This window comes from Pseudomonadota bacterium, assembly GCA_037200975.1.
GTDB lineage: Bacteria > Pseudomonadota > Gammaproteobacteria > Steroidobacterales > Steroidobacteraceae > CADEED01.
The window spans coordinates 286575-344245 of the sequence record JBBCGI010000001.1 but is presented as its reverse complement, the minus strand read 5'-3'; the positions used below and the strand labels follow the sequence as shown (position 1 = coordinate 344245).

General features: G+C 66.2%; 44 protein-coding genes and 1 tRNA gene (2 of these 45 cut by a window edge). 26 read left to right on the top strand and 19 right to left on the bottom strand.

The genetic code is table 11. The features are described from left to right. Positions 1–9, top strand: partial view of a low molecular weight protein-tyrosine-phosphatase gene (locus WDO72_01515; GenBank protein ID MEJ0084333.1) — the 3' portion only. The gene continues 468 nt to the left of window position 1, outside the view; 9 of the gene's 477 nt are visible here — the last part of the coding sequence; its start codon lies beyond the left edge, outside the window; the stop codon is at positions 7–9. Between the two features lie 55 nt (positions 10–64). Here the strand turns inward: WDO72_01515 and WDO72_01510 are convergent, their stop codons facing one another. Then, positions 65–2749 (bottom strand): Rne/Rng family ribonuclease, encoded by a 2685-nt coding sequence (locus WDO72_01510; protein MEJ0084332.1) that lies wholly within the window; start codon positions 2747–2749, stop codon positions 65–67. 409 nt (positions 2750–3158) lie between these two features. Here WDO72_01510 and WDO72_01505 point away from each other — a divergent pair, with 409 nt between their 5' ends. Then, positions 3159–4169 (top strand): RluA family pseudouridine synthase, encoded by a 1011-nt coding sequence (locus WDO72_01505; GenBank protein ID MEJ0084331.1) that lies wholly within the window; start codon positions 3159–3161, stop codon positions 4167–4169. Here the strand turns inward: WDO72_01505 and WDO72_01500 are convergent, their stop codons facing one another. Next, entirely contained in the window at positions 4170–4766 is a 597-nt protein-coding gene (locus WDO72_01500; protein ID MEJ0084330.1) for a Maf family protein, read from the bottom strand. A 67-nt stretch (positions 4767–4833) separates the two neighbouring features. Between WDO72_01500 and WDO72_01495 the strand changes: the two genes are divergently transcribed. The 4 genes from WDO72_01495 to WDO72_01480 are packed head-to-tail and all read left to right on the top strand — an operon-like array spanning position 4834 to position 7641. Further along, positions 4834–5367, top strand: coding sequence for a YceD family protein (locus tag WDO72_01495; protein MEJ0084329.1), 534 nt, complete (start codon positions 4834–4836; stop codon positions 5365–5367). Positions 5368–5391: 24 nt separating this feature from the next. Further along, positions 5392–5586, top strand: coding sequence for a 50S ribosomal protein L32 (gene rpmF / locus WDO72_01490; protein MEJ0084328.1), 195 nt, complete (start codon positions 5392–5394; stop codon positions 5584–5586). Between the two features lie 36 nt (positions 5587–5622). After that, positions 5623–6645 (top strand): phosphate acyltransferase PlsX, encoded by a 1023-nt coding sequence (plsX, locus tag WDO72_01485; protein ID MEJ0084327.1) that lies wholly within the window; start codon positions 5623–5625, stop codon positions 6643–6645. A 21-nt stretch (positions 6646–6666) separates the two neighbouring features. Continuing rightward, positions 6667–7641 carry a beta-ketoacyl-ACP synthase III gene (locus WDO72_01480; protein MEJ0084326.1) on the top strand — a complete coding sequence of 325 codons (975 nt, stop codon included), beginning with the start codon at positions 6667–6669 and terminating at the stop codon, positions 7639–7641. A gap of 127 nt (positions 7642–7768) precedes the next feature. Here WDO72_01480 and WDO72_01475 read toward each other — a convergent pair whose 3' ends face one another. Genes WDO72_01475 through WDO72_01460 form a run of 4 tightly spaced genes read right to left on the bottom strand, consistent with a single transcriptional unit; the run spans position 7769 to position 12350 of the window. Continuing rightward, the gene (locus WDO72_01475) at positions 7769–8353 is read right to left on the bottom strand and encodes a response regulator (GenBank protein ID MEJ0084325.1); all 585 of its coding nucleotides are present in this window, start codon (positions 8351–8353) and stop codon (positions 7769–7771) included. A gap of 12 nt (positions 8354–8365) precedes the next feature. Beyond that, a complete protein-coding gene (locus WDO72_01470) occupies positions 8366–9514 on the bottom strand; it encodes an HD domain-containing phosphohydrolase (GenBank protein ID MEJ0084324.1) in 1149 nt (382 codons plus the stop codon). After that, positions 9511–10725 (bottom strand): response regulator, encoded by a 1215-nt coding sequence (locus WDO72_01465; GenBank protein ID MEJ0084323.1) that lies wholly within the window; start codon positions 10723–10725, stop codon positions 9511–9513. The genes WDO72_01470 and WDO72_01465 overlap by 4 nt, the downstream gene beginning before the upstream one ends. Next, entirely contained in the window at positions 10722–12350 is a 1629-nt protein-coding gene (locus WDO72_01460; GenBank protein ID MEJ0084322.1) for an ATP-binding protein, read from the bottom strand. The genes WDO72_01465 and WDO72_01460 overlap by 4 nt, the downstream gene beginning before the upstream one ends. Positions 12351–12610: 260 nt before the next feature. Between WDO72_01460 and WDO72_01455 the strand changes: the two genes are divergently transcribed. The 3 genes from WDO72_01455 to WDO72_01445 all read left to right on the top strand — a co-directional run bounded on the left by WDO72_01455 (position 12611) and on the right by WDO72_01445 (position 15471). Further along, on the top strand, positions 12611–13675 hold the full coding sequence (locus tag WDO72_01455) for an ATP-binding protein (protein ID MEJ0084321.1): 1065 nt from the start codon (positions 12611–12613) through the stop codon (positions 13673–13675). A 155-nt stretch (positions 13676–13830) separates the two neighbouring features. Then, a complete protein-coding gene (locus WDO72_01450) occupies positions 13831–15156 on the top strand; it encodes an ammonium transporter (GenBank protein MEJ0084320.1) in 1326 nt (441 codons plus the stop codon). Positions 15157–15171: 15 nt separating this feature from the next. Then, complete coding sequence (locus tag WDO72_01445; protein ID MEJ0084319.1) at positions 15172–15471, top strand: hypothetical protein; 300 nt, start codon at positions 15172–15174, stop codon at positions 15469–15471. A 147-nt stretch (positions 15472–15618) separates the two neighbouring features. Here the strand turns inward: WDO72_01445 and WDO72_01440 are convergent, their stop codons facing one another. Both WDO72_01440 and WDO72_01435 read right to left on the bottom strand, forming a co-directional pair. After that, a complete protein-coding gene (locus WDO72_01440; GenBank protein MEJ0084318.1) occupies positions 15619–15930 on the bottom strand; it encodes an alanine-zipper protein in 312 nt (103 codons plus the stop codon). Positions 15931–16130: 200 nt separating this feature from the next. Further along, on the bottom strand, positions 16131–16544 hold the full coding sequence (locus WDO72_01435) for a hypothetical protein (protein MEJ0084317.1): 414 nt from the start codon (positions 16542–16544) through the stop codon (positions 16131–16133). Positions 16545–16818: 274 nt separating this feature from the next. Here WDO72_01435 and lexA point away from each other — a divergent pair, with 274 nt between their 5' ends. The 6 genes from lexA (at position 16819) to WDO72_01405 (ending at position 23693) form a co-directional block, all read left to right on the top strand. Next, positions 16819–17451 (top strand): transcriptional repressor LexA, encoded by a 633-nt coding sequence (gene lexA / locus WDO72_01430; protein MEJ0084316.1) that lies wholly within the window; start codon positions 16819–16821, stop codon positions 17449–17451. A 33-nt stretch (positions 17452–17484) separates the two neighbouring features. Next, positions 17485–17847: a VOC family protein gene (locus WDO72_01425; GenBank protein ID MEJ0084315.1), complete on the top strand. Its 363-nt coding sequence runs from the start codon at positions 17485–17487 to the stop codon at positions 17845–17847. After that, entirely contained in the window at positions 17834–18226 is a 393-nt protein-coding gene (locus WDO72_01420; protein MEJ0084314.1) for a DUF3224 domain-containing protein, read from the top strand. The genes WDO72_01425 and WDO72_01420 overlap by 14 nt, the downstream gene beginning before the upstream one ends. A gap of 25 nt (positions 18227–18251) precedes the next feature. Then, on the top strand, positions 18252–18887 hold the full coding sequence (imuA, locus tag WDO72_01415) for a translesion DNA synthesis-associated protein ImuA (GenBank protein MEJ0084313.1): 636 nt from the start codon (positions 18252–18254) through the stop codon (positions 18885–18887). 154 nt (positions 18888–19041) lie between these two features. Further along, positions 19042–20601: a DNA polymerase Y family protein gene (locus tag WDO72_01410; protein ID MEJ0084312.1), complete on the top strand. Its 1560-nt coding sequence runs from the start codon at positions 19042–19044 to the stop codon at positions 20599–20601. Then, entirely contained in the window at positions 20598–23693 is a 3096-nt protein-coding gene (locus WDO72_01405) for an error-prone DNA polymerase (protein ID MEJ0084311.1), read from the top strand. The genes WDO72_01410 and WDO72_01405 overlap by 4 nt, the downstream gene beginning before the upstream one ends. A gap of 614 nt (positions 23694–24307) precedes the next feature. Here the strand turns inward: WDO72_01405 and WDO72_01400 are convergent. From WDO72_01400 to gspC, 5 genes are all read right to left on the bottom strand, one after another. After that, on the bottom strand, positions 24308–24574 hold the full coding sequence (locus tag WDO72_01400; GenBank protein MEJ0084310.1) for a hypothetical protein: 267 nt from the start codon (positions 24572–24574) through the stop codon (positions 24308–24310). Positions 24575–24657: 83 nt separating this feature from the next. Further along, complete coding sequence (gspF, locus tag WDO72_01395; GenBank protein MEJ0084309.1) at positions 24658–25872, bottom strand: type II secretion system inner membrane protein GspF; 1215 nt, start codon at positions 25870–25872, stop codon at positions 24658–24660. Between the two features lie 15 nt (positions 25873–25887). Further along, a complete protein-coding gene (gene gspE / locus WDO72_01390) occupies positions 25888–27375 on the bottom strand; it encodes a type II secretion system ATPase GspE (protein ID MEJ0084308.1) in 1488 nt (495 codons plus the stop codon). Positions 27376–27388: 13 nt separating this feature from the next. After that, complete coding sequence (gspD, locus tag WDO72_01385) at positions 27389–29500, bottom strand: type II secretion system secretin GspD (protein ID MEJ0084307.1); 2112 nt, start codon at positions 29498–29500, stop codon at positions 27389–27391. Between the two features lie 7 nt (positions 29501–29507). After that, the gene (gene gspC, locus WDO72_01380; GenBank protein MEJ0084306.1) at positions 29508–30455 is read right to left on the bottom strand and encodes a type II secretion system protein GspC; all 948 of its coding nucleotides are present in this window, start codon (positions 30453–30455) and stop codon (positions 29508–29510) included. 117 nt (positions 30456–30572) lie between these two features. Between gspC and clpS the strand changes: the two genes are divergently transcribed. Continuing rightward, positions 30573–30902: an ATP-dependent Clp protease adapter ClpS gene (gene clpS / locus WDO72_01375; protein MEJ0084305.1), complete on the top strand. Its 330-nt coding sequence runs from the start codon at positions 30573–30575 to the stop codon at positions 30900–30902. A gap of 43 nt (positions 30903–30945) precedes the next feature. Next, on the top strand, positions 30946–33225 hold the full coding sequence (gene clpA / locus WDO72_01370; GenBank protein MEJ0084304.1) for an ATP-dependent Clp protease ATP-binding subunit ClpA: 2280 nt from the start codon (positions 30946–30948) through the stop codon (positions 33223–33225). 25 nt (positions 33226–33250) lie between these two features. On the opposite strand, the gene WDO72_01365 is transcribed toward clpA, so the two are convergent. The 5 genes from WDO72_01365 to trxB all read right to left on the bottom strand — a co-directional run bounded on the left by WDO72_01365 (position 33251) and on the right by trxB (position 37245). After that, positions 33251–34153, bottom strand: a complete 903-nt coding sequence (locus WDO72_01365; protein MEJ0084303.1) for a GyrI-like domain-containing protein — start codon at positions 34151–34153, stop codon at positions 33251–33253. Between the two features lie 15 nt (positions 34154–34168). Further along, on the bottom strand, positions 34169–34387 hold the full coding sequence (gene infA / locus WDO72_01360; protein MEJ0084302.1) for a translation initiation factor IF-1: 219 nt from the start codon (positions 34385–34387) through the stop codon (positions 34169–34171). Between the two features lie 66 nt (positions 34388–34453). After that, positions 34454–35152, bottom strand: a complete 699-nt coding sequence (gene aat / locus WDO72_01355) for a leucyl/phenylalanyl-tRNA--protein transferase (protein ID MEJ0084301.1) — start codon at positions 35150–35152, stop codon at positions 34454–34456. Between the two features lie 13 nt (positions 35153–35165). Further along, positions 35166–36320, bottom strand: a complete 1155-nt coding sequence (locus WDO72_01350; protein MEJ0084300.1) for a peptidogalycan biosysnthesis protein — start codon at positions 36318–36320, stop codon at positions 35166–35168. Continuing rightward, the gene (trxB, locus tag WDO72_01345; GenBank protein ID MEJ0084299.1) at positions 36283–37245 is read right to left on the bottom strand and encodes a thioredoxin-disulfide reductase; all 963 of its coding nucleotides are present in this window, start codon (positions 37243–37245) and stop codon (positions 36283–36285) included. Before trxB ends, WDO72_01350 begins: the two co-directional genes overlap by 38 nt. 332 nt (positions 37246–37577) lie before the next feature. Here trxB and WDO72_01340 point away from each other — a divergent pair, with 332 nt between their 5' ends. From WDO72_01340 to WDO72_01310, 7 genes are all read left to right on the top strand, one after another. After that, positions 37578–39911, top strand: coding sequence for a DNA translocase FtsK 4TM domain-containing protein (locus WDO72_01340; protein MEJ0084298.1), 2334 nt, complete (start codon positions 37578–37580; stop codon positions 39909–39911). Continuing rightward, a complete protein-coding gene (lolA, locus tag WDO72_01335; protein MEJ0084297.1) occupies positions 39911–40564 on the top strand; it encodes an outer membrane lipoprotein chaperone LolA in 654 nt (217 codons plus the stop codon). The genes WDO72_01340 and lolA overlap by 1 nt, the downstream gene beginning before the upstream one ends. Further along, entirely contained in the window at positions 40561–40962 is a 402-nt protein-coding gene (locus tag WDO72_01330; protein ID MEJ0084296.1) for a VanZ family protein, read from the top strand. The genes lolA and WDO72_01330 overlap by 4 nt, the downstream gene beginning before the upstream one ends. A gap of 29 nt (positions 40963–40991) precedes the next feature. Next, complete coding sequence (locus tag WDO72_01325; protein MEJ0084295.1) at positions 40992–42338, top strand: replication-associated recombination protein A; 1347 nt, start codon at positions 40992–40994, stop codon at positions 42336–42338. Next, complete coding sequence (locus WDO72_01320; protein ID MEJ0084294.1) at positions 42335–42700, top strand: CrcB family protein; 366 nt, start codon at positions 42335–42337, stop codon at positions 42698–42700. Before WDO72_01325 ends, WDO72_01320 begins: the two co-directional genes overlap by 4 nt. Positions 42701–42716: 16 nt before the next feature. Next, the gene (gene serS / locus WDO72_01315) at positions 42717–43988 is read left to right on the top strand and encodes a serine--tRNA ligase (GenBank protein MEJ0084293.1); all 1272 of its coding nucleotides are present in this window, start codon (positions 42717–42719) and stop codon (positions 43986–43988) included. A gap of 65 nt (positions 43989–44053) precedes the next feature. Beyond that, complete coding sequence (locus tag WDO72_01310; protein ID MEJ0084292.1) at positions 44054–45844, top strand: hybrid sensor histidine kinase/response regulator; 1791 nt, start codon at positions 44054–44056, stop codon at positions 45842–45844. Here WDO72_01310 and WDO72_01305 read toward each other — a convergent pair. Next, positions 45780–46427, bottom strand: coding sequence for a response regulator transcription factor (locus WDO72_01305; GenBank protein ID MEJ0084291.1), 648 nt, complete (start codon positions 46425–46427; stop codon positions 45780–45782). The genes WDO72_01310 and WDO72_01305 overlap by 65 nt on opposite strands. 292 nt (positions 46428–46719) lie before the next feature. Here WDO72_01305 and WDO72_01300 point away from each other — a divergent pair. Together WDO72_01300 and WDO72_01295 are read left to right on the top strand one after the other, a co-directional pair. Beyond that, positions 46720–46809, top strand: a tRNA-Ser gene (locus WDO72_01300). 80 nt (positions 46810–46889) lie between these two features. Then, positions 46890–57671, top strand: the 5' portion of a protein-coding gene (locus WDO72_01295) for an autotransporter outer membrane beta-barrel domain-containing protein (GenBank protein MEJ0084290.1). It continues 2121 nt past the right edge of the window; only the first 10782 of its 12903 coding nucleotides appear in the window; it begins with the start codon at positions 46890–46892; the stop codon falls past the right edge of the window.

Genomic DNA, 57671 nt, shown 5'->3' with positions numbered 1-57671 from the left:
GGCGGCTGAAAAACAAAAAGGCCCGCGCACCTTGCGGCGCGCGGGCCTTCGATCGGCAGACTGACTATTCGTCGCGGTGCGGAGTGGGCGTGGGCGCTTCGGACGGCGACGACGACCACACGACGAACGGTTTGCTCGGCGGCGGCGGCGGCAGATCGAGCGGCGCCTGCGAAGACTGCTGCTCGCGCGGCGCCTCGGATCGCTCGGACCGTTCTTCCGGCGCGGATTCGCGCGGCGGCGACGCTTCGTACCCGCCCTGATCGTGGCTTTCGCCACGATTGCCGTTGCTCATCTGCGCGTGGAATTCGCGCTCCTCGTCGGATGCCTCGCGTGCGCCCGAAAAATTGCCCTCGCCGGATTCGCCGGCGCCGTTGTTCGGCTGGCCGGCCTCGCGATTGCGACCGCCACCACGACGGCCACGACGGCGACCGCGGCGTCCGCGACCGTCACCGCGCGCTGCGTCCTGCGCGGGGCCATTGCCATTCCCCGCGTCGAAGGCAGGTTGTGCATCGCCTTCCGTCGCGGCCGGAGCGGCTGCCACCGGTGCTGCGCCCGCGGTCGACGGATTTGCGGCGGCCGCGGCCTGCTGTTCGCGTTGACGTTCGCGATTGCGTTCGCGCTGTGCCTGACGTTCGGCTTCGCGTTGAGCGTCGCGTTGCGGATCGCGCGGCGGCAGCGGTTCCCGCGGCGCCGCCTGATCGCGCGCGGCATCGCGCCTGGGTTCACGGCCCGCCTCGCGCGGAGCGTCCCGATCGCGGCCATGTTCGCGATGCCGATCGCGTCCGCCACGTTCGCCGGCTTCACGACTGCCACTAGCCTCCCGGTTGCCGCCGTCACGGCCGGCATCACGGCCGCCATGGCGGTTGTTGCGGTCGCGGCCATGCGCGTTGCGGTCGCGGCCACGGTCGCCGCCATCCCGATGGCGGCCACCCGGGCGATTGCGGTCGCGGCCACTACGCTCGCCACCGTCGCGGCGCGGTTCGCTGCGTGCTGGCGCGGATTGCGCCACGGCGCCTTCCGGCGCCTTGCCGGTGAATAGATAGGCAAGGCGTGCCCAGAAGCCGAGTCCCGCGGGAGGCGCGGCAACGGCCGCGGTCGCGGCGACGGCTGCCGGTGCGGGCACGTGCACGACTACTGGTGCCGAGGTGGCTGGCGCAGTCGGAATGACCGCGGCGGGCTCGAGCACCGGCTTCACATCACGCGTGCCGGTCGGATCGGCCACCGGCGGACGCTCGGGCATCTTGTAGCTGAGCTGCTTGTTCTCGGGCAGATCGATCTCGTCCGAGCGCACACGTTTGATGGAATATTCCGGCGTCTGGATGTGCGGGTTCGGCACGATCATCAGATCCACCGAGCTCTTGTCTTCGAGCGTGCGCAGCCATTCGCGCTTTTCGTTCATCAGGTAGGTGGCCACTTCGACCGGCACCTGCGCGACGATCTGCGCGGTCTTGTCCTTGCGCGCTTCCTCGCCGATGAGGCGCAGGATGGCGAGCGTCATGGACTCGACTGATCTTATGGATCCGATGCCGGTACAGCGCGGGCAGACCAGGTGGCTCGAATCGCCCAGCGACGGACGCAGGCGCTGGCGCGACATCTCGAGCAGTCCGAAGCGCGACAGGCGCCCGATCTGGATGCGCGCGCGGTCCATCTTCACGGCGTCGCGCAGCCGGTCTTCGACATCGCGCTGGTTCTTCGGCGACTCCATGTCGATGAAGTCGATGACGATCAGGCCGCCGATGTCGCGGATGCGCAGCTGGCGCGCGATTTCGTCGGCCGCTTCGAGGTTGGTGTTGGTCGCGGTGGTTTCGATGTCGCCGCCGCGCGTGGCGCGCGCGGAGTTGATGTCGATGGACACCAGCGCCTCGGTGTAGTCCACAACAATAGATCCGCCCGACGGCAGCTCCACCTTGTGCGCGTACGCGGACTCGATCTGGTTTTCGATCTGGAAGCGCGTGAACAGCGGAACGTCGTCGGTGTAACGCTTGAGACGTTTCTGCGCCTCGGGCGGCATGAACCGCGTCATGTATTCCTGCGCGGTGGCGAACGTGGCGTCGTCGTCGACCAGCACTTCACCGATGTCGTCCGCGAGATAGTCGCGCAACGAACGTGTCACCGCGTCGCTCTCGCGATACACGAGGTAGGGGGCCGCGCGGTCCTTGGTGGCCGCGTCGATCTGGTCCCACTGGCTCTTGAGGTTGTCGAGGTCCCACTGCAGCTCGGCCGCAGCGCGTCCGACACCGGCAGTCCGGACAATCGCGCCCATGCCGTCGGGGATGACGAGTTCATCCATCACCTGGCGCATCTGGTCGCGGTCTTCACCTTCGATGCGGCGCGATACACCCCCGGCACGCGGGTTGTTCGGCATCAGCACCAGGAAGCGGCCGGCGAGGGAGATGAACGTGGTGAGCGCGGCACCCTTGTTGCCGCGTTCTTCTTTCTCCACCTGGACGATGACTTCCTGGCCCTCGGAGAGCAGCTCGCGCATGTTGTTGCGCCCGCTGTCCTGCTTGCCGCGGAAGTAGTCCTTGGAGATTTCTTTCAGCGGCAGGAACCCGTGACGTTCCGCGCCGTAATCGATGAAGCAGGCTTCGAGCGAGGGCTCGATACGCGAGATTCGTCCTTTATAGATGTTCGCTTTCTTCTGTTCTTTGGAAGGTATCTCGATGGAGAGGTCAAACAGCTTCTGACCATCAACCAGTGCTACGCGCAACTCCTCTTGCTGGGTTGCATTGACGAGCATTCTCTTCATTTGAATTGGACCCTAGTGACTTCTGTCGGGCCAACTCGATTCGAACGGCGGATATCCTTACGGACGGCATTGCGGTCAACCGCGCGACGCGGAAGCGCAAGCCGTGAGGCCAAAGATTGTTGTGGGGCGCGTGAATGGTCACGTTTTAATAGTCCGACCCGTTATGGGGCGGAGCGCCAAAACCCTTTGAGCTACTTCACCGACGGTGCGCGAGATGCGTCTTTCTGGACGGGCATCTTCCGCGCGACGATTCAAGTCGGCCTTCGAGCGATGGACCCCGTTGCCGAGGACCAACTAACATGCGGCGCGTTCGATTCGTCTTAAGGTTGCGATCGGCGGTGCCGCGGCATCGCGTCGTCACACACAAGCTGGGGACGACGTCGGCGCGCATCATAGCCCGGGACCCTCAGTGAAAACAAGACGTTACGAATCCTCTGCGGCGCCGGCGCCACAAACCACCATCAAACCACCCGCAGCTCCCGCCAAAGTGCAGCAGGTGGAGGCAGGCGAACGCGGCGAGGGGCAGCGGCTGGACAACTTTCTGGCCAAGATTCTCGATGGCGTGCCGAAGACGCACATTTTCCGGGTGATCCGCAAAGGCGAGGTGCGCGTGAACGGTAAACGCGCCAAGCCCGAGACCCGGTTGCAGGCTCGCGACATCGTGCGCGTCCCGCCGGTGCGGGTCGGGGAGGCCGCGCCGCCGCGCCGTGCCTCGCCGGCGATGGTGGCGGGGCTGACCGGCGCCATCGTGTTCGAGGACGCGCGGCTGATCGTGATCGACAAACCCGCCGGGGTGGCCGTGCATGGCGGCAGCGGCGTGAGCTTCGGCGTGATCGAAGCGCTGCGTTCCGCACGGCCGGACGAGACGCTCGAACTCGTGCATCGCATCGACCGCGATACCAGCGGCTTGCTGCTGATCTCGCGCAAGCCTGCCGCACTGCGCACCCTGCATGCGTTGATGCGTGACGGGCTGGTGGAGAAGCGCTACCTCGCGCTGGTGAAGGGCAAATGGGAATTGGGCAAGAAGCGTATCGACGTGCCGTTGCGGACCGACATACGCGTCGGCGGCGAACGCACGGTGAAGGCGCACGAATCCGGCAAGGAGGCTGCGAGCGTCTTCAAGCCCGTGCAGTTCTTCGGCAAACGCGCCTCGCTGATGGAGGTGGAGCTGGAGACCGGCCGCACGCACCAGATCCGCGTGCACGCGGCGCACGCGGGCTATCCACTGGCCGGCGATGAAAAATACGGCGAGGCGGAGTTCAACGGCAAGATGCAGGAGCTCGGTCTCAAACGCATGTTCTTGCACGCGCACCAGTTGAGCTTCACCTGGCCCGATACCGGCGTGGAATTCAACGCGAGTGCGCCGCTGCCGGCGGACCTCGCGGCGGTGATCGACGCGCTGGGCGAGAAGCGTCGCTAGTCAGGGCACTTCGAAGCCGACGGCGCGCAACGCGCCCGCCAGCCAGATCAGCGGCAGTCCGACGATCGCGGTGGGATCCTCACAATCGATGCGTTCGAACAGCGTGATCCCCAATGCCTCGGCCTTGAAGCCGCCCGCGCAATCGAAGGGCTGTTCGCGTTCGATGTAACGATCGATTTCCGCGTCCGACAACGGCCGCAGCTTCACCGCGGTGGTGTCGACATGCGACAGCTTCACCCCGGTTTCCACGCAGCGCACCGTGCAGGCGGTGTAGAACTCCGCGGTCGAGCCGGACAGCAGTTTCAGCTGTTCGCGGCAATTCGCGGCGTTGCCCGGCTTGTGCAGGATGGTGGTGCTGGTAGCTGGCACCTGGTCGCCGCCGATGATCACGGCATTGGGCATTTCCCGCGCGATGGCTTCGGCCTTGGCCTCGGACAGCCGGAAGGCGCGCGCACGCGGGGATTCGCCCGGCCGCTCGATTTCATCGACGCCGGGATTCTGCGCCGAGAACTCGAGCCCGAAGCGGCTCAGGAGGCTGGCGCGGTAGCGGGAAGTGGAAGCCAGTATCAGTGGCCGAAGTTTTGCCGTGGAGCTCATAAAAACAAAGGCTTAGAGTTATTGTTGTTTTGACTTGGGGGCGAGCGGTCCCTATCATACGCGCCCCATGTCACTGGGCTGGTCCCGACGCGCTCCCGTCGACTCTCTGGTAGGCACCGAAGCGGCAATCGATTTCACGATTCCGTTCGAGGAGCTGCCCAGGGTGTCCGGGGAACTCACGTCCACGGAGGGAGCAGCCACGGGCCGCGTGCGTTTTTCGCGCCAGCTCGGACAGGCGGTTGCAGACCTCGAGGTGAGCGCTGCGCCCGAAGTAGTTTGCCAGCGCTGCATGCAGACGATGCGCTGGCCGGTGGACGTGAAGTCGCGCATCGCGCTGGTCAGCGATTACGCCGCGGCCGACCGGGTGCCCGCGGAGTTGGAAGTGTTTCTGGTCGAGGGCGACAGCTTGAGCGTGCGCGACCTCGTCGATGAAGAAGTCCTGCTGGCGTTGCCTCATGTGCCGCGGCATGGAGAAGGAAGTGAGTGCGCGGGCAGCGCAGTGCAGTTGCCCGGGCAGGATGGCGAAACCTCCGAAGAGGCCGCCGAGCACCAGGTTCAAAAACCGTTTGCACAGTTGGGCGAACTGTTGAAACGCAAGTAGTAGTCGCCCGAGAGGATTGGTTCCATGCCTGTTCAGAAAAGTCGCAAAACGCCGTCCAAGCGCGGCATGCATCGTTCGCATGACGGGCTCACGAAGCCCGCGCTGTCCGTCGATCCGCAGTCCGGTGAGACGCACCTGCGCCATCGCATCACTCCGGACGGTTTCTATCGCGGCAAACGCGTCATCGAAAAACCGGCCGAAGTCGAAACCGAAGAATAGTCTTCGTAGCGGGACGGCCAGTCCCGCTCGTGGCGCATGGCGTCTATCGCCGTCGATGTGATGAGTGGTGACAGCGGTGCGCCGGAGTGCATCCCCGGCGCATTGCGCGCGCTCGACACCGATTCCGCCCTCGAGCTCATCCTCGTGGGGCTACCCGAAGTCATCGAACCCGCGCTCGCTGGTGCGCCCGCGGGCGTGCGGTCGCGCGTGTCGATCCATCCGGCGGCGACCGTCGTCGGCATGTCGGAGCATCCGCGCGAGGCCATCCGCCGCCGCAAGGATTCCTCGATGCGGCTGGCGATCGACCTCGTGAAGGAAGGCCGCGCGCAAGCGATGGTGAGCGCCGGCAATACCGGCGCGCTCACCGCGATGGCGCACTTCGTGTTGAAGACCGTGGGTCCCGTCGAGCGTGCGCCGATCATGTCGTCCGTGCCGGCGCGCAACGGCGGCCACACGCACATCCTCGATCTCGGCGCCAACACCAAGGCCACTGCGCTGCAGCTCGCGCAGTTCGCCACCATGGGCTCGATCGTCGCGCGCGACGTGTTCGGTATTCCGAACCCGCGCGTCGGCCTGCTCAACATCGGCGAGGAAGACACCAAGGGCCACGAACTCATCCAGGACGCGCACGAGCTCATTCGCGCCAGTGGCGTGAACTATCTCGGCTTCGTCGAAGGCAACAATATCTTCGATGAAGGCGTCGACGTGGTGGTCACGGATGGGTTCACCGGCAACGTCGCGCTGAAGGCGATGGAAGGCCTCGCGAAGCTCATCGTCGAACAGCTGCGCACGGAATTTTCGCGCGACACGATGAGCAAGCTCTCCGGGTTGCTAGCCCGCCCGGTCCTGCGGCGCGTGGGCGCGGGACTCGATCCGCGGCGTTACAACGGCGCGTGCATGGTCGGACTGACCGCAGTCGTGGTAAAAAGCCACGGCAGCGCGGACCGCGTCGCATTCGCCCAGGCCATCAGCACGGCCGCCACCGCGATGCGCCGTGGACTTCCGGCGGCAATTGAAAACGCACTGGCGAAAGCGGTGGCTCAGGCCAGCGGCCAGTAACCGGACGACCAAAGGGCGAACATGTACTCACGCATTGCCGGCACGGGTTCCTACCTGCCGGAAAAGATCGTCACCAATTTCGATCTCGAGAAGAAGATGGATACCACCGACGAGTGGATCCGTTCGCGCACCGGCATCGAACGCCGTCACATCGCGGCCGAAGGGCAAACTACCGTCGACCTGGCCGAAGTCGCTGCGCGCCGCGCCATCGAGGCCGCGGGCGTCACGCCGGCCGAAATCGATTTCATCGTGTTCGGCACCACCACGCCCGATCTGGTGTTTCCGAATTGCGGCGTGTTGCTGCAGGCGCGCCTCGGCGCGCGCGGTTGCCCCGCGTTTTCGGTCGAGACCGCGTGCAGCGGTTTCATCTACGCGATGTCCATCGCGGATAAATTCATCAAGGCGGGCGAGGCCAAGTGCGCGCTGGTGGTGGGGGCAGAGACGCTCTCGCGCATCACGAACTGGGCCGATCGCAGCACTGCGGTGTTGTTCGCCGACGGGGCCGGCGCCGTCGTGCTCAAGCCGTCGGCGGAACCCGGCATCATGAGCACGCATCTGCATGCCGATGGCGCCTACAAGGATCTGCTGTACGTCGAAAGCGGCGTGTCGAAGGGATTCAACATCGACCCCGTGACCAACAAGGTCGACATCGGCATCAGGATGGCCGGCAGCGAAGTGTTCAAGGTCGCCGTGCAGAAACTCGGCGGCGCGGTCGACGAAGCGCTCGCGGCGAATGGCCTCGAGAAGTCCGCCGTGAACTGGTTGATTCCGCACCAGGCGAACATCCGCATCATCTCGGCGATGGCCAAGCGGCTCGAGCTGCCGATGGAGCGTGTCATCGTCACCGTGCAGGACCACGGCAACACGTCGACGGCGTCCGTGCCGCTGGCGCTCGATGTCGGTGTGCGTGACGGCCGCGTGAAGCGCGGCGATCTGCTGCTGCTGGAAGCCTTCGGCGGCGGCTTCACCTGGGGCTCGGCGCTAGTACGGTTCTGAGTGTGGCGCCGGCCGGAGTGGTGCCGGGGTGCAATTCTCGTAATTGAGCCAGCGTCCCTGTTCGCGCCGACGTCGACTCAATTACGAGAATTGCACCCCGGCACCACTCCGGCCGGCGCCACTTCTTCTACCTGCTGCCGATCTTGGCCATCTCGCGCTCGAGATCGTCGAGCAGGGACTGCACGTCCTCGGCGCCTTCCGAAACGTCGTCCTCCATCATGATCGCGCCGTCTTCGTCCATCTCGATCTTGGTGATGCCGGGGTTGGCCTTCTCGAGCTCCTCGAGGATGTTCACCGTCTTCTGATGCTCCTGCAGCAGTTTGCGGCTCTGCGCTATCAGCTTCTTGTGCTGCAGGCCCTGCAGGATGGTCATCTGCAGTTCCTTCGGATGGCAGGGCTTGAGCAGGAAGCGGTACACCTCGCCCTCGTTGATGGCGCGCACCGCGGCTTCCAGATCCGCCTGACCCGAGAGGATCATGCGAATCGTGTTAGGCCACTTCTTGCGCACCTCGGAGAGGAACTGGCTGCCGGTCATGCCGGGCATCCGCTCGTCGGAGACGACCACGTCGATCTCATTGCCCGCCAGGATCATGAGACCCTTCTGCGCCGAGTCGGCGGTGAAAATCTCGAACTGCGAACGGTCGAGGCTGCGAACCAGCGCCGAAGTGAGGTTCGGCTCGTCGTCGACCAGCAGTAGTTTGCTCTTTTCCATAAACGGTACCTTTTATTCCCGCACCAGTACGGAAACCTGGATGGGTTCCGCGACTCCGACGCCGCTGGCGATGGTGCTTAATCGCCCCAGCAATGAAGAGGTTATTTCCACGCCTTTCGGCACCAGGCGAATTCCTTTCGCAGAAAGCACGTCGCTTTCGAGAATCATCCCGATACCCAGATCGCTCACGCCCAGCGTGCGCGACTCGCGCCGCCCACCGCCGGTGACCGGCGCGGTGAGCATCGCGGCGGTGATCGCCTTGGGCAGATGCGGCGCGAGTTGCCGGATCTGGTGAATGCCGTAATGCGCCGAGCGCCCCTCGTCGACGAACTGGTCGAGCCGTACCGCGGTCCAGAGGATCGCGGCACCGAGTTGTTGCGGGTTCCAGCTCGCGGCATCGCCGCTGCCGAGTTCCTTGGCGGGCGTACGCAGCTGCCCGGCCACCATGCCGGCGACGTCTTCCAGGCGCGGAATCTGCCCCAGCAGTTTTCCGGCGACGTCCGGATGCGAGCGGTACAGCTTGTTTTCCTCGTCGCTCAGCGCCTGCCCGCCATACACCTTGGCGAGCGTTTCGGGCGGCAGGGAGACACAGCCCAGCTGCGAGAGCATGCCGGCCAGATGATATTTCCACGCGTCGGGTAGTTTGAGCGCGTTGCTGGCGGCGTCCGCGTATTTCTGGATCTGCGCGGCGCGGCGCTGGGCGGCCGGATTGATGAGGCCCAGCACCTCCAGCAGCACCTTCACGGTCGCGTTGAGCGTGTTCTCGAGCAGGTGTTTTTCCGCGTTCACGAGCCGGTACTGCTCGATCCCCGCGTTGACGACTTCGAGCAATTTGTCCGAATCGCAGGGCTTCATCAGGAAGCGGAAGATGTGGCCTTCGTTCACCGCGGCCACGGTCGAGTCGAGATCGGCTTGCCCGGACAACACCATGCGTACCGTGTTGGGCGAGATCTGGTTGACCTTCGACAGGAAATGCGCGCCATTCATCTCGGGCATGCGCATGTCCGAAACGACGACCGCGAACGGCCCCTTCGATTCGATCATCGTGAGTCCGGCCGCCGCGCCGACCGCGGTTTCGATGTCGAGCCGGTTGCGCAGCTGGCGGCGGATGCCGTCGAGGACGTTCGGTTCGTCGTCGACGAACAGGACACGTTCGCTCATGACGCCGCCTTCTGGTTCACGGCGATGAAAGCTTCACGCCATTCGACCCAGCGCGCCGCGAGGCCCTGCGATTCCAGGTAGGCATAGTTGAGCCCCAGCTCCGGCGAACGCGGATCCGCGATGTCGGGGCGATGCGCGAGGCGATCGGCGACGTGCACGATGCCCGGCAGGCCGAACTTGCGGTTCGGCGCCTGCGATGGGTCTTCGTGATAGGCGATGGCTTCGGCGATGGTGTTCGGCAACCCCCACAGGCCGACCAGATAGGCGCCCACGTCGGTGTGCGAGGCGTGCAATTCGAGCATCTCCACCTGTTGCAGGGTGCCGGGTCGATTTCCGACCTGGGCAAGGACCTTGCCGTACGCCTCCGGCAAACCGATCGCGAGCACCAGCTTGCCGATGTCGTGCAGCATGCCGGCCAGAAATGCCGCCGCCACCTGGTCGCGGTCCAATTGCTCCGCGCTGGCGATGCGATGGGCGGCGGTCGCGGTCGTCATGCTGTGACTCCACAACGCATCCATGCTGAACCCCGGAACGCTGGGCGGTTCGCAATCGGAGAAAATGCCCTGGCCGAGCACCAGCGCCATGATGCGGTCGAGGCCTAACAAGGCGCCGGCGCGGCCGACGTCGGCGACGGGTTTCTGCAGGCCGAAATACGCCGAATTCACCAGCTTCAGCAGCCGGGCGGTCATCGCCGGGTCGGTGGCGATCACCTTCGACACGTCATCGATGCTGGAATTCGGCCGGCGCAGCGTTACGACCAGCTGCTGGTAGGTGGCCGGCAGCGTGGGTAGTTTGTTGATGCGCGCCACTAGCGCCTTGACCGATTCGCTGCCGGCGAGATCGCGCAAGGCAAAGGCGCGGGAAATCGTGCCCTGCAGGATGTCCGCGTCGCAGGGCTTGGAAAGAAACTGGTGCGAGACGCCGAGCGCCTTCATCACGGATTCGGTCTCGGCCTGGCCGGAGAGGATCAGGCGGATCGTGTCGGGATATTCGCGCTGCACGACCTCGAGCAGCTCGGCGCCGTTCATGCCGGGCATACGCATGTCGGTGACGACCACCTCGCAGGGTTCGGCCTTGAGCGCTTCGAGCGCGGCCTGGGCACTGCCGACGAAGGTCATCTGCCATTCGTTGCGTTTCGGCCGGAGCATTCTCTTCAGGCCTTCCAGCACCCGCGGCTCGTCGTCGACGAAGATGACGCGGATTGCATTCAAGCAGCGGCCCCTGCGGCCGACTCGGGTTCCGACTTCGCGCCGCCGATCGGCAGGCGGATCGTGAACGTGGTGCCCGCGCCCGGCGCGCTCGCGACCTTGATGGTGCCGCCGTGTTTGTCGACGATCACGTTGTGAGCGATCGCCAGCCCCTGGCCCGTGCCCTTGCCGACTTCCTTGGTCGTGAAGAAGGGGTCGAAGATGCGCTGCTGGATGTGGGGCGGCATTCCCGAGCCCGAGTCCTTGATCTCGATGATGGCCCATTCGCCGTCGGGGCGCGTGCGCACGGTGATCTTGCCCTTGCCATTGCCGCCGTCGCCGACCACGTCGGAGATCGCGTGCGCGGCGTTCACCACCATGTTGAGGACGACCTGGTTGAACTCGGCCGGCGAGCAGTGCACCGCCGGCAGATCGGCGGCGAGATCCATTTCGATCTCGGCGACGTATTTCCATTCGTTGCTGGCCACGGTAATGGTGCTCTGGATCGCGCGATTGAGATCGGTGGCGGTTTTCTCGCGCGCCGGGTGCGAGAACTCCTTCATCGCACGAACGATCTTCGCGACGCGATCGACGCCTTCGAGGGATTGCGCCAGCGCGCGCGGAATTTCTTCCTTCAGATAATCGAAGTCGGCCTCGGACAGAAGTTTGCTGGCCGGCTCGCCGCCGGCGAGCACCAGCTGCGCGAGGATGGCGTCGAGCTCGCCGAACGACTCCTTGAGGAAGCGCAGGTTGTCGCCGACGTACTGCGTCGGTGTATTGATTTCATGCGCGATGCCTGCGGCCAGCTGGCCGATGGCTTCGAGCTTCTGCGCCTGGCGCAGGTTGTCCTCGAGGCGGTCGCGTTCCTCGAGGGTCTGCTTGAGCATCGAGATGTCGGCGATGCAGCCTTCCCATCCGGCGAAGGCCTGGCTCGCGTCATACAGCGGCGCCGTGTTGATCAACACGTGCAGCTTGCTTCCCTTGGAGTTCTGGATCGTCGTTTCCCAGCCTTCGACCATGCGCTGCCGCGACATCAGGTCGAGAAAGTGCGCTCGTTTGCTGGGCTCGAACAACATGTCGAGGAAGTTGACCTTGTCGAGCGGAATGCCCTGGCAGGCAAGCAGCTTCTGGCAGGCGGCATTGGCGGTCTTGAGCACGCCATCGCGATTGGCGGTGAACAGCGCCACCGGAACGTTGTTGAACAGGTCCTGATAGCGGCGCGTGGCGCGCACCAGGTCGCGGTGGAAATTGTTGCGCTCCACCGAATACGAAACGATGCGCGACAACATGCCGGCGTTGACGCGGCGCTTCTCGAGATAGTCCTGCGCGCCTTCGCGCACGGCGGACAGGCCCTGCTTGTAGTCGTCGGATCCGGTGAGAACGATGATGGGCGTGAGATCGGCGATCGCACGCAGGGCGCGTAGCGCCTGCAGGCCGGTGGCATCGGGCAGCCCGAGGTCGAGCAGCACGAGGTCGTACTCGGTGGTCGTGAGGCGTTGCGCCGCGTCGGCGGCGGTCTGCACCCAGTCGCTGGTGACGCGGTTCAAGCCGGCGTCCTTGAGGTGGCGCTCGACCACGCGCGCATCCGCCGGGTTGTCCTCGACTAACAACAACCGGATGTCCCTGATCTCGAATTCGTTGGTGCTCATCGGCGCGCTTCTTGCCTTACGTTGAGGGATGAGGCTCTTCGCCACACGCTGTTTTATCGGCGCGCAGGGCCAATACCTTAGAAACGGCGCGCATTTGCCGCCCGTGGCGATACCCATCACATATCGGCGCGGAAGGCCTGTCCTAAACCCCGTTTTGCAACTAAGGGGCTGGCCGAGTTGCGGGGTTCTTCACAAAGTTTCGGCGTCTCCCTATCCAGACTCCATGCCACGTGCCGATTCCATAAGCCGGTACGCAAAACATGACGACCCTCGTTGAAAAAATCCTGACCGGCCTTGAACCCGATTCGGGCGGCGCCGGCGAATTGTTCGATCTCCATCCGGTGCCCTCGCTGCTGCTGTCGCGCAGCGGGGTTGTCACCGCGGCCAATCGCGCCGCATTGACGCTGTTTCGCTGCGAGGCAGCCGCTCTCGTGGGTGGGGCCATGGTCGGTTTCTTTCCGGAGTTGGGCCGCGGCCTTGCCGAAATCCGCGCGCTCACGCATCACGCCCGCGTCGCGGTGCGTCGTCCCGATGCCAGCAATTTCATCTCCCGGGTGTATCTGGCGCCGCTCGCCGCGGATGCCGATGCGACCTTGCTGGTGACGCTCGAAGACCGCACCGAGTTCGAGGATGCCGTCGCGGCGAACAACAAGGAGCTCGAGTCCTTCATGTCGGTGGCCGGCCACGACCTGCGCGGGCCGCTGCGAATCCTCAAGGGCTTCGCGGACGCGCTCGAAGACGAATGCGGCGCGGTGCTGAATGAAGAAGGCCGCGGCTTTCTCAAGGAAATCGTCAAGGCCAGCGATCGCATGGAAGGATTGATCGATGGCCTGCTCACACTGTCGCGCTCGGGGCGCGCCGAGATGAACCGCGAGAACCTCGATCTGTCGACGCTGGTCGAGCTCGTTACCTATGAATTGCGGCACGGGAAGGGCGCACGCGAAGTCGACTTCCAGGGCGAGGCCGGCATGAACGTGTGGGGCGACGTGCGGCTGATGATGACCGTCCTGCGCACGCTGCTCGGTAACGCCTGGAAATACACCAGCAAGACCGCGCAGCCCGTAGTGCGCTGCCATGCCGAGGAACGTGACGGCCGCCGCTGGATCTGCGTGACCGACAACGGCGCCGGGTTCGACATGGCCCATGCAGACCGCCTCTTCAAACCGTTCACGCGTCTGCATCGGCAGGACCAATTCATGGGCTATGGCCTCGGGCTCGCGACCGTGCACCGCATCGTGAAGCGGCATGGCGGTGATATCGAAGCGCAGGCAGCAGTCGGGCAGGGGACGACGATCCGCTTCTGGCTCGAACCCGCGCCGCCCTGAGAGGGTGCCGGGTGGGGAAAGTGGGGAGTCGTCTCCCCACTTTCCCCACCCGGCACCATCAACTGCGATTTGTTAGACACAGCGCACATTCGGCGGTCGAAATCGTGGTAGCCGGCGCAAAGTCTCGAGGGTTGCCATTAGTCAGAATGGCGGCCATGAGTGGCAGAAACCTTGGAATCTTCACGGTGCTCGCGGGCTTTTCCGCTCCCGTGTTCGCGCAATCGGTGCCTGAAGCCGCTGTCCGGACCGCGCCGTATCTCGTCGATGCCGACAAGATCAGCACCGGCGACACCGCCTGGATGTTGACCTCGACCGCGCTGGTGTTGCTCATGACGCTGCCGGGTCTTGCGCTGTTCTACGGCGGCATGGTGCGCAAGAAGAACCTGCTCTCGACCATGGCGCAGAGTTTCGCGATCGCCTGTCTCGTCACCGTGTTGTGGGTCGTCATCGGCTACAGCCTGGCATTCACCGAAGATTCGCCGTGGCTCGGCGGAACGACGCGTTTCGCGCTCGAGAACATGTTCTACGCCAAGGGCGGGCAGGTGTCGGTCAGCCATCTGGCACCGACCATTCCCGAGTCCGTCTTCATGATGTTCCAGATGATGTTCGCCATCATCACGCCGGCGCTCATCACCGGCGCGTTCGCCGAGCGCATCAAGTTTTCATCGATGCTGGTGTTCATGGCGCTGTGGTCGCTGTGTGTGTACGTGCCGATGGCGCACTGGGTGTGGTCGCCCGACGGCTGGCTGGCCTCGCTCGGTGTGCTCGACTTCGCTGGCGGCACCGTGGTGCACATCAACGCCGGCGTCACCGGTCTCGCCTGCGTGATCATGCTGGGCGAGCGCAAGGGTTACGGCACCGATCCGATCTTTCCGCACAATCTCGCGCTGACCATCACCGGCGCGGCGTTGCTGTGGGTCGGCTGGTTCGGATTCAACGCGGGCTCGGCGCTGTCGGCCGACGGACGCGCGGGTCTCGCGTTCGCGAATACGCATTGCGCCGCCGCGACGGCCGCGCTCACCTGGATGGCCATCGAATGGGCGGCGCGCGGCAAGGCCAGCGTGCTCGGCATCGCCTCGGGCGCGGTCGCAGGTCTGGTCGCCATCACGCCCGCCGCGGGTTTCGTGGGCATCGGTGCGGCGCTGGTGATCGGCGTCGCCGCGAGTCTCGGCTGTTTCGGCGCAGTGGTCGGGCTCAAATCCTGGTTCGGCTACGACGACTCGCTCGATGCGTTCGGCATTCACGCGGTAGGCGGCATCGTCGGCGCGGTGCTCACGGGTGTGTTCGCCTCGGTCGCCATCGGCGGCGTCGAGGGCAACATCACGGCACAGCTCATCGGCATCGGCGCCTGCGCGGCCTACGCGCTGGTCGTCAGCCTCATTCTTCTCATGTTGATCTCGGTGACGATCGGCCTGCGTGTCAGCGAAGAAGCCGAGGCCGCCGGCCTCGACGTCAGCACGCACGGCGAAAGCGTGGAGTAGACAGCCATGGGCGTCATGAACAGCACGTCAGACAGATTGCGGCGCGCCACGCAGTTGTGGCACGCCTACCTGGCCATTACCGGCGAGCGATTCGAGCTCGCGCAATTCCTGCAGGATGCGGCGTACGAGAAGCAGACCATCACGACGGCACTTGCGAGCGGCGATCAGAAACTGATCGGGCTCGCGCAGGAGTGGCTGTTGGGGACGGGCCAGGCGACTGCGGCCAACGTGCCTGCCCGCAGCGCGCCGGCCGTCGCCGCGCCCGCGGCCGCCGAGGCTCCGAAACCCGCACGCTACCTGCGCGGCGTCCGCTGACTCATCGCGGGCCGGCGAGCCGCGCAGACTTTGCGCTCCGGAAGATTTGCCTCACACCATCCGCGGGAAAGCAAAAAAAAACGCCGCGCGGAGCGCGGCGTCTCTTCAGGCAAAGGCCAGTTCTTTTTTAAAGAATGGCTAAAGCTCTTACTTCGAGATGGAGCGACGGAACATCCGGTCGATCTTCTCGTTGGTCGCATCGCAGCAGGACTGCGAGGCTTGCGCGGCGGCCAGCGCCTGGTTGGCAGCGCTCTGAGCACCGCTCGCGGTCGACGACGCCGACTGCGCGGCGGCATTGGCCGAATCAGCCGAGCTCTTGGCAGCAGCCAAGTCCGAGGTGAGACGGCTCACCTGCTGTTTGAGGTTTTCGACGTCGGCTTGCAGAGGCTTGAGGTCCTGGCAGCCGGCCAACATGGTGAACGCTGCAACGGCAGCAACCTTTAAAATCGCACTCTTCATAACGATCAATCCCCTTATTGGTGGTTGAGCAAGTCCGCTTTCCCTTCAATAAGCAACGCAAGCGATGCGTAGTGAAGGTAGACGTCTATTAGGCGGGCGCAACTGCAACAAATCCGCGCGTTGTTTGCAACTGAAATTTCTTTCGTGTCGGCCCATGGCGACAGGATTGTCAGGCTCGGCTATTAGGTTGACTAACACAATCAAGCACGATCGACGCCATCGCGCAGAATTTCTCGTGCGGCGTTGTGACCGGGAAGTCCAGTGACGCGGTCACCCGGAGGGGCGCCCGATCTACACAAGTGCAGGCTTTTCAGCGGTGTGCGGTAATCACCGTAGCCTAACACTGGCCGCGCGGCCCACCATTGGTCGAGGCTCCACGCGCCGTGGAAAATATCTACGCCTGTTAGCGCGAGTTTTTCTTCGAGATCGAGCGGGCTCAGGACCGAATGCCCGACGACGCGCGCGCGGAAGTTTGGCGCGTGAGAATTCACCGTCTCGAAGATGAGGTCGATTGCTCGCTGTTTTTCCTGACACCAGCCGCGTCCGCCCGGCCGGTTGTAGGAGAAATGCTGACAGGACAACGAGGCAACGTCGCAGCCGTACGGGGCCTTCACGCCGTCGCTCTCGAACCAGTGTCTAACAAGTTGTCGGCGTTGCGCATGAACAGCTCGTGGATGTCGCGCTGCACGGCGGCATCGAGTTTGCGGAAATGACAGCCCATCGAAGGCGCGCTCCACGGCTCGCGCGGGCGGCGCGGATTGGCGGGCGGTGTTCGAGCAGTTGGCGACGCAGCAGCTCCACCGAGGAGTGCCTGCTTTGGGTGCTTGACCTGGATAAATCCACAGTGTACAAATCCTCAGCCCTGATTCTTCTTTAAAGGAATCCGCCATGTCCGATCTCACTCCACGCCAGACCGAAATCCTGCGGCTCATCCAGCGCCAAATTAATGAAACCGGCATGCCCCCCACGCGCGCGGAGATCGCCGGCGAGCTGGGCTTCAAGTCGCCCAATGCCGCCGAAGAACATCTGCGGGCGCTCGCGCGCAAGGGCGTCATCGCACTCGTGCCGGGCGCCTCGCGCGGTATCAAGCTCATGGACACCATGCGCGAACAGATGGGCTTGCCGCTCATCGGCCGGGTCGCCGCGGGCCGTCCCATCCTTGCCGAAGAAAACATCGAATCCCGGCTCGACATCGACCCCAGTATCTTTCAGCCCAAGCCGCATTACCTTCTCAAGGTGGTCGGCATGTCGATGAAAGATGCCGGCATCCTCGATGGCGACCTCGTGGCCGTGCATCGAACTCCCGAAGTGCGCAATCGGCAGATCATCGTGGCGCGCCTCGAAAACGAAGTCACCGTCAAGCGTTACAAACAGGAAGGCTCGGTGGTGTGGCTGCTGCCCGAGAACGCGGACTTCGAACCGATCCGCGTCAACATCAAGGAAGACCCGCTCATCATCGAAGGTGTGGTGGTTGGCGTGTTGCGGCGGGGCGCGTCTACACGTGGAAATGGCCTGTCGTGATCTGCCGCCGTCTCCGATAAGAAGGTCTGTTTCATGTTGTTAGGGTTGCGCACCGGCATTTACCGCACGCCGGACATCGCCGCCGGCAAGCTCTGGTACATGAAATTCCTGGGCTTTCCGCCGTACTTCGATCAGCCGTTCTACGTGGGCTTCAACGTGGGTGGTTATGAGCTGGGCCTCTCGCCGGATGCGGCGCAGTCTTCGGTCGGTTGCTACTGGGGCGTGAAAGACATCGTGGCCGCGCACGCGCGGCTGCTCGAGCTCGGCGCCGAGCCATGTACGGATATCCAGGATGTCGGCGAGGGGATTCGCGTGGCCGACGTGCTCGATCCTTTCGGCAATGTGCTCGGCATCATCGAAAACCCGAATTTCAGTTTGCCCCATGAAAACAGCTAAAGGCAGTTTCGAAGTCACGGTGCAGCCGCTGTCGAATGCGGAAGTCTCGGTCGATGTGATGTTCGGGCGTTTTCTGCTCATCAAGAAATTCAGCGGCGATCTGGTCGCGGAGGCGCGCGGGCAGATGTTGTCCGCTGGCACCGCGACGCCGGGCTCCGCGGGTTACGTGGCCATCGACCAGGTCACGGGCACGCTCGAGGGGCGTGCGGGCGGCTTCGTGTTGCAGCACTCGGGCACGATGAATCGCGGTGCGCCCGGTTTGTCGATCACGGTGGTGCCCGATTCCGGTACCGGCGGCCTCGCGGGTATTGCCGGCACCTTGAAGATCAACATCGTTGATAAAAAACATTTCTACGAATTCGATTATTCCTTCATATAAACCCGGTGCAAGCAGCCCTTCATCCATGTCAGCGACCGATCAACAACTTTCGGAGTTGCTCGCCCACCCGTCGGTGTGGCGCGGGCGGAGCCGCGCGGCGACGGAAACCTTGCCCACCGGTTTCGCGGCGCTCGATGCGGGGTTGCCCGGCGGTGGCTGGCCGCGCCATGGCCTCGTAGAAATACTCACGCCGCAACCCGGCGTCGGCGAGCTCTATCTACTGCTGCCGGTGCTAGCGGCCCTGTCGCGGGCAACCCCTGCGCGCTGGTGCACCTGGGTATCGCCGCCCCACGAGCCTTTCGCGCCGGCGCTCGAAGCGCAGGGCGTGGCGCTCAACCGCATGCTCATCGTGCGCACGCCCACGCCGTTGTGGGCGCACGAGCAGGCGCTGCGTTCGGGTGCCTGCGAGATGGCACTGGCCTGGCTGCCACGCGCCAGTCCACGTGCGGTGCGCCGGCTGCAGCTCGCGGCCGAGCAGGGTCGTGCGCTCGGCGTTTTGTTTCGCAGCCAGCGGTACGCCCACGAGGCTTCGCCTGCCATGTTGCGGGTGCTGCTCGATCCGGCGATCGACGGCACCCACGGCGCGCGCGTGACCCTGCTCAAGAGCCGCGGCGGCAGCCGCGAGCCCATTGTTCTGGAATGGTCCGCGGCGGCGGCGTGAACGCGGCCGCATGCATCCCCGCGCGTATCGATTAGTTTTTCCGGAGCCCAAGCCGAGGCGCACGCCGTCCGTTGTACGAGTGCGGCCGGCGGCGCCTCCGCCTTCGGGGCCCGGGCCTTCCGATCAGGCGGCGCTCGCGCTCGAGTCGCGCGAATTGTGGATTGCCGTGCATGTGGCGCAGTTGCCGCTGCTCGCTTTGCGCGCCGGTTCCAAAGACGCGCACACCGCGCCGCTGGTGGTGGTCGACCCCGAAGATCACCACCAACGCATCATCGACGCCGATGCCCACGCACAGGCCGCTGGCGTGCGTATCGGCATGACCCTGGGCGCGGCGCTGGCCGCGGCGCCGCGCATCGAGCCGCGCCCGCGCGACGCGGCGCTCGAACTCGCGCTGCTGCAGCGGCTCGCGGGGCTGGCGGCCGCCTTCACGCCGCAGGTGTCCATCGAGGCGCCGGACGGCCTGCTGCTCGAGATCAGATCCAGCATCGCGCTGTTCGGAGGGGTGCGCGCGCTGTGCCGCCAGTTGCGCGACGCCTGCCGTGCCGATCCGGTGCTGGCGAAAATGCAGCCGCACTTCACGCTGGCGCCGACCGCGTTGGCGGCGCTGGCCGCGGCACGCGCGGGCGCCCGTTGCTTCATCACCGATGTGAACGTGTTGCCCGCGCGGCTCAAACCACTGCCACTCACCACGCTGCGCTGGCCCGCGGAGCAAAACGCGCGCCTCGCCGCGATGGGAGTGCGCACGCTCGGTGAACTGATGCGCCTGCCGCGCGCCGGCTTCGCCAAACGTTTCGGCGTGGCGCTGCTGGCCGACCTCGACCGCCTGCTCGGGCGGCGCGCCGATCCGCGCCGCCGGCTCGTGCCGCGCGAGCGTTATCGCGGGCGGCGCGATTTCGATCACGAGATCACCGATCAGGAGCGCATCCTGCAGGCGCTGTCGCCCTTGTTAGGCGAGCTCGAGCAATTCCTGCGCGAGCGCCAGCGCGGCATCACCGCGTTGTTGTGCCGCTTCCATCATTACCGCGCCGCGCCGACGCGTTGCGTGCTGCGGCTCGCGGCACCCGAGGCCAATGCCGCGCGATTGCTCGCATTGCTGCGCGAGCGTCTCGCCACGCTCGCATTGCCGGAGCCGATACGCCGTTGCGATTTGCGCAGCGGCGCACTCATCGAACACGCCTTGACCAGCAAACCGCTGTGGTCGCCCGGTGAGCGCGGGCACGCCCCGGCGGGCGAAATGCCGCAGCTCATCGAGCATCTGCGCGCCAGGCTCGGCGCGGCGGCGGTGTATGGCCTCGCGCGCGTCTCCGACCATCGTCCCGAGAACGCCTGGCGCGCCGAAAAGGGGACAGATCTATTTTTGGAAAAGGGGACAGATCTATTTATTGACGAGGTGCGAGGTGATTCCCCAACGCTGTCTTCAATAAATAGATCTGTCCCCTTTTCCAAAAATAGATCTGTCCCCTTTTCGGCGCCGCGCCGGCCGCTGTGGCTGCTGCATGCGCCACAACCACTCGAAGCGCAGCGCGGCCGGCCGCGGCGCAACGGGCCGCTCGAGTTGTTAGCGGGTCCCGAACGCATCGAAAGCGGCTGGTGGGATGGCGCCGACGTCCAGCGCGATTACTACGTCGCGAGCGATGCGGGCGGCGCGCGGCTGTGGATCTACCGCGAGTGCGCGGGCGCGCGGAGGTGGTTCCTGCAGGGACTGTTCGGATGAGCGCCGCCGTGCCCGGGTACGCCGAGCTGCATTGCCTGAGCAACTTCACTTTTCTGCGCGGGGCTTCCCAGGCAGAAGAACTGGTGGTTCAGGCCCGGGAACTCGGCTACACCGCGCTCGCCATCACCGACGAATGTTCGTTCGCCGGCGTGGTGCGCGCGCACACCGCCGTCAAGAAGATCGGCGGCGGCATCAAACTCATCATCGGCGCGGAGTTCCGGCTCGAATGCGGGCTGCGCTTCGTGGCGCTGGCGCTCAGCCGGGCCGGTTACGCGCGTTTGTCGCGTTTCATCACGCGCGGCCGGCGCGCGGCGCCGAAAGGCAGCTACGCGCTCACGCGCGCGGATGCCGCGGAGTTGTTAGGCGAGGCGGCGGTGGTGGCGCTCTGGTTGCCCACGCTCGATCCCGAGACAGGCGGGCAGGGCGAATGGCTGGCCCAAACCTTCGCGGGCCGCGCCTGGATCGCGGTGGAGCTGCTGCGCGACGGCCGCGATCGCGAACGGCTCGCCACCTGCAGGGCTTTGAGCGCCGCGCATGGTTTGCCGCTGACCGCCGCCGGCGACGTGCACATGCACGTACGTGAACGGCGCCCGCTGCAGGATGCGCTCACGGCCGTGCGTCACGGCATCACGTTGCGCGAGGCCGGCGAGCGCCTGCATCCCAATGGCGAACGCCACCTGCGCGAGCGGGCGCGGCTCGCGCGGCTCTATCCAGCGGAATTGCTGGCCGAGACGCTGAAAATCGCCGCGCTCGCCAGTTTCTCGCTCGACGAGCTGCGCTACGAATATCCGCGCGAGCTGGTGCCCACGGGCGAAACCGCGGCTTCACATCTGCGCAAGCTCACAGAGGAAGGAGCGCGCAAACGCTGGCCGCAGGGTATTCCGCCGGATATGCACACGAAGATCGACCACGAGCTCGAGCTCATCGCGGACCTCAAGTACGAATCCTATTTCCTCACCGTGCACGACATCGTGAAAGAGGCGCGCCGGGTCCACATCCTCTGCCAGGGACGCGGCTCGGCCGCGAATTCCGTGGTGTGTTATTCGCTCGGCGTCACGGAGGTCGACCCTTCCCGCGGCCAGTTGCTCATGGAGCGCTTCATCTCGCGCGAGCGTAACGAACCGCCCGACATCGACATCGATTTCGAACACGACCGCCGCGAAGAAATCATCCAGTACATCTACCGCAAGTACGGCCGCGACCGCACCGCGTTGACCGCCACCGTCATCAGCTACCGCCCGCGCAGCGCGCTGCGCGACATGGCCAAGGTGATCGGGCTCGATGCGGTGCAGGCGGAACGATTGTCGGGCGCGATGCAGTGGTGGGACCACGCGGTCGACGAGGCACGCGTGCGCGAGGCCGGCTTCGAGCCCGACAACCCGCAGGTGAAACGGCTCCTGTATCTCGCCGGGCAGTTGCTGGGCTTTCCACGACACCTGTCGCAACACGTCGGCGGCTTCGTCATTTCGCAGGGGCCGCTGGAAGAACTCGTGCCCATCGAAAACGCGGCCATGGCGGATCGCACCGTCATCGAATGGGACAAGGACGATCTCGACGATCTCGGCCTGCTCAAGGTCGACGTGCTGGGGCTCGGCATGTTGTCGGCGTTGCGGCGCGGGCTCGATCTCGTGCGCGATTTCCGCGGCAAGTCCTTCGCGCTCGCCGACGTTCCCAAGGAAGACCCGCGCGTCTACGAGATGATCTCGCGCGCCGACACCATCGGCGTGTTCCAGGTCGAATCGCGCGCGCAGATGTCGATGTTGCCGCGGCTGAAGCCCGAGAAGTTCTACGACCTCGTGATCGAAGTCGCCATCGTGCGGCCCGGGCCCATCCAGGGCGGCATGGTGCACCCCTATCTACGCCGGCGGCAGAAGCTCGAGGAGCCCACGTATCCGAGCGACGAGGTGAAGAGTGTGCTGGAACGCACGCTGGGCGTGCCTATCTTCCAGGAGCAGGTCATGCAGCTGGCGATCGTGGCCGCGGGCTTCACGCCCGGCCAGGCCGACGAACTGCGCCGCAGCATGGCCGCGTGGAAGCGGCGTGGCGGTCTCGGCCATTTCGAGCAGCGCCTCATCGAAGGCATGCGCGCGCGCAATTACGACGAGTCCTTCGCGCGCCGGATCTTCAGCCAGATCCAGGGCTTCGGCGAATACGGGTTCCCCGAATCGCACGCGGCGAGTTTCGCGCTGCTGGTGTACAGCTCGGCATGGCTCAAGTGTCACGAGCCTGCGGCCTTCACCTGCGCGTTGATCAACAGCCAGCCCATGGGTTTCTACGCGCCCGCGCAGCTGGTGCGCGACGCGCGCGATCACGGGGTCGAAGTGCGGCCCATCAGCGTCTGCGCCAGCCATTGGGATTGCACGCTCGAGCGCCGCGCCGACGATGAGCCGGCGCTGCGGCTCGGGTTGCGCATGGTCAAGGGTTTGAGCGAGGAGTCCGCCGGACGTATCTGCAGCGCGCGGGCGTCCGCCGCGTTCGCGAGCGTGCAGGACCTCACGCTGCGCGCCGTTCTCGAACGCCGCGAGCTCGAAGCGCTGGCCGATGCCGGCACGCTGCGCGAGCTCGCCGGCAATCGTCATCTGACGTTCTGGCAGGTGGCCGGCAACGAGCAGGGGCTGCCGCTCGCACCCGTGCCACTGCGGCCGGAAGGCACGCCGCTGCTCGCACCACCCACCGAGGGACAGAACATCGCGGCCGACTATCGTTCGGCCGGCCTCACGCTCGGGCGTCATCCGCTGGCTCTGCTGCGTGAGCAATTGACCGCCGCGTATATCGTCACCTCCGCCGATCTGCGCGAGTTGCCGCATGGCCGCGTGGTGCGCGTGGCGGGCATCGTCACGGCGCGCCAGCGCCCGCAGAGCGCCAGTGGCGTCATGTTCATCACGCTCGAGGACGAAACCGGGCACATCAATCTCATCGTGTGGGAGCGCGTATGGGAGCGGGCTCGCCGCATCGCCAATGGCTCGCGGCTGCTCGAGGTGCACGGGATGCTGCAGAAAGAGGGGCTCGTGACCCATGTGGTGGCGGCGAAACTCGTGGATCGCACGGCGATGCTGGGAGAGCTGGTGACGTATTCGCGAGATTTCAGGTAAGGCAAGAAGAAGTTGGAGAGAGGATCAAGAGGCGCGCTTCGCGCAGCCTCGTCAGCGCTCAAGGGAGCGCGCCCTTCGGGTTCCCGAAAGCCGGGCTACGAAAAGCTACATCTTCAAAAATGGTTGCGCGGATGTGCACCAGCGGCTTTTCGCTTTACGCCCGGCTTTCGGCGCGCTCCATTCGCGCTGACGAGGCTGCGCGAAGCGCGCCCAAGATCCGCTCTGCAAGTTCGTCTTGCCGGGCCGGAGTTTTCGCCGCGTTCAAAAGAACTGTCATCCACTCACTCGCTTGTGGCCCCCGGAGCCAACTACCGGGCGCATTCGCGAGGTCGCACGTTCTTAGCCACTTGGCACGGCGATGAGCGTCGCGAGGCGGAGAAGTGCGGAGGGAGTACCGCGACGTGCGAGCGGGTGGTGAGGTTGACTGCTTCGCTGGCGCGAATGGAGCGCGCCGAAACCCGGGCGTAAAGCGAAAAGCCACTAGTGCCCTTCAGCGCCCCAATTCGGAAAATGTAGCTTTTCGTAGCCCGGGTTTCGGGCACCCGAAGGGCGCGCTCCCTTGAGCGCCAGCGAAGCATTCAACCTCGCCACCCGCTCGCGGGGTACTGAAACCCTCAGCTCTTCGACCCATTCATATTGCGAACCGCCGTGCTGTCGTCATCGATGTTGTAATCATCGAAGTCGCTAGTCAGCTCCGCGGTGTGTTTGTCCTCGACGCGGCGTTCGAGCTTGCGCCAGGCTGGATCGCCTTGCTTCTGGCCACGCTTCTTCGCGGCGTCCAGGTCTTTCGCCAGACGATCGAAATCGACTTCGCTGGTGGCTTCGAAGGCGACTTCTTCCTCGTCCTCATCGAATTCTTCTGACTCGGGCTTCTCGTTCATAACTGACGGCGCGACCCCAGATGCGCGCGTTATAAAACGGGAGCCGCCGTCATGCAATGCCCAAAATGAGAATCAGTGAAGGTTCAGCGAATGAAATTGTTCATCTGGAAGATCGGCATGAGCATTGCAAAAACGATGCCCATCACGAACATGCCCATCGCGACGATGAGCAGGGGCCCGAGCAATCCCACCAGGGCGCCCATCATCGCATCGAGCTCGCGTTCCTGATTGGTCGCGGCACGGTCCAGCATGTTGTCGAGTTCGCCGCTCGATTCACCCGAAGAAATGAGGTGTACCGTCATGGGCGGGAACAGTTTGCTCGAAGCGAGCGACCGCCCGATGGGGGCGCCTTCCCGCACCCGCGCGGCCGCCGCGGCCACGGCGTCGCGCATGGGTAGATTGGTCACGACTTCGCCGGCGATCCGCATGGCTTCGAGCACCGGCACGGCACTGGCGGTCAGGATGCTGAAGGTGCGCGTGAAGCGGGCGGTATTGAAGCCGCGCAGCAGCCGGCCGAACAGTGGCAGCCGCAGCAGCAAGCGGTGCCAGTGGCGGCGATTGTCGGGGTTCTTGAGCCAGTAAACGAACGCGAAGCCCGCGGCGACGATGGCGATGACCAGGTACAACCCGAAATTGCGCAGGAAGTCGCTGACGAAGATCAGTACCCGCGTGGCGAACGGCAACGTGCCCTTGCTGGATTCGAACACCTCGATGACCTTGGGAACGACGTACACCATCATGCCGGTCACGATCCCGAGGCAGATGATCGACAACACGATGGGGTACAGCAGTGCACCCAGTACCTTCTGCCGCGTGACTTCGCGGTTCTCGGTGTAGTCGGCCAGGCGTTCGAGCACGCCGTCCAGGCGGCCCGAGCTTTCGCCGGCGGACACGGTGGAGCGGTAGATTTCCGGGAAGACCTTCGGAAACTCGCCGAAGCCTTCGGCCAGCGTGTGGCCTTCCATCACCTTGCCGCGCACGCCGAGCATGATGCTCTGTACGCGCGGTTTCTCGGACTGCTGCGAGACGGCGAGCAACGCCTCTTCGAGCGGCAGGCCGGCCTTGACCAGGGTGGCGAGCTGGCGGGTCAGCAGCGACAGATCGCCGGCGGAGATCCCGCGCCGCAGTCCGAATGTTCGCTGCCGCTTTTCCTCGCCGTGTTTGACTTCCGCGACGGTGACCGGCAGCAGCTGGCGCTCGCGCAGCAACTGCCGGACATGTTTGACGGTGTCGCCTTCGACGACCCCGTTCTGTTCGCGGCCGGCGGTATCGAGAGCCGTGTATTCGAAGGCACCCATCGAAGGCTCGCGGCGTCAGTCCTCGCGCGTGACGCGCAGGACTTCTTCGATCGTGGTTTCGCCGCGCAGCACGCGGTCGAGGCCGTCGTCGCGGATCGACGGCGTCATGGTGCGCGCATAGCGCTCGAGCTCGTGTTCGGCGGCCTCGTCGTGAATCATGGTGCGCATCTGGTCGTCGACGATGACCAGTTCGTAGATGCCCGTCCTGCCACGGAAGCCGCTGCCGCCGGCGCCGGGCCTGTACAGCGTGGGGGAGGGATCGTCGGGCCCGAGCCCGAGCAGGCGACGTTCGTAGTCGCCCGCCTCGAACGCCGCGCGGTTGTCCGGGTTGAGCGTGCGCACCAGGCGCTGCGCGACCACGCCAATGAGACTCGAGGAAAGCAGGAACGGCTCGATGCCCATGTCGCGCAGGCGCGTGACGGCGCCCACCGCGGTATTGGTGTGCAGGGTGGATAACACCAGGTGACCGGTGAGCGATGCCTGCACCGCGATTTGCGCGGTCTCGAGGTCGCGGATTTCGCCGACCATGACCACGTCCGGATCCTGGCGCAGGATGGCGCGCAGGCCGCGCGCGAACGTCATCTCGACCTTGGTGTTGACCTGCGTCTGGCCGATGCCGTCGATGTAGTACTCGATCGGATCCTCGACCGTCATGATGTTCTGGGTGTTGTCGTTGAGGTGCTCGAGGCCCGCGTACAACGTCGTGGTCTTGCCGGAGCCGGTGGGGCCGGTGACGAGAATGATGCCGTGCGGCTTGCGGAACAGCTCGCCGATGCGCGCTTCGGTTTTCGGATCCATGCCGAGCGCCGAGAGATGCAGCCGTCCGGCCTGTTTGTCGAGGATACGCATCACCACGCGTTCGCCGTGGCCCGACGGCAACGTCGACACGCGTACGTCGACCGAACGCCCGGCGATCCTGAGGCTGATGCGGCCGTCCTGCGGCAGGCGTTTCTCGGCGATGTCGAGTTTCGACATGACCTTGATGCGCGAGACGACCAGCGGCGCCACGGCGCGCCGGCTTTGCAGCACCTCCCGTAACACACCGTCGACGCGGAAGCGCACCACCAGCCGGTTCTCGAATGGCTCGACATGGATGTCGGAGGCGTTTTCCTTGACCGCCTGCGTGAGCACCGCGTTGATCAGCCGGATGATCGGCGCGTCGTCTTCGCTTTCGAGCAGGTCGGCCTGTTCGGGCAGATCCTGCGCAAGATGTGCGAGATCGGTGGATTCCTCGACGCCTTCGGCGGCCTGCATCGCATCGTTGCCGGCTTCATAGGCCTGGCGAAGCAGCGAATCGAAGTACTCGTCTTCGACTTTCTCCAGCTTGACCGGCACGCCCATGTAGCGGCGCACCTCGGCGACGGCCAACGGCGCGGCGTCGTGCCGGTACACACACTCGGCGACGCCTTCATGCACACGGCGCACGAGTACTCCATGACGCTTGGCAAAGGCGAAACCGACGCGTTGCGGGCGGGCGATCTCGGGCGCGACGCCGGCGTTCATAAAGAGGAAGAGCTCATGGTTTCTGAGCGGGCACGACCGCCGAGCCGGGTGGCGGAGCGGAAGTCTGCGGTGCGCCGTCCGGTCCCACCGGCGCGTTGTTCGGCGGCGGCAACGGCGGCGGCGGCAGGACGGGCAGCGTCGGATCCTTGTTGAAAGGAATCAACGGCAGGATCTCGCCCGGGTTGCTGCCGGCCTTCTGCTGCATGTCGCGGATGAAGTTGTATTTCGCATCGGTGGCGATTGCCGTCGCGATGCCGTCGCGCAGGATCTTCGGGCGGATGAACACCATGAGGTTGGTCTTGTCGCGCTGGCGGCTGCGCGTCTTGAACAACTCGCCGAGAATCGGAATGCGGCCGAGATACGGCACGCGTTGTTCGCCGCGATTGGCGCTGTCGCGGATCAGGCCGCCGAGCACCACGATGCCGCCGTCCTCGATGAGGACGTTGGTGTTCACCGTGCGTTTGTTGGTGATCAAACTATTCGCGTCGCCCGAGGTGCCGGCGAGCTCGGAGCTTTCCAGCTCGATCTTGAGCTGCACCAGCGCGCCGCCTTCATTGACCTGCGGCGTGATCTTGAGAATCGTGCCGACTTCCTGGCGCTGCACCGTGGTGAACGGATTGATGTCGTTGCCGCCGCCGCCATTGTTGCCGGTGCTTGCATACGAGCCGGTGATGAACGGCACTTCCTGCGCGACCTTGAGCTGTGCTTCCTGGTTGTCCATGGTCACCGCCGACGGTGTCGCGATGACATTGGTGGTGGAATCGCCCTGGATGGCGCGCAGCATGGCCGCGAAGTTGACGCCGCCCGCCGCGATGCGGCCGATGCCGAAGGTCGAACCGGTCTGAAGCGCCGCCGGCGCGTTGGCAGGATTGTCGATTCCGGCCGCGAGCTGCAGCAGGTTGACCTGGCCGACGGGCTGAATGAAGGAGCCGATCGGAATGCGCGTGTCGTTGTCTTCCGACCAGACGGCCCAGTTCACGCCGAGCTCGGCATTTTTCTTCACGCTGACGTCGACGATGATGGCCTCGACCAGCACCTGGGCACGGCGGATGTCCAGCTTGTCGACAACCGACATCAGCGAGCGCATCACCTTGGAAGGTGCCGTGATCACCAGCGCGTTGGTTTCGGGTTCCGCCCAGATCGTCGTGGAACGATCGGCGCTGGCCGACACACCGCCGCCACCCGCGCCGCCGGCCGGGGCGCCGCCGGTGATCGCAACCGTCGCCGTGATCTGCTCCTTGAGCTTGGTGGCGATCTTCTCGGCGTCGGCGAACTGCAGATAACGCACCTGGGTGTCGCCGCCGTTGTCGAGCGGCGTGTCGAGATGTGCGACCAGCGCCTTGATGCGCAGGCGCGCGGACTTGTCGCCGCCGATGAGCACGCTGTTCGAACGATCGTCGGCGATCACGCGGCTCGGAGAACCGCCGCCGCCGCCTTCCTGCCCAGCCTGCTGCGAGAAAAAGGTATTGACCACGCGGACCACTTCGCTGGCCGACGCGTGTTGCAGGGCGATGATGTCGACGTCGTTGTCACCCTGCTGGTCGATGCGCTTGATGATGCGCATCACGCGGCTCACGTTGCTGGCGCGGTCCGAGAGAATGAGGATGTTGCCATTGGGGTAGGCGGCCATGTGCGCGGCCTGCGGCATCAGCGGCCGCAGTACCGGCACGAGCTGCGCGGCGTTCACGTTCTCGACCGCGATGACCTGTGTGATCAGTTCGTCCGAGCCTGATTTCACGCGGTCCGGCAGGTCGATGTTCGGCATCTGGCGCGCATTGGCGTCCGGCACGATCTTGATGATGCCGCCCGATTCCACCGCCACGAACTGGTGTACCGACAAAAGCGCGAGGAAAGCTTCGTAGAACGCATCGGGCGTCATCGCCGTCTGCGACAGCATCGTCACCTGCGCGCGTACGCGCGGGTCCGGGATGATAGTTTTGCCGGTGGCCGCGGCGACGGCCTCGATGACCTGGCCGATCTCCGCATCCTTGAAGTTAGGCGTAATGCGTTGCCCGTTGGTATTGCCGTTGCCCTGGGCTCCCACGATGCCGGCCGCGGCGAAAGCGACCATGGCCAGGATCGCGGCGACGCGGAAGGAAGACTTGGGTCGTGACTGGTGATTCATATTCTAGTTATTGGTTTCCGTTTTCGGGCGACGGCTGATCCATGGGGACCATGCCATTGTCACTCGTGCCTATCTGTTCGGCTTCGGCGGAAATCTGCGCGACGTTGAGCACGAGTTCCTGCTGTCGGCCATTGCGGGTCACCGTCACGCGTGCGTCGGTGGAGGAATTGAGAGTGCCGAAGATTTCCTGCGCGCGGTCCTTGTCATCGAGCGGCGTGCCGTTGATCGCGGTCACCAGATCGCCAGCACGAAGTCCAAGCCGCGCGAACGCCTGGCGGTTGGCGCCCGGGTAGACGCGGAAGCCGCGCATCTTGCCACCGGCGAAGACCGGCTGCGGACGCAGCACCTGGCCGATGACGCCGGGGTCATCGCTGACCAGCTTGCGCATGCGATCCATCATCGCGTCGTTGCCCGTGTTGGCGGCCACCGGGGGCGGCGGAGCGCCCGAGGAGACGGCGGCATTGCGCGGCAGGAACACGGATTCGAGTGCGCCGTTGCGCTCGATGATGGCGCGATCGTTGTAGACCGAGTGAAGCTGCGCACCGCCGGGTACCTGCTGACCGACGGAAACCACTTTCGCGGTGGCCGCGCTCTCCCCGATGATCGCCATGCCTTCCTTGGGATCGGCGGTCGCCATGAGTCCGGCCAGGACCAGCGGCATGCTGGACGGCGGTGCGTTGGCGGCATCGCCGCTGTTCGCCTGCGCGACCGCATCGCCAAATAGATGGGCGTTGACGAGAGCGCCAATATCGAGCGGCGCCATGGAGGGCTGGGCGGCGAGGGGTGGCGGCGCAGTCTGACGGCCGCGGCTGCCCAGACCGACTACGATGAGCGCCAATTGGGCTGCAAGGCCCAGCGCGAGAATGAATGTCACGACCTGGGGTGCGCGCGTCAATAGCGTGGAGCGCCAGTCGCCCCCGCCACCGCCGCTCGAAGTCCAGATGTTCGCCGTCATTTCCATGATGATACGTTTCGCTCCTCAGCACCCTCAAGCGCTTGTTTTGTCATGGGCTGAAGGCAGTGCGCCCTGCGCTCTTGTGTTGCCAATCGACGACCCCTATAAAGGTCGCCAATGCCCAGTTCCGAAACCGAACGCCCCGATCATGGCGGCGCGGGTCTCGCCGTCGAAGAAGCCGAGCCCAAGACGAAGCAGCCGCCCTTATATCAGGTCGTTCTGCTCAACGACGATTACACCCCGATGGAGTTCGTCGTCGACGTGCTCGAAAAGTTCTTCCGCATGGACCGGTCGACTGCGACACGCGTCATGCTGGAAGTACATACCCAGGGCAAGGGCATCTGCGGTGTGTTCACATATGAGATAGCAGAAACCAAAGTCGCCCTTGTTACCTCTTATGCCCGTGACCATCATCATCCTCTGATGTGCACGCTCGAAGAGGCGTGATTCGAAGATTCGCAGGTGATCTAACGGTCGAGAGGTGGCATAGGTGTTATCGCAAGAGCTCGAATTCTGTCTTAACGACGCCTTTGCCAAGGCGCGCGATGCCCGTCATGAATTCCTGACGGTCGAGCATCTGCTGCTGTCCATCCTCGAGACCCCGAAAGTGCGCGAGATCCTGCGCGCCTGCGGCGCCGATCTCGCCAAACTCAAGGATTCGCTCAACGAACACCTCGACCGCACGACCCCGCGCCTGGCCAACGATGAAGACCGCGAAGTCCAGCCGACGCTGGGGTTCCAGCGCGTCCTGCAGCGCGCGGTGTTTCACGTCCAGTCCTCGGGCAAGAAAGAAGTCGGCGTCGCCAATGTCCTGATCGCCATCTTCAGCGAAAAGCAGAGCCACGCCGTGCACCTGCTGAACCGCTCGGAAGTCACGCGCCTGGACGTCGTCAATTTCGTCTCTCACGGCCTCTCGAAGATCGCCGAGGAGAAAACCGCCAAGGAAGAGGCCGGCGCGGAGTCGGACCGCGGCGAGGGTGAAGGCGGCAGCGCGCTCGACAAGTACACCAGCAACCTCAACCAGCTCGCGCAGGACGGCAAGATCGATCCTCTGATCGGGCGGGCGCTCGAAGTCGAGCGCACGATCGAAATCCTGTGCCGGCGCCGCAAGAACAATCCGCTGTACGTCGGCGAAGCCGGCGTCGGCAAGACGGCCATTGCCGAGGGCCTCGCGCGCCTGATCGTCGAGGGCAAGGTGCCCGACGTGTTGTCCGATTGCACTATCTACTCGCTCGACATGGGCTCGCTGATTGCAGGCACCAAGTATCGCGGCGACTTCGAGAAGCGCCTCAAGAGCGTGATCGCGGAGTTGAAGAAGCAGCCCGGCGCGATCCTCTTCATCGACGAGATCCACACCGTGATCGGCGCGGGAGCCGCTTCGGGCGGTGTCATGGACGCCTCGAACCTCATCAAGCCGGTGCTGACCAACGGCGAGCTGCGCTGCATCGGGTCGACCACGTACCAGGAATACCGCGGCATCTTCGAGAAGGACCACGCGCTCGCGCGCCGCTTCCAGAAGATCGACGTCGTCGAGCCGTCGGTGAGCGAAACCGTCGATATCCTCATGGGCCTCAAGCCGCGCTTCGAACAGCACCACGGCATCACGTATTCCGTCGACGCAATCCGCGCGGCCGCGGAGCTCGCCGCGCGTCACATCAATGAACGACACATGCCCGACAAGGCGATCGATGTCGTCGACGAGGCCGGTGCGCGTCTGCGCCTGAAGCCGGTCAACGAACGCGAGCCGCAGGTCGAGGTGCGCCACATCGAAGACGTGGTCGCACGCATGGCCCGCATTCCAGCCAAGAGCGTCTCTAGCACCGATAAAGAAGTCCTGCGCAATCTCGAGCGCAATCTCAAGCTCGTGATCTACGGGCAGGACAGGGCGATCGACTCGCTCGCCGCCGCCATCAAGATGGCGCGCTCGGGTCTGGGGGATCAGCGCAAGCCGGTCGGCAGCTTCCTGTTCGCAGGTCCTACGGGTGTCGGCAAGACCGAAGTCACCCGCCAGCTCGCCATCGCCATGGGCATCGAGTTCATCCGTTTCGACATGTCCGAATACATGGAGCGGCACACCGTGTCGCGTCTGATCGGCGCGCCGCCGGGCTATGTCGGGTTCGACCAGGGCGGTCTGCTGACCGAAGCCATCGCCAAACATCCGCATTGTGTGCTGCTGCTCGACGAAGTCGAAAAGGCGCATCCCGAGGTATTCAACCTGCTGCTGCAGGTCATGGACCATGGCACGCTCACGGACAACAACGGCCGCAAGGCCGACTTCCGCCACGTGATCATTGTCATGACCACGAACGCCGGCGCGTTCGAGATGAATCGTGCGTCCATCGGCTTCGTCCAGTCGGACAACACCAGTGACGGTTCGGAAGCCATCAAGCGGCTGTTCTCTCCCGAATTCCGCAACCGCATCGACGCGATCGTGCAGTTCGCACCGCTCGACATGCCGGTCATCGAGCGGGTGGTCGACAAGTTGCTGCTCGAGATCGAGGCGCAGCTCGAGAAGAAGGGCGTGTCGATCGCGCTCGACGACGCCGCGCGCCGGTGGCTGGCCGAAAAGGGCTACGACCCGAAGATGGGCGCGCGCCCGATGGCGCGGCTCATGCAGGAGCAGATCAAGCGGCCGCTCGCCGAGGAGCTGCTGTTCGGGAAACTCGCTGACGGTGGGCACGTCAGGATCGGCGTGAGCAGCGACGGCAAGGAGCTCAAGCTCGAGACCTTGCCGACGGAAACGCCGGCGCTGCCGGCGACGTTGCAGTAGGCGATGGCGCTGGATCCCGGTGTCGCTACAGAGGCGCCACCGGGACGCAGATGTCGCAACTGAAAGCGCCGGTCTTTTCGTCGTAACGCCCGTCGACCGCGTAGTACTCGAAGAACGGCCGCGCATCGAGCTGCAGTCCGCTCATCGGCAACCAGTCGCGTAACAGCGCATCCCAGGCCGCGCCGATCTGCGCGCCCGTTCCTTCGAACGCCAGCGCAGCGTACTTCCCGCCCGGAATGATCTTGTGCTGCGGGTTCCCGCTGAGCACCTCGCCCTCACGGCTCTCGACACAGGCGTCATAGCGACACAGCGCCGGCTTTGTCACGCTCGGATCGTCGAGGCTCACGCCGAAGCGGTCACGGCCGAAAAGATTGTTAGTCGCCATCCACGGCGCGACGGTCTGCATCCAGAACTGGCTCAGGGGCGGGCCGTACGCCCCGGTGTGACGCAGGTAGGCGACCTGCACCGGTTCACGATCGACGAGTTTCACTTTCATGGCGGGCTCCTGTTTCGAGGTGCGGCCATTCTGTGTGCGCGTGAAGCGCGGAGCCTGTCCCGCCTTGCGCGCCATCTGATCGTGCTTGCTGTTTCGCCACTCCGTCGGCGTACTGTCGAAGCGCGCGCGGAAGGCGCGCGCGAACGCCTCGGCGGATCCAAAACCCACCGCGAGCGCGATCTCGAGCACGGGTACGGCCGGTTGGGCGCGCAGGCGGACCGCCGCCATCTCGAGGCGCCTGCGGCGCAGGTAGTCGCCGAGCGCCTCGCCCGTCAACGCGCGAAACAGCCGATGGAAATGAAAATCGGAGAAATGGGCGACGCCGGCGAGCGTGGCGAGATCGAGGTTCTGGTCCAGGTGGCGATCGATGTATTCGATCACCGCATGCATGCGTCGCTGGTATTCCGCCTGGCTGCGCCGCGAAGTACCCAAGGTGGGACGGGCGGCTTATCTGCCGCGGTAGACGATGCGGCCCTTCGACAGGTCGTACGGAGTCATCTCCACGGTGACCTGGTCGCCGGTCAGGATGCGGATGTAGTTCTTGCGCATTTTTCCGGAGATATGGGCCGTCACGACGTGACCGGTCTTCAACTTCACCCGGAAAGTGGTGTTAGGCAAAGTCTCGACGACTTCACCTTCCATCTGAATCGCATCTTCTTTCGACATCCGTAACCTGGTGGCACCCGCGAAGGCCGCGAATTCTGCCAGAAAAGCGCCATTGGCGAGTGCTTTTCAGGAACCCGAAAACAGGGATACGTCGGTGCCGGCCGTCTCCCTGGCAACCAGCGCACTGAATTCGCCGCGGCTCATCGGTTTGCTGCCGAGCGAGCGCAAATGCGCTGTAGGTAGCTGGCAATCGATCAGTTGGAGTTTCGCCACGATTGCCCGTTCCACCAGGTGCGCAAGGGCCACTTTGGAGGCATCGCGTTCGCGGCTGAACATGGATTCGCCGAAGAACACGCGGCCCATCAGCACGCCGTACAGGCCGCCCACCAGCCGGTCGCCGAGTCGCACTTCCACGCTGTGGGCGCGGCCGGTGCGATGCAGTTCCTCATAAGCCGCGTGCATCTCCGGCGTTATCCAGGTGCCCGAGGAGTGTTCGCGCGTCTGGGCACAGGCACTGACGACGCCTCCGAAGTCGCGATCGAATGTCACTTCAAAGCCGCGATTTCGCATGGCTTTCGAGAGGCTGCGCGAACAGCGAAACTCTTCCGGCGCCAGCACCTCGCGCGGATCGGGCGACCACCACAACACCGGCTGGCCGGCCGAATACCACGGAAAAATGCCACGCCGGTAGGCCGCGAGCAGGCGGGCGGGCGACAGGTCGCCACCCGCGGCGAGCAGGCCCTCAGGTTCGTCCAGCGCCTGCTCGAGGGGCGGAAACCATTCGCGATCGCCGTCCGGAGCGAGCCAGGTGATGCTCTTGTTCATGGGTCGACGCGGCTCACTTCGAACGCGCGTCGCGCCGCGCGTCCCGATAAGGCACGTGCGCCTCGATTTCCCGCGCGTAGCGATCCACGTGCGCCCCTTCGCGCCGCAGGTAGTCGCCGATCGCCTCGCGAAATCGCGCATCCACGATCCAGTGCATCGACCAGGTGTTGGCCGGAACGAAGCCGCGGCTCACCTTGTGTTCGCCTTGCGTGCCGGGCTCGAAGCGGCCGATGCCGCGCTCGATGCAGAAATCGATGCCCTGGTGGTAGCAGGTTTCGAAATGCAGGCTGTGATGCTGCTCGGCCGCGCCCCAATAACGGCCGTACAGCGCTTCCTGGCTCCAGAAGAACACCGCCGCAGCCACGGTCTCCTGGCCGCTGCGCGCGCGTTTCACCATGAAGCGGTCGCCCAGCGTCGCCGGCAGCTGCCGGAAGAATGCGCGCGTGAGATACGGTTCATGGCCGTGACGCAGGAAGGTGTCGCGATGCAGGTCGTAGATTTCGTCGACGGCCTTGCGTTCGAGCTGCGTGCCTAACAAGGTTTCGAACACGATGCCGTCTTCGGCCACGCGGCGCCGCTCGCGTTTGGCCTTCTTGCGCTTGTCGGCCGTGAAGCCTTCGAGGTAGTGGTCGAAGTCGCGGTACTGCTGGTTGTGCCAGTGGAATTGCACGTCGTGCCGGGCCAGCCAGCCATCGCCCGCGAATGCGGCGCGATCCGCCTCATCGACGAACAGGGCGTGAATCGAAGAGAAGGCGTTCGCCTCCGCGTACTCGCGAATGGCAGCGATCAACGCGCCGCGCATCTGCGCGGGGTCGAGGCCGGGGCGCACCAGCAGCCGCGCGCCGCTGGCGGGCGTGAACGGCACACCGATGACGAGTTTGGGGTAGTAGGCGAGCCCATGCTGTGCGTACGCCTGCGCCCAGGAGAAATCGAACACGAACTCGCCGAACGAGTGCGCCTTGACGTAGGCGGGTGCCGCTGCCGCCAGGCCGCGCTCGTCGTACAAGGTGATCGGCGCGGGCTGCCAGCCCGTGTTGCCACCGACGCAATGCGTGGCCTCGAGCTGCGCAAGAAACGCGTGGCGCAGGAAGGGCGAGCCGCCGGCGTCGAGCGCGTCCCAAGCGTGCTGGTCAGTGGCCGTGATGCTGGTCGAGATATTTGTCCGCATCGAGAGCCGCCATGCATCCGGATCCAGCGGAAGTGATGGCCTGACGATACACGTGATCGGCGACGTCCCCCGCGGCAAATACCCCCGGCACGCTGGTCGCCGTGGCGGCGCCGTCGGTGCCGCTCTTGATGGTGATGTAGCCGTCACGCATGTCGAGCTGGCCGGCGAAGACGCCGGTATTGGGACTGTGCCCGATGGCGATGAAAGTGCCGGTCACGTCGATGTTCTCGATCGTGCCGCCGTGTTCCGTGGGTTTGATACGGACGCCGTTCACGCCGCTGTCGTCGCCGACGATCTCATCCACGGTGTGGTTCCAGGCGATACGCACTTTGCCGGATTTCTCGAGCGCGAACAGGCGGTCCTGCAGGATCTTCTCGGCGCGGAACTTGTCGCGCCGATGCACCACGGTCACGTGACTCGCGAGATTCGATAGATAGAGCGCCTCTTCGACTGCGGTATTGCCCCCGCCGATGACCGCGACGCGGTGGCCCTTGTAAAAAAATCCGTCGCATGTGGCGCAGGCCGACACGCCCTTGCCGCGGAACTTTTCCTCCGACGGCAGACCCAGATACTTGGCGGAGGCGCCGGTCGCGATGATCAACGCGTCGCAGGTGTAATTACCGTAGTCGCCGCTCAGCGTGTACGGGCGCTTGGAGAAATCGACCGTATGAATGTGATCGTTGACGATTTCCGTGTTGAACCGTTCGGCATGAGACTTCATGCGCTCCATGAGCGCCGGGCCGAGCAATCCGTGCGCGTCACCCGGCCAGTTGTCCACTTCCGTGGTGGTCATGAGCTGTCCGCCCTGTTCCACGCCGGTGATCAGCAGGGGTTTGCGGTTGGCGCGTGCGGCATAGACGGCGGCGGTGTAGCCCGCAGGGCCGGATCCCAGGATGACGAGAGGGCTGTGACGAGAAGTGCTCATGTATAATTTTGGCCATTCAGATGGCGTTTAAGCCTTTAGATTGCGCGCGTGGCGCTGCTTTCAAGTTGGAGAGGCAGGATACGGTGGCAGGCAGGGCGCGCTGCCGGTCACATCTTAAGAAAGGCGCTCGTCGCGGCCAAGTGTGCGAGTTATCGGTATTCGCATACGTTTCGGAATTCTCCGTCAGTTGAAGCCCCCGGTGGGCGCGTGGAGTTCATTGCGGCGCCTGTCACGGGCATCAGCATCGAGGCCGGCAGGTGACGTACCCCGCGCTCATGCGTCGGACGGATTGAGTTACTATTCGCGAGCGCAAACAGGTACATAGCGAGCAAATGGCAGAAACCACTTACGATCGGACCAAGCCGCAGAAGCGCTTCACCGCGGCGGTCTCGCGCGGCCTGCGCGAGAGCGCGGTGCTCGCCATCGGCGCGGTGGCGCTGGTCATGTTGTTCGCGTTGTTGAGTTATCACCGTGAAGACGCGGCGTTCATGTCGACCGGTAGCGGCGGTCATGCCGTGGGCAACAGCATCGGGCCATTCGGCGCGTGGTTGTCGGACATCCTGTTCTTCCTGTTCGGCAAGCCGGCCTATCTATTCCCGATCATGCTGGGGGTCGCCTGCTTCGTGATGTTCCGGCATCGCGAAGAGGAAGAAGGCCGCACGCGCGCGAACACGCTGGTTCGCATCGGCGGTTTCACGCTCATGTTGTTCGCGAGCTGTGGCCTCGCGACATTGCACTGGAGCCCTGGCTTCCTGCGTGAAACCGCGGGCGGCGTCGTGGGGCAGTTCATCGGCGGCGGGCTCGCGTCCAATCTCAACTTCCTCGGCGCCACGTTGTTCATGCTGACCGCATGGATGGCCGGCGTCTCGCTGGCCTTCGGGGTGTCGTGGCTCACGATCATCGACAAACTCGGCGCGGGTATCTGGAATGCGATCGCCTGGATCAAGGCACGGCGCAGCGTCGCGCGCGACGTCGCCGTCGGCGTGGAAGCCAAGAAGGCGCGCGTCGAAGCGGCGAAAGTCGAAGAGAAACGCACCGCCACCCGCGTCAAGCCGCGTATCGAAGCGCCCGCGCCCGTGGCCGAAAAGAGCGAACGCGTCGAGAAGGAACGGCAGGTGCCGATGTTCGATGCGCCGAAGGCGGGCGAGCTGCCGCCGCTCAGCCTGCTCGACGATCCGCCGGCGCAGGTGTCGCACTATTCGCAGGAAGCGCTCGAGGCGATGTCGCGCCTGGTCGAACTCAAGCTCAAGGACTTCGGTGTCGATGTCGAAGTGGTCGCGGTGCAGCCAGGACCTGTGGTCACGCGTTTCGAAATGCGCCCGGCGCCCGGCGTGAAGGTCAGCCAGATCAGCAGCCTGTCGAAAGATCTGGCGCGTTCGCTCTCGGCGATCAGCGTGCGGGTGGTCGAGGTCATCCCCGGCAAATCGGTGATGGGTCTCGAGATCCCGAACGAGAAGCGCGAGATCGTCACGCTCGGCGAGATCATCAAGTCCAAGGCGTACGACGAAGTCACCTCGCCACTGGCGATCGCCCTCGGCAAGGACATCGGCGGCGCGCCGGTGTGCGCGGATCTGGCGAAGATGCCGCACCTGCTCATCGCCGGCACCACCGGCTCGGGCAAGTCGGTGGGCATCAACGCGATGATCCTGTCGCTGCTCTACAAGAGCACCGCCGAACACGTGCGATTGATCATGATCGATCCGAAGATGCTCGAGCTGTCCGTGTACGAGGGGATTCCGCATCTGCTGGCGCCCGTCGTCACCGACATGAAACATGCCGCGAATGCACTGCGCTGGTGTGTCGCCGAGATGGAGCGCCGTTATCAGCTCATGTCCGCGCTCGGTGTGCGCAACATTTCCGGCTTCAATCGCAAGGTCAAGGACGCAAACGATGCCGGCCGGCCGATTCGCGATCCGGTCATGACCGCGGCGGCGGCCAACGATCCGTCGATCGATCAGCGGCTCATCACGGATCTCACACCGCTGCCGTACATCGTCGTGATCATCGACGAGCTCGCCGACCTGATGATGATCGTCGGCAAGAAGGTCGAAGAGTTGATCGCCCGACTGGCGCAAAAAGCCCGGGCCAGCGGCATCCACCTGGTGCTCGCGACACAGCGTCCCTCGGTGGACGTGATCACGGGCCTCATCAAGGCCAACATTCCCTGCCGCATCGCCTTCCAGGTGTCGGCGCGCGTCGATTCACGCACCATCCTCGACCAGATGGGTGCCGAGTCGCTGCTCGGCCACGGCGACATGCTCTATCTACCGTCCGGCACCTCGGTGCCGACGCGTGTACACGGCGCGTTCGTCGCGGATGCCGAAGTACACCGCGTGGTCGAAGCGCTCAAGAAGTCCGGCGCGCCGAACTACATCGAGGAGGTCCTCGACGGTCCGAGCACGCCGCTTGTGGGCATCTCGGGCGAGCCGGCCGACCCCAATGTCGCGGGTGGCGACGGCGAACAGGATGCGTTGTACGACGAGGCGGTGAAAATCGTCACCACGGAGCGCAAGCCGTCCATCTCCTATGTGCAGCGCCGGCTCAAGATCGGCTACAACCGCGCCGCGCGCCTGCTCGAAAGCATGGAGAACGCGGGCGTGGTCGGGCCGTTGCAGCCCAATGGCGCACGTGAAATTCTCGCGCCCGCGCCGCCGGGCAGCGAATGATGGCTGCTTCGCCGCGCCGTTCACCGCGACTGATCCTGCTCGCAGGATTTCTCGCCACTTTCGGCGGCGCCTCCCTCTCGCAGGCCCAGACGCCGCTCGACAGCTATCTGGAACATCTGAAGACGCTGCGCGCGGAATTTTCGCAGGTCGTCACCGATGGCCGCGGCCTCACGGTGCAGAAGGCCACCGGCAAACTGATCATCGTGCGCCCGGGCCGGTTTCGCTGGGAGCTGACTCCCGAGGGTGGCGCGTCGCCCCAATTGATGGTGGCCGATGGCAAGAATCTCTGGTTCTACGACCGCGACCTCGAGCAGGTGTCGGTAAAAGCCGCGGCCGCGGCGCTCACCGCGACACCCGCGAGTCTGCTGGCCGGTGACGGGAACATTCGCGAACTCTTCACGGTCTCGCCCGCAGGGCGGCGCGACGGTTTCGACTGGGTGAAGGTCGTGCCGAAAGAAGGCGACGCCGACTTCCGCGAAGCGCAACTCGCTTTCCTGCGCAACGAACTCAAACGGATGGTGCTCAAGGACAAGCTCGGGCAGACCGTGCGCCTCGACTTCGTCGCCAGCGAACGCAATGCGCCCGTGGCGGAAGCGGAAGTGAAGTTCACGCCGCCCGCCAGCGCCGACGTCATCGGTACTCCGATTTCATGATTCCGCCGCTCATCCTCACGCGCCTGTGGTGGGGCCTGGGGTTCATGTTCGTGGGCCTCGCGGTTTATGTCTGTCTGCTTCCCGGAGAAGAACTGCCAATGGCGTTCAACTTCAACGACAAGTTGAGCCACCTGGCCGGTCATGGCGCTCTGGCGGCGTATTTCACCGGGCTCGTCGCGCGCCGTTCGTGGTGGAAGATCCTGCTGGGCCTTCTCGCCCTCGGCATCGCGATCGAAATCGCGCAGTATTTCATGCACGCCGGCCGCCACGGCGATCCGACCGATGTGATCGCGAATTCCTGCGGCGCGCTGCTCGGTCTGCTGCTCGGATGGCTGGGCCTGTCCCGCTGGACACAGTGGATGGCGTGGTTGTTAGGCCAGCGGCGGGCCGTCCCGTGAGCACGGGCGCGCGCGGTTCACAGCCCGACATGCTGCGCGACGTGGCACCGAACGACGCGCTCCGTCCGCTGGCCGACCGCATGCGACCGCGCAATCTCGACGAATTCGTCGGGCAGGAACAAGTGATCGCGCCGGCCAAACCATTGCGGCAGGCGCTCGAACGCGGGCAGCTGCATTCGCTGATTCTGTGGGGCCCGCCGGGCACGGGAAAGACCACGCTGGCGCGGCTCATCGCGCGCCGCGCCGACGCCGAGTTCATGCAATTGTCGGCCGTGATGGCCGGCGTCAAGGATATCCGCGAAGCCGTGGAGCGCGCCCGCACCGTGCGGGCCGAACGCGGCCGCCGCAGCGTGCTGTTTCTCGACGAAGTGCATCGCTTCAACAAATCGCAGCAGGACACCTTCCTGCCCTACGTCGAGGATGGCACCCTGACGTTCATCGGCGCGACCACCGAGAACCCATCGTTCGAGGTTATCAGCGCGTTGCTGTCGCGCGCCCGTGTATACGTGCTGCGCTCGCTCACCATCCAGGACATCGTCAAACTACTGCGCCGGGCGCTGGAAGACACGGAGCGCGGCCTCGGCGCGCGTGCCATTCATATCGACGATGAAGCGCTGATCGCGCTCGCGCATGGTGGCGACGGCGATGGCCGCCGCGCGCTCGGCATGCTGGAAATCGCCGCGGATCTGGCGGTTGATGTCGATGGGCACGCCACCATCAGCCTCGAGCAGGTGAAAGAGGTCGCGACCGGCGGGCGGCGCCGCTTCGACAAGGGTGGCGAGCAGTTCTACGATCAGATCTCGGCGCTGCACAAGGCGGTGCGTGGCACGGACCCGGATGCAGCGTTGTACTGGTACGCCCGCATGCTCGATGGCGGCTGCGATCCTCACTATCTGGCGCGCCGCATCGTGCGCATGGCGATCGAAGACATTGGCCTCGCCGATCCGCGCGGCCAGCAGATCGCACTAGATGCGTGGGAGATCTTCGAAAGACTCGGCAGCCCCGAGGGCGAGCTGGCGATCGCCAACGCACTGGTGTTCCTCGCGGTCGCGCCGAAGAGCAACGCGGTGTACGTCGCGTATGGCGAGGCGAAAGCCGACGTCGAACAATTCGGCACGCTGGACGTGCCGCTGCGTTTCCGCAACGCACCGACCAAACTGATGAAGGGGCTCGGCTTCGGCGAGGGATATCGTTACGCGCATGATGCTCCGGGCGCATTCGTGAAAGGCGAACGTTATCTGCCCGATGAAATGCCGGACCGGCGCTACTACCGCCCGGTGGCGCGCGGGCTCGAGATCCGGATCGGCGAGGCGTTGGCGCGGCTGCGTGGCGAGCCGGATCCCGCGCCTGACAAACGCGGCGGAGACGAATCGTGAATTGGCTGCTGGTGGGTTTGGGTGGCGCCCTCGGGAGCATCGCGCGATATGGCGCCTATCGGCTCTGGCCGGTGGCGCCCGGGGGCTGGCCGGTGGCCACGCTCACCGTGAACGTCCTGGGTTCGTTCGCCATCGGACTCTTATATATATACATTACGGCCCGCGGCGGCAGCCCGGACAATGCGCGGCTCTTCTGGATGACGGGTGTGCTCGGCGGGTTCACCACGTATTCGGCTTTCGCGCTGGAATCCGCGTTGCTGGGCTTTTCCGCCACCGGGGCCGTCTACATGGCCGCCACGGTCGGGGGCTGTCTGGTCGCCGCAGTGCTCGGAATGAAAATCGGGACCTTGCTGGTCGCCTAGTTAGTAGGGGAATTGCTTGCTCGACTCCAGACAATTGCGTGCCGATCCCGCCGGGGTTGCCGCCAATCTCGCGCGTCGCGGGTTCACGCTCGACGTTGCCGCGTTCAACGCGCTCGACGAGCGGCGCAAGAGCGCCCAGATCGAATCGGACCGCGTGCGCGCGGAGCGTAACGCGAATGCCAAGGCCGTCGGCATGGCCAAGGGCAAGGGTGAGGACGCGAGCGCCTTGCTCATACGCGCGGAAGAGCTGACCGGCCAGCTGGCGGCGAGCGATGCCGCCATCGCCGGCGTGCAGGCGCAGCTCGACGCCTGGCAGCTGGGCCTGCCCAACACCTTGCATGAGTCGGTGCCCGAAGGGCGCGACGAATCGGCCAACCAGGAAGTGCGCCGCTGGGGCGAGCCACGGAAACTCGAATTCACGCCGAAGGATCACGTCGAGCTCGGCGAGAAACTGGGAGGGCTCGATTTCGAAACTGCGGCGAAAATTTCGGGCGCGCGCTTCTCGGTGATGCGCGGCGGCATCGCGCGGCTGCATCGCGCGCTCGCGCAGTTCATGCTCGATCTGCACACGCGCGAACATGGCTACACCGAGCTGTACGTACCGTATCTCGTGAACGCGTCGAGCCTGCAGGGGACCGGTCAGCTGCCCAAGTTCGAGGCTGACCTGTTCCGCGTGCAGGGCGAGCAGAACTTGTATCTCATCCCGACCGCCGAAGTCCCGGTCACCAACCTGGTACGCGACAGCATCGTCGAAGCAAACAAGTTGCCGATGAAGCTGGTCGCACACACGCCGAGTTTCCGTTCGGAGGCAGGCGCGGCCGGAAAGGACACGCGCGGCCTGATCCGCCAGCACCAGTTCGAGAAGATCGAGCTGGTGCACATCGTGCGACCCGCGGATTCGTATGCGGCGCTCGAAGAGCTCACCTCTCACGCGGAGAAAGTGCTGCAGAAGCTGGAGCTGCCGTACCGCGTGCTCGCGTTGTGCGCGGGCGATATCGGCTTCGCCAGCGCCAAGACCTACGACATCGAGGTCTGGCTGCCCGCGCAGAACAAATATCGCGAGATTTCTTCCTGCAGCAACTGCGAAGGGTTCCAGGCGCGCCGGATGCAGGCACGCTGGCGCAATCCCGACACCGGCAAGCCGGAACCGCTGCATACGTTGAACGGTTCGGGTGTCGCGGTGGGGCGTGCGCTGGTGGCGGTGCTCGAGAACTACCAGAACGCGGACGGTTCGATCACCGTGCCCGGCGCGTTGCGCGGCTACATGGGCGGCCTCGAGAAAATCTGAGCGGGGCGCGCGTGCTGGCGCGCCGCTCCGAACTTGGCTAGCCTGCGTCGCACAAAGGGCGGCGCGTGGCAACAAACAACATCGAATTGATCAACCGGATCGGCGCGGAGCAGGTGCGCTCTGCCTACCGCAACACCGCGCCGGGCATGACCGCGACCGCGCTCGCCGCCTTGCTGATCGCGGCCATTCTCGCCGGCACCGGCGCCGTGAGCTCGCTGGTCGCCACCGTGTTCGGCTTCGTCATGGTCGCCCAGATCGGCACGCGTATCCTTCTGATCGCAACCTATCTGCGGCGCAAACCGCCCGATCACGAGTGGCGCACCTGGGCGCGTCGGTTCGCATACGGCGCGCTGGTTGCGAGTTTCACGCTGGGGCTGGGATCGTGGTGGTTGCTCGCGCCGGGCCGCTTCGACATGCAGCTGCTGGTGATGCTCTACCTGTGCGCCGTCGCGAGCGGCGCGATCACCGCGTTCGGCGTGTTGCGTCCCGCTATCTACTTCGCGATATTCCCGATGCTGGCGTTTCCGATCGCATGGATGGTCGCGCAGGGCGACTGGGTGCATTGGATCCTGGCACTCATCATCTCCGGCTGGTTGCTGGCGATCGCCGACCAGGCGCGCCGCTACAGCGCGCAGTTCGAAGAAGCGGTGCGGTTGCGCTTCGAGAACGAAGACCTGATCGCGCGCCTGCGCGGAGAAAAGCTGATTGCGGAGGAGGCGAGCGCGGCCAAGTCGCGCTTCCTCGCTGCCGCGAGCCACGACCTGCGCCAGCCGGTGCACGCGCTCACCCTGTTCGTCGCGGCGCTGCGGCCGCGTGTCACGGACTCAGAAGCGAACCGCCTGCTCGATCACATCGACAGTTCGGTGCAGGCGATGGGCGGTTTGTTCAACGGGCTGCTCGACATCTCGCGTCTCGACGCCGGCGTCGTGGAAGTGAACGCGCAGACCTTTGCGCTGCAGCCCATGCTCGAGCGTATCGGCCGCGACCATGCCGGCGAGGCCGACGCAAAGAAGATCGAACTGCGCCTGCGGCCGACCGCGGCCGTCGTGTACAGCGACCCGCTGTTGATAGAACGCGTGGTACGCAACATCGTCGCGAATGCGATTGCCTACACGGATACGGGCGGCGTGCTGGTCGCCTGTCGCGCGCGCGGCAAGTCCGTCAGCGTCGAGGTGTGGGATACCGGCCGCGGCATACCCGGGAGCGAACAAGGCCAGATCTTCAAGGAGTTCTACCAGGTCGCCAATCCCGAGCGGGATCGCAGCAAGGGTGTCGGGCTGGGTCTTGCGATCGTCAGGCGTCTGACTGCGTTGTTAGGCCATCCGCTCAGGGTCCGGTCGGTGCCGAATCGCGGTTCCATGTTTGCGCTCGAGCTGCCGCAGTCTGACGCGGCGATCAGCGCGACGCTGCCGGCCGCCGAGGCAGCCGGCGAACTTTTGGCCACGGGGCTCATTCTCGTCGTCGACGACGAAACGACTATCCAGATGGCCATGAAGAGCCTGCTCGAAGGGTGGGGCTTCAAGGCGATCGTTGCCGGTTCCTGCGACGAGATGCTGGCGCAGCTCGCGAATTGCCCGGACCGGCCGGCGCTCATCATCTGCGACTATCGGTTGCGCGCCCACGAGGATGGAATCCACGTCATCGAGCGGCTGCGCGCCGAATACAACGACGACGATATTCCGGGGATGTTGATCACCGGCGACACGGCGCCGGACCGGCTCCGGGAAGCGCAGGAGAGCGGGTTGTTACTGCTGCACAAGCCGGTGTCGAACAGCCGGCTGCGTGCGGCCATTACACATCTCGTGGCGCAGCATCCGGCGCTTCGTGAAGAAAGCGCGCCGCCTGCGTCCGGTTGACCACGTTCAGCGTCTTGAAGATCGCCGCGATGTGGACCTTCACCGTTTTCTCGGCGATGCCGAGATTCGCGCTGATCTCCTTGTTGGAAAGACCGTCGCGCAAATACTTGAGCACGTCCACCTGACGCTCCGTCAGTTGCGCCAGTGTGCGCGGTCCGTCGTGGCTGGCGTGATCGGCGGCGCGCGCGGCGGCAGTGACCAGCAGCGGCGGCACATAGATGTTCCCCGACAACACCAGCTGCAGGGCGGACACCACGGTCTGCGCGGTCGCTGACTTGGGAATGTAGCCGGAGGCCCCGGCATTGAGCACGCGGCGCACGTCGCTGGCGCTCTCCGAACTCGACAGGACGATCACGGGAAGGTCCGGATGGCGGCGCGCGAATTCGCGCACGGCGGCTTCGCCGCACAGGCCGGGCATGACCAGATCCATGAACACCGCATCGACGATCTGTTCGTCAACCAGATGCAACGCCTCTTCGGTGGATGAAGCCTGCACGACCTGCGTGTCCGCCGATGCCTGGCGCAGCAGCGCCGCGAGCCCGTCGCGAAACAGCGGATGGTCGTCGACGATGAGCAGTTTCACGGTGGTCATATTAAAGAAACCAGCGGTTTGCCAGCCATAGCTGCAGCATGTCCTTTTGCATAGTGCGAAGTGCATACGCCGAAGGGCTTAAGCCCTGGGTCTAGGCCCGATGGGCCATTGTTGGAAGGAGTAGGGAAAGCTCCAATGGCGCCCCTGGAGGGAGAAGCCGATGACCGCCGGACGTGGTCCGAACGTTCCACATCTCGTTGAACCATGGGCACTTGCCCGTTTGCCTTCTGGCTGGACCCCGCCCGGGGTTTGCAGTAGCTTGCGCGCGCGAATCGCGTCAGCCGGAGAGGTGGCAGAGCGGTTGAATGCACCGGTCTTGAAAACCGGCGTTCCCTCACGGGGACCGTGGGTTCGAATCCCACCCTCTCCGCCATATGTTGCTGATTCGTCTTTCCTTCCCTCAGCCGCGCGCGTCCCCGACGCCCGCGGCTTTTCCATTTCTGGAGCTCAGCCGTGAAAGCAGTCCGCCTTGCGTTCGTCTTGCTGGCCATCGGCACGGCTCCCCTGGCTCTCGGGCAGGCCGACCCCGCCAAGCTCTTCTGCGCATCGCCCACGGACCTGTGCATCAAGAAGGACGACATGATCCGCAACCCGACGACGGGGGTGATGGAAAAGGTCGTCTCGCTGGTCTTCAACCCGTACGGTTCGGTGCTGACGGACGTGGGACATTACATCTGGGCCGGTCCGCTAACTACCGGCTATACCTTCACGATCCCCGCCGTGCCGGCGGTGCCCCATCTCGACGCCATCCCCGCGGACAACACCGTGACCCCGCCGCGGCCGGCGCGTCCCGAGCAACTCGCCGTCGACGCGATTCCCGCCCGCACCATGGTCATCATGGGCATCGTGCGCGCGCCCGACACCGATCCGTCGGACGACGATGACGATCCGCCGCCGCCACCGCAGCCGCCTGTCCAGGTGAAGCTGCAGGAAGTCGGCAAGCCCGAGACGCTCGCCGACGTCGATCTCGAGGTCACGCCGCCCGGCGATGCTTTTCCGCCGGGCTTTGCAGGATCGAGTGGCAAGGATCCGGAGAGCCTGCCGCTGCCCACGCCGGTGGCCGGCGAGCAGCATCAATACAAAGATGAACGTATCGGCCGCTGGGGCGACAACGGCCGCGACGGCTGGGGCATCGAAATCTGTTTCTTCGGCTGCTGGACGATCGGTGAATCCGCGCAGAACGGGCAGGGGGGCGGGAACGGGGAAACCTTCACCGACGTCGTCGACAGCACGACGTGGTTCCCCGTCATCCGCACCAAACAGGCCGGCGCGTCCGGCGTCGCCGTCTCGAGCCAGGGTGGCAACGGCGGTTCCGGCGGCGATGCGTGGGGCGCCTTGCCGGCGGCCGACGGCGGCGGTGCAGGCACGGGCGGCAACGTGGCCGCGATCTCGAGCGTGGACATCCAGACCGAGGGCGCGGAAGCGCACGGCATCTACGTGCAGAGCCGCGCGGGCTTCGGCGGCGACGGCGGCAATGGTTATATCTTCGCGGGTGCGGGACGCGGCGGTCCGGCGGCGCTCGCGGGCAACGCGGAGGCGACCAACACCGTTACGGGCCGTGTCGTCACGACCGGTGACAGCGCCATCGGCGTGTTCGCGCAGAGCATCGGCGGCGGCGGCGGCAACGGCGGCGACAGCTACGGCATCGTCGGCGATGCCGGGTCCGCAAGCTTCGGCGGCAACGGCGGCAACGCCACCGCGACCAACAACGGCTACGTGAGCACCGGCACGTCCGTGAACGGCGTGTCCACCGGCGGCAAGGCCGCGCACGGCGTGATGGCGCAGAGCGTCGGCGGCACCGGCGGCAGCGGCGGCAACGCGTCGGGACTCACGGCTCTCGGCGGCGGCGCGAGCGGCGGCGGTGACGGCGGCACGGCCACCGCGAACAACGGCGCGACCGGCGTGATCATCACGCAGGGTTCGAGCGCGATCGGTCTCTACGCGCAGTCGGTCGGCGGCGGCGGCGGCGACGGCGGCTCGGCCTCCGGCATCTCGGCCGTCGGTGGCTCGGGCGGGGCCGGCGGCGACGGCAGGATCGCCACGGCTAACAACCTGGCGGGCGGCACCATCCTCACCATCGGCGATGCCTCGTACGGCATCCTCGCGCAAAGCATCGGCGGCGGTGGCGGCAACGGCGGCGATTCGGGCGGCGTCGTCGCGATCGGCGGCGCGGGCAACAGCGGCGGCAACGGCGGACACGCCACCGCCAACAACCGCGGCCAGGTCGATACCTTCGGCACGCTGGCCTACGGAGTGCTCGTGCAGAGCATCGGCGGTGGCGGCGGTTCGGGTGGCGCGGCCACGGGTCTCGTGGCCATCGGCGGCAGCAGCACCGCGTCCACGGATCCTAACCAGCCGCTGTTCATCAACAAGGGCGGCGAAGTCGACGTGCTCAACGACACGGACGGCCTTATCCGCACGCGTGGGCAAGGCGCCAACGGCGTGCTGGCGCAAAGCATCGGCGGCGGCGGCGGCGCGGGCGGCAGCGCCACGGGCGGCGTGTCACTCGGCGGTTCGGGCGGCATCGGCGGCAGCGGCGATGCCGTCGACGTGATCAACAAGGGCACGATCGAAACGCTGGGCGTCGATGCCAAGGGCATCGTCGCGCAGAGCATCGGCGGTGGCGGCGGCTCGGCCGCGTACTCCGCGGGCGCGGTGGCGCTCGGCGGCAGCGGCGCGACCGGCGGCAGCGGCGGCGCGGTGCACGTCGACAACCAGGCCGGCGGCGAAATCCTCACGCATGCGCGCGGCGCCGACGGCATCGTGGCGCAGAGCATTGGCGGCGGCGGCGGCAATGGCGCGAGCACGGCCGGCATCGGCGCGCTGGGCGGCACGGGCGCTGGCGGCGGCAACGGCTTCACCGTCGACGTGACCAACAACGGCACCATCCGCACCGGCCTCGACGTGCAGATTCCCGGCGGCAACCTGCCGACCGGCGCGTTCGCGCGCGGCATCCTCGCGCAGAGCATCGGTGGCGGTGGCGGCAACGGTGGCGACGGCGGCGGATTGATCGCCATCGGCGGCAATGCCACCGGCAGTAGTTTGGCGAGCCAGGTGACGGTGACCAACAACGGCATCATCAGCACGCGCGGCAACATGTCGAGCGCGATCGAGGCGCAGAGCATCGGCGGCGGCGGCGGTAACGGCGGCTCGAGCGGCGGCGCGTTCCTCACGGTCGGCGGCTCGGGCAGCGGCGGCGGTGATGGCGGCAAGGTCGTCATCAACAACAATCGCGATCTGACGACGCTCGGCAACGACTCGCACGGCATCTTCGCGCAGTCGATCGGCGGCGGCGGCGGCAACGGCGGCAGCTCGACCGCGCTCGGCATCTTCACGGGCACCGCGATCGGCGGCGCCGGCGCGGCCGGCGGCAAGGCCGACACGGTCACCATCAACGCGAATCCGACCGCGGGCGTCACGCCCACCATCCACACGCTCGGCGATCGCGCGAAGGGCATCCTGGCGCAGAGCGTCGGCGGCGGCGGCGGCAACGGCGGTTTCGCCGCGACCGCGTCCATTGGTTACACCGCGGCCTCGTCGCTGTCGGTCGGCGGCAAGGGTGGCGCGGGCGGCAACGCCAGCACCGTCACGCTCAATGGCAACACGAGCATCGTCACCGAGGGCACCGACGCGGACGGCGTGGTCGCACAGTCGGTCGGCGGCAGCGGTGGCAACGGCGGCTTTGCCATCTCATTCGCGGGCGCGGGCGGCGATGCCGCGGGCGTGGCGTTGGCGGCCGGCATCGGCGGTCGTGGCGGCGACGGCGGCGAGGGCGGCAACGTCACGTTGCGCTCGGGCGGCAGCATTCTAACTACCGGCGGGCAGTCGGACGGCATCGTCGCGCAGTCGGTGGGCGGCGGTGGCGGCACCGGCGGCTTCGCCATCACATTGACGGCGGCGGGTGCCGGCGGCACGGCCGGCGCGGCCTCGGTTTCGATCGGCGGTGACGGTGGCAAGGGCGGCAAGGCCGGCATCGTCGACGCGCAGTACACGGGCGACATCCGCACCGAAGGCGACGATTCGTTCGGTGCGGTGCTGCAGGGCATCGGCGGCGGTGGCGGCACGGGTGGTTTCACCGTGGCGGGCGCGGTCACGGGTGCGGGCGGCGCGAGCGCCGCGGCCTCGGTCGGCGTGGGCGGCGCGGGTGGCGACGGCGGCGTGGGTGGCAAGGTGATCGCGCATCTCACCGGCGACCTAACTACGCTTGGCGATCGCTCGACCGGCCTGGTCGCGCAGTCCGTGGGCGGACGCGGCGGTAACGGCGGCTTCAATATTTCCGGCTCGATCAATGGCGCCGGCGGCGGCTCGGGCGCCGCGGCCATCGGCGTCGGCGGCGCGGGCGGCAAGGGCGGCCACGCGGAAACCGTCAACGTCACCGTGGATGGCGACGCGCTGACGCAGGGCATGGATGCGGATGCGATCGTGGTGCAGAGCATCGGCGGCGGTGGCGGCAACGGCGGCATGAACGTCTCGGGCACGGTCACGGGTTCCGGCGGCGGCTCGGGCGGCGTGAGCGTGGGTGTCGGCGGCGACGCGGGCACCGCGAGCAACGGCAACCTCGCCACGGCGGTCGTCAACGGCAACATCGATACGACGGGTCAGGGCTCCAACGCCTTCATCGTGCAGAGCATCGGCGGCGCGGGCGGCAACGGCGGCATGAACGTGACGGGCACGCTCACGGGTGCCGGGGGCGGCGCCGCCGGCGTATCCGTCGGCATCGGCGGCGGCGGCGGAATGGGCGGCAATGGCTCGATAGTCAATGCCACGCTCAACGGCAGCGCCGTCACGCGCGGCACGAATGCGACGGCCATCATCGCGCAGAGTCTCGGCGGCAGCGGCGGCAACGGCGGCATGAACGTGACCGGCACGGTCACGGCGTCGGGCAATGGCGCGGGTTCGATCGCGCTCGGTGTCGGCGGCTCGGGCGCGGGCGCGGGTAATGCCGCGCTAACTACCCTGCACGTCACGGGCAACGTCGACACGGTGGGCACGAATTCCGGCGGCATCCTCGCGCAGGCGCTGGGCGGTGGCGGCGGCAACGGCGGCATGAACATCAGCGGCGCGGTCAGTGCCAGCGGCGGTACGGCCGGCTCGGTGGCCATCGGCGTCGGCGGTGCCGCGGGCGGCGGCGGCAACGGTGGCGCAGTCGATGCGACGGTCACGGGCCTGGTGCACACGCGTGGCGACAATTCCGCTGGCATCACGGCCCAGAGTCTCGGCGGCGGCGGCGGCAATGGCGGCATGAACGTCACGGGTACGCTGAGCGGCAGTGGCTCGACAGCGGGCGCCGTGTCGGTGGGCGTCGGCGGTTCGGGCGGTGGGGCCGGCAATGGCTTGGGCGTCATCGCGCACGTCACGGGCGGCGTCGTCACCGAAGGCGACAACTCGCATGGCTTCTTCGCGCAGTCGCTGGGCGGCGGCGGCGGCAACGGCGGCATGAATGTCGTCGGTGCGGTGTCCGGCTCGGGCGGCAGCGGCGGCGCGGTCGCGGTCGGCGTCGGCGGTTCCGGCGGTGGCGGCGGCAACGCGTCGACCGTGGTGGCAACGCTTACCGGCAATGCCACCACGACGGGCAACAATTCGATCGGCGTCGTGGCGCAGAGTCTCGGCGGCGGCGGTGGTAATGGCGCGCTGAATGTCACGGGCGCGGTGGCCGCGGGCGGCGACCAGACTGGCGCGGTGGCGGTGGGTGTCGGCGCCGCGGGCGGCGGTGCCGGTACTGCGGATCTAGCTACCCTGATTCTCGATGGCGATGTTTCGACGGCGGGCGAAAACTCCGGCGGCGTGCTCGTGCAGAGCGTGGGCGGCGGCGGCGGCAATGGCGGCCTGAATGCCACCGAAGGTCTCTCGGCCTCGGGCAGCACCGGCGGCGCGGTGTCGGTCGGTGTCGGTGGCGCCGGCGGCGGTGGCGGCAACGGCGGCGGCGCGAATGCGACCATCGACAGCAACGTACACACACGCGGCGCGCAGTCGACCGGCGTCACCGTGCAGAGCCTGGGCGGTGGCGGCGGCAATAGTTCGATCAACGTGACCGGCGCGGTGGCGTTGTCCGGCAGCAGCGGCGGCGCGGTCGCGATCGGCGTGGGCGCGGCCGGCGGCGGCGCAGGTGATGGCGGCACGATCGGCGCGTCGATAACCAGCGGCACGATCGTCACCGAGGGCGACCAGTCCCACGGCGTGTTGTATCAATCGGTCGGCGGCGGCGGTGGTAATGGCAGCATCAATGTCGTCGGCACACTCGCGGGCGCGGCCAGCAATGCCGGCTCGCTCAGCGTCGGCATCGGCGGCAAGGGCGGCGCGGGTGGCAACGGCGGCCAGGTCACGGGCGGCATCAGCGCCGACGTGGCGACGCTCGGCGACGATTCGTTCGGCGTGTTGATGCAGTCCGTCGGTGGCGGCGGCGGCAACGGCGCGATGAATGTTTCCGGCGCGGTGTCGCTGGGAAAGAACGGCGCGGGCGCCTTGTCGGTGGGCCTCGGCGGATCGGGCGGCACGCCCGGCAACGGATTCAAGGTCGCAGGAGATGTGACCGGCGCCGTGCAGACGCTGGGTGCACGCTCCACGGGTGTGCTGGCGCAGAGCGTCGGCGGCGGCGGCGGCAATGGCGGCATGAATTTCTCGGAATCCGTCGCGCTGACGAAGGAAGCGGGCGGCGCTGTTTCCGTGGGCGTGGGTGGCTTCGGCGGCGGCGGCGGTTCGGCCGAAACGGTCGCCCTCACGCGCACCGGCCTCACTACCACGTCGGGCGCGGGATCCGACGGCGTCGTGGCGCAGTCCATCGGCGGCGGTGGCGGCAACGGCGGCATGAATGTCTCCGGCGCGTTGTCCGCCTCGAGCAGCGGCAATGCGATCGCGGCGACGCTCGGCATCGGCGGATTCGGTGGCGGCGGCGGCGCGGCCAACACCGTGACGGCGAACGTCACCGGCGATGTGCTCGCGACCGGCTTCGGCGCGCTCAACTACGCCCTCGTGGAAGACACGCTGCAGCGGACGATCAGCGACGGCTCGAACGGCGTGCTCGCGCAAAGCATCGGCGGCGCCGGCGGTAACGGCGGCATCAATATTTCGGCCGGCATCGCCTTCGACAATTCCAACAATGGCCAGTCGCACACGTTGAATCTCGGACTCGGCGGTTTCGGCGGCAGCGGCGGCGATGCAGGTGCGGTGAACCTCACGGTGAACGCGGCGCGCGTGCAGTCGGTCGGCGACCATCGCTTCGGCGTCGGCGCGCAGTCGGTCGGCGGGGGCGGCGGCAACGGTGGCATGAACGTGTCCGGCGGCATCGCGATGGACGGCGTGATCACCGCCGGTGTCGGCGGCTTCGGTGGCGACGGCGGTGTCGCACGCGCGGTCACGGCCACGGCCAACACCGACATCAGCGCGGTGGGCGCGGGCGCGATCGGATTTTTTGCGCAGTCGATCGGCGGCGGTGGCGGCAACGGCGGCATCAACATCAGCGGCGGCATCCAGGGCGGCAGCCAGACCTCGACGCCTTCGCTGGTGCTGGGCCTCGGTGGCTTCGGCGGCGCCGGCAATGTGAGCGACATCGTGGTCGCAACCCAGCGCGGCAACGTCACGGTGCAGGGCAACGATTCGATTGGTGTGCTGGCGCAGAGCGTCGCCGGCGGCGGCGGCACCGGCGGCATGAACGTGTCGGGCAACATCGCGCGCGGCACGGGCTACGCCGGCTCGATCGGCGTGGGCGGATCGGGCGGTACGGGCGCGAACGCGCAGCGTGTGACGCTGGTGAGCGACGGTCACGTGAGCGTCGATGGGCGCGACGCGAACGCGGCGTTCGATCTCAACGACGCGCAGTTCGAAGCGACCGCGAATCGTGAACGCGCCAGCGGCGTGCTGGTGCAGAGCATCGGCGGCGGCGGCGGCAACGGCGGCATGAACATCACCGGCGTGATCGCGCCGATGGGTTCCACGCTGCTGGCCGGAGTCGGCGGCAGCGGCAGCGGTGGCGGCGATGGCGGAGAGGTGTTCGTGCGGCGTGGTCAGCTGGCGGAGAGCCTCATCGACACCTACGGCAACAATGCTTCCGGCCTCACCGCGCAATCCATCGGTGGCGGCGGCGGCAATGCCGGCATGAACTTCATGCTGAGCGCCAGCGGGCAGAACAACCGCGCCGTGAACATCGGCGTGGGTGGCAGTGGCGCATCCCCGGGCGACGGCAAACAGGTCGACGTCATCAACGTCGGCGACATCGTCACGCGCGGTGACCACAGCACCGGCATGCTGGCGCAGTCGGTGGGCGGCGGCGGCGGCAGCGCGACCTACAACATCGGCTACGGGCGCAATCCCGACGCCACCGCGGTGAACATCGCGATCGGCGGTGAGGCAGGGCCGGGCGGCGACGGCGGCCTGGTGCACGTCGATCACACCGGCGACATCACCACGCTCGGCACCAAGTCGATCGCGCTGTTCGCGCAAAGCGTGGGCGGCGGCGGCGGTGACACGGGCATGGATTTGGTGACCAGCCCCGATGCGAACAAGGGACTCGACATCGCGCTCGGCCGCAAGGGCGGCACCGGCGGCACCGGTGGCGACGTCTGGGTGAGCTCGGACGGCAGACTAGCTACCGCCGGTGAAGGTTCGACCGGGCTGCTCGCGCAGAGCGTGGGCAAGGGCGGCGGCGAGAGCAGCTCGAGCTCCATCGAGCTCGCCAGCGACGGCGGCGGCGGCAAGGGCCAGGATCGCGCGGTGTCGCTCGAAGTCGGCATCGAAGGCGGCAGCGGCGGCGTCGCGGGCGACGTCGAGGTGCATGCGGCGGGCAGCATCGTCACGCAGGGTACGAACGCGGAAGCCATCCGCGCGCAGAGCGTGGGTGGCGGCGGCGGCAATGGCGGCGCAATCGAGCGTCAGCCGGCGGTCGCGGCCTCCAACCAGATCCAGATCGGCGTCGGCGGCAGCGGCGGCCTCGGCGGCACCGCGGGCGCGGTGCTGGTGGACAACGCGGCCACGCTCGAGACCAGCGGCGACCAGGCGCACGGCATCTTCGCGCAGAGCATCGGCGGCGGCGGCGGCATGGGCGGCTACGCGGCGTCGGTGGATCTCGAATCCGGCGGCGGCACGGGCGGAAATTCCTTCTCGCTGACCATGGGCGGCGACGGCGGCGAGGGCTCGACCGCGAGCACCGTCGACGTCCTGAACACCGGCAATATCCTCACCACCGGCCGGCACGCGTTCGGCATCTACGCGCAATCCACCGGCGGCGGTGGTGGCGTCGGCGGCGCCATCATGAAGTTCGGCCAGAGCAGCGGCGAGACCACGCGCGCCCTGTCGCTGAACGTGGGCGGCACAGGCGGCATCGGCGGCACCAGCGATGCGGTCACCGTGACCAACGAAGGCGTGATCGAAACGCACGGCGAGGAATCGGATGGCATCCGTGCCACGAGCATCGGCGGCAAGGGCGGCGACGCCGGGTTGATCCTCGATCTCGGCGTGCAGGACATCGGTTCCAACCAGAGCTCGACGCGGCTCAACATGACGCTGGGCGGCGATGGTGGCGAGGGTGGCACCGGTGGCGACGTCACCGTCACCAACCGCGCGCAGGCGGGCGTCGAGAACAGCGGCGTCATCGTCACGCAGGGCCGCGCGGCGCGCGGCATCTTCGCGCAGAGCGTGGGCGGTGGCGGCGGCAACGGTAGTTCGATCCTCAACGCCAATGCGGGCGCGTCGAATCGCGGCAACGTCACGCTGGTCGACCTGCTGGTCGGCGGCGATGGCGGCGTCGGCGCCGCGGCGGGCAACGTGCACGTCACCAACGATTCGGTGATCGACACCTCGGGCGACGACGCGCACGGCATCTTCGCGCAGTCGATCGGCGGTGGCGGCGGCAACGGCGGCCTGGTGCTCGCGGCGAACGCCGTGCTGGCCGCGGGCGACGTGGCGAATGAAGCGCTGCTGGTCCTCGGCGGCGCGGGCGGCGACGGCGACGATGCGGGCGACGTGACGGTCGACAACACCGGGCGCATCGTCACGCGCGGCGCGCACGCGCACGGCATCTTCGCGCAGTCGATCGGCGGTGGCGGCGGCAACGCCGGCATCGGCTTCGGCGCTTCGACGAATCCCGCGACTTCGGTCATCGCCGGCACGATGTCGGCGTTGTTCGGCGGGCGCGGCGGTGTGGGCGGCCTCGGTGGCCATGTCACCGTGAATCACTCGGGCGACATCACCGTGCTCGGCGCGAACTCGCAGGCCGTGGTGGCCGAAAGCATCAACGGCGGCGGTGGACACCTGGCGCTCGATTTCAACGGCGTCACGAGCCTGCCCGGCGTACCCGATGAAATCTACGAAGGCATTCCGCTGCCCAGCGGCACGACCACCGACACGGTCCTGGTGTTCGGCGGCGGTGGCGACCATCAGCAGAACTCCGACGCGGGCCGCGTCACGCTCAACTACACGGGCACGTTCGGTGTGGCCGGCAACAACGGCGCGGCGAACGCGGTGCAGGCCATCGGCGGCGGTGGCGGCACGTTCGACCTGACGCTCGCGCTCAACGACACGGCCGGCAGCGCGGACGACGTCGCGATCCGGGGCCGCCTCGGCGGCGTGTCGGGCACCAACAACCGCGGCGGAGACATCGAGTCCTCGCACGACGGCAACCTCATCACCGAGGGCGACAACACGCCCGGCGCGCTGGTGCAGTCGATCGGCGGCGGCGGCGGCCGCGCCAATCTCGATCTGTCCTCCGAACATGGATCCATCGGGGCGACCCAGCTCACGTTGGGCGGCCAGGACGGCGACAACGAGGAAGGCGGCGACATCGAACACACGCAGAACGGCTCGGTCGCGACGCAGGGCAACGCCGCGCACGGCGGGTTGTTCCAGAGCATCGGCGGCGGCGGCGGTAGTTTGAGCCTGATGGAGAGCGGCGGCACGGCGGAGGCCGGCAAGCAGCGGACGCGCGGCGACAAGCTGCGCTTCGCGGACGGTGGCAGCGCGCAGCCGCAGGCCCAGGCGGTTGCGGCGAACGTGCCCCAGCTCAGCTTCGGCAGCTCGGGCGGTAGTTTGCTCAAGGGCGGCAACGTCGGGCTCGACCTGGCGGGCAACATCGGGACCACGGGCGACAACGCGCTGGGCATGATCTTCCAGAGCGTGGGCGCCGGCGGCGGTGTCGCGAGCGTGCTGGGCGTCGACGGGCTGGCCGTCACGCTCGGCGGTTCGCATGGCGCGAGCGGCGATGGTGGCAATCTCGCGGTGATCAACACCGGGGACGTCACCACCGCG

What these genes read in the sequence shown, in the direction of transcription:
- WDO72_01510 (MEJ0084332.1), bottom strand. Translation starts at nt 2,749, where the DNA reads ATGAAGAGAATGCTCGTCAATGCAACCCAGCAAGAGGAGTTGCGCGTA.
- WDO72_01500 (MEJ0084330.1), bottom strand. Translation starts at nt 4,766, where the DNA reads ATGAGCTCCACGGCAAAACTTCGGCCACTGATACTGGCTTCCACTTCC.
- WDO72_01495 (MEJ0084329.1), top strand. Translation starts at nt 4,834, where the DNA reads ATGTCACTGGGCTGGTCCCGACGCGCTCCCGTCGACTCTCTGGTAGGC.
- rpmF (MEJ0084328.1), top strand. Translation starts at nt 5,392, where the DNA reads ATGCCTGTTCAGAAAAGTCGCAAAACGCCGTCCAAGCGCGGCATGCAT.
- plsX (MEJ0084327.1), top strand. Translation starts at nt 5,623, where the DNA reads ATGGCGTCTATCGCCGTCGATGTGATGAGTGGTGACAGCGGTGCGCCG.
- WDO72_01480 (MEJ0084326.1), top strand. Translation starts at nt 6,667, where the DNA reads ATGTACTCACGCATTGCCGGCACGGGTTCCTACCTGCCGGAAAAGATC.
- WDO72_01475 (MEJ0084325.1), bottom strand. Translation starts at nt 8,353, where the DNA reads ATGGAAAAGAGCAAACTACTGCTGGTCGACGACGAGCCGAACCTCACT.
- WDO72_01470 (MEJ0084324.1), bottom strand. Translation starts at nt 9,514, where the DNA reads ATGAGCGAACGTGTCCTGTTCGTCGACGACGAACCGAACGTCCTCGAC.
- WDO72_01460 (MEJ0084322.1), bottom strand. Translation starts at nt 12,350, where the DNA reads ATGAGCACCAACGAATTCGAGATCAGGGACATCCGGTTGTTGTTAGTC.
- WDO72_01455 (MEJ0084321.1), top strand. Translation starts at nt 12,611, where the DNA reads ATGACGACCCTCGTTGAAAAAATCCTGACCGGCCTTGAACCCGATTCG.
- WDO72_01450 (MEJ0084320.1), top strand. Translation starts at nt 13,831, where the DNA reads ATGAGTGGCAGAAACCTTGGAATCTTCACGGTGCTCGCGGGCTTTTCC.
- WDO72_01445 (MEJ0084319.1), top strand. Translation starts at nt 15,172, where the DNA reads ATGAACAGCACGTCAGACAGATTGCGGCGCGCCACGCAGTTGTGGCAC.
- WDO72_01440 (MEJ0084318.1), bottom strand. Translation starts at nt 15,930, where the DNA reads ATGAAGAGTGCGATTTTAAAGGTTGCTGCCGTTGCAGCGTTCACCATG.
- lexA (MEJ0084316.1), top strand. Translation starts at nt 16,819, where the DNA reads ATGTCCGATCTCACTCCACGCCAGACCGAAATCCTGCGGCTCATCCAG.
- WDO72_01425 (MEJ0084315.1), top strand. Translation starts at nt 17,485, where the DNA reads ATGTTGTTAGGGTTGCGCACCGGCATTTACCGCACGCCGGACATCGCC.
- WDO72_01420 (MEJ0084314.1), top strand. Translation starts at nt 17,834, where the DNA reads ATGAAAACAGCTAAAGGCAGTTTCGAAGTCACGGTGCAGCCGCTGTCG.
- imuA (MEJ0084313.1), top strand. Translation starts at nt 18,252, where the DNA reads ATGTCAGCGACCGATCAACAACTTTCGGAGTTGCTCGCCCACCCGTCG.
- WDO72_01405 (MEJ0084311.1), top strand. Translation starts at nt 20,598, where the DNA reads ATGAGCGCCGCCGTGCCCGGGTACGCCGAGCTGCATTGCCTGAGCAAC.
- WDO72_01400 (MEJ0084310.1), bottom strand. Translation starts at nt 24,574, where the DNA reads ATGAACGAGAAGCCCGAGTCAGAAGAATTCGATGAGGACGAGGAAGAA.
- gspF (MEJ0084309.1), bottom strand. Translation starts at nt 25,872, where the DNA reads ATGGGTGCCTTCGAATACACGGCTCTCGATACCGCCGGCCGCGAACAG.
- gspE (MEJ0084308.1), bottom strand. Translation starts at nt 27,375, where the DNA reads ATGAACGCCGGCGTCGCGCCCGAGATCGCCCGCCCGCAACGCGTCGGT.
- gspD (MEJ0084307.1), bottom strand. Translation starts at nt 29,500, where the DNA reads ATGAATCACCAGTCACGACCCAAGTCTTCCTTCCGCGTCGCCGCGATC.
- gspC (MEJ0084306.1), bottom strand. Translation starts at nt 30,455, where the DNA reads ATGACGGCGAACATCTGGACTTCGAGCGGCGGTGGCGGGGGCGACTGG.
- clpS (MEJ0084305.1), top strand. Translation starts at nt 30,573, where the DNA reads ATGCCCAGTTCCGAAACCGAACGCCCCGATCATGGCGGCGCGGGTCTC.
- infA (MEJ0084302.1), bottom strand. Translation starts at nt 34,387, where the DNA reads ATGTCGAAAGAAGATGCGATTCAGATGGAAGGTGAAGTCGTCGAGACT.
- aat (MEJ0084301.1), bottom strand. Translation starts at nt 35,152, where the DNA reads ATGAACAAGAGCATCACCTGGCTCGCTCCGGACGGCGATCGCGAATGG.
- WDO72_01350 (MEJ0084300.1), bottom strand. Translation starts at nt 36,320, where the DNA reads ATGCGGACAAATATCTCGACCAGCATCACGGCCACTGACCAGCACGCT.
- trxB (MEJ0084299.1), bottom strand. Translation starts at nt 37,245, where the DNA reads ATGAGCACTTCTCGTCACAGCCCTCTCGTCATCCTGGGATCCGGCCCT.
- WDO72_01340 (MEJ0084298.1), top strand. Translation starts at nt 37,578, where the DNA reads ATGGCAGAAACCACTTACGATCGGACCAAGCCGCAGAAGCGCTTCACC.
- lolA (MEJ0084297.1), top strand. Translation starts at nt 39,911, where the DNA reads ATGGCTGCTTCGCCGCGCCGTTCACCGCGACTGATCCTGCTCGCAGGA.
- WDO72_01330 (MEJ0084296.1), top strand. Translation starts at nt 40,561, where the DNA reads ATGATTCCGCCGCTCATCCTCACGCGCCTGTGGTGGGGCCTGGGGTTC.
- WDO72_01325 (MEJ0084295.1), top strand. Translation starts at nt 40,992, where the DNA reads ATGCTGCGCGACGTGGCACCGAACGACGCGCTCCGTCCGCTGGCCGAC.